Raw genomic sequence first — 57,671 nt, 5'->3', positions numbered from 1 at the left:
ATAGCGTAATTCTGTAGTGCTCAAAGTTCTTAAACCCCAACCGCTCCACATATCTTCTTCGAATAACCGATTTACAAGAACATCGACTTTTTCGTCCAATACGATACCTGACCAAAGCAAATGGCCGCTATCTGAGCTGTTTACATCTAATTGGCAATTATGTTCGTCCACAGCTATAGCAAAATTATTGTGCTCGGGCATCCAAAATAAGCTATCGAAGGAGTGTTGAAGCTTGTCAGCTTTTTCTTTGTAATACGCAGCTTGCTTAGTGTCGTTCTCATGTTTATAGAAATTCGCGGCAGCTAAGTACGCGGCGTAAGCGTAACCCTGTACTTCGGCTACTGCTAGTGCTCCTTCACCAAGCTTCCCATTTTTATAACTCAATGAATCATGTGAGTCTTTCCAGCTTTGTACCGTCAAACCTTTAGTGTTGCCGCGAAAAACGATTAACCCTCTTTCGTCTTGATACTTTTCCATCCAATGTAATGCGCTTTTCCAGTTGTCTTTAAGCTCATCAACTAGAGAGTAATCTTTTGTTTTCTCGACATAATCGTGCAAAAGAACAATAAACAGCGGCGTGGCATCTGCAGTTCCAAAGTACGTTAAAAACGGAAGTTTCGCTAAGCGGCTTAACTCTGCGTACCGCTGCTCATGTAGAATTTTTCCAGGCTGCTCATCACGATATTCATCAACTTTTGTACCTTGATTTGCTGCAAGAAACTGAAGCGTCCCTCTGGCTAAATCAGGGTATGTATTCAAGAGAAACCACGAAGAAATAATTGAATCGCGACCGAAGGGTGTAACAAACCAAGGTATCCCCGCTGCTATAGTTAGGCCGTGTTTGGTTGATAATAACAGGTCATGCAGATCTCTCTCTGCCTGTCTGTAAACTTTCGTATGATCTGGTATCGATTTAGAACTTAACCAGTCTTCAGAAATACCCTGAATAGTTGATGCAATTGAATATGTTGAAGTAAATTTTGCATTTATTTTAAGAAGGCGCTTCGACCGAGCAGCTATTGCCATTTGCTCGTTAAATTTAAAACCTTCCAGCTCCAATTGAACTTCGGACTTTACATCATCAGGCGCAATATAGTGAGCATCATAGCGGTTGTTAGACTGATGATGATATACGTCTCGGACACCCTCACTCGGTACATGTCCGCGAACTTCAAACATATCGATGAAGTCACTATCTAGTTTGAGCTCCGCTAAAAAAGTATGGTCTTCCAAATCATCGTTAATCAACTCTAACTCATCTGTAAAGCCACCGTCCTTTACAGATAATGTTCTTACGATCATCAAACTTTGTTTGTGTTTCTCGAACTTGCTGAAATACTGTTTTATACATCTACTTCCGATGTATTTAGTGTGTAACAGCTCGAATCCTGCAAAATTCCATTCGTACTGGCTTATTACACGGGTGTCTAATACGTATCCACCAGACTCTGAACATGCTATAGCGGCATCATGTCTACTGTTAATTTGACCTTCATCATTGAGAATAAGATAAGTAAAATTTTTCTTTAGAGGGATCACGTAGGTAAGCCTCCTATCCGTTAAATATTGAAAGTTATTAACGCATAGTAAACGTTTACGTAACGAGTTCAAGTGTTATTTTTTATTGTATGCGAGACGATTCTCTAATAACCAAGTTCACTGGCAATATTCTACTCTCTGGTGCGTCTCCGTTTCGAGCTTTATCTAAAAGCTCAACAGCGTTTTTAGCGATCTCGTTAATATCTTGATGCACAGTTGTTATGGTTTCAAAAATACCGGGAAGGTCATCGAATCCAACGATTTTCAAATCATCTGGGACAGATAAATCAGAGTCCTTACAAGCAAGCATGGCCCCATATGCAATATCGTCGTTTTCACAAAAAATGGCGTCAAACTTGGACGCATTGTTTTTGAAAACTTTCATTAGGGTTCGATAAGTCTGAAGTTCTACAGCCATTGAATCATCTATGTAAAGTTGACCTGCAACAAACCCTTTTTCTTGAATGGATTTCTGAAACCCCATAATTCGAGCCTTAGTCCCTTTGCTTCTTAACGCGCTTTCAACTATGAGAAATTCTTGACACTCTTGATTTAAAAGGTGTGAGGCCGCCAGTTGCCCCCCCTGATAGTCATCTGGGCACACCCAGAATTCCCCTTCAACCTGACCGATAGATACGAAAGGCAAAGACGCTTTTTTGAGGCTAGCTACTCTTGAATCACTTTCCTCGACACCAGTAAGAATTACTCCACTTGTATCTCTTACCATGCTATCAAAACTGTCATAAGGATAAATATTTACGATTAACCCCTCTTTGCTTAGAAGCGTATGAATGCTCTCGAATAGAGAGGATATGTAGTGGCCGTGCGGCTTGTCACTTTTGCCTAGGGAGATTGCAACATGACTATTTTTGCCAAACTTTAGACGTCTTGCTGCATCTGATGGCTGATAACCAAGCTCATTGCAAATATCAATTATTCTCAAACGTGTTGTTTCAGAAATTCCGGGTTTACCATTTAATGCGCGAGAAACAGAGGCTACAGAAACTCCAGCGAGTCTTGCAGCTTCTTTGATTGAGTTTTTATTCATGATTCGGCTTTACAATTGTTCGAAAAGTGAGAATACCAAATCAAAGTTGCAATTAAAATGCTGGAAGTTTAGTAATCGTTTACTCTTGAGATTGGTTCAACGACATGCAAGTCCTCCTTAATGAAAATTTAGAGGTGTTAATGTGTTTCGTTGCAACTGAAGTTGGTGGTGCAGAATTACACTCAATCCAATGTAAGCCGTTGAGTGAATCATTTACTGGAAATCGGTCTCGCTATCGGGCAACGGAGCGCTTTCGCTTGGAAGTCTGAATCAACTCAACCTTACTAGACAGGTTCTCGTTTTGATCTTTTAACCTTTTTACACATCAATACAGGCGCTTCATACTATAATTGATGATATTTAAAAGTTTCTTATAACGTAGCTACTAGATAATAGATAACGTTAATGACGATTAACATTACCTACACACTTACGCTGGCTGGTTTACTATAGCTCGACAGAGTTTGGTGTTCGATGAGCCAAATTAACAACTGAAGCCGATGTGGTTATACATGTTATTAAAATAGGTCCGCAATTTAAGTTAAGCAGAACATTACTTAAATTGCGTACTCACCGGTTCTTCTAAACTAGAGCAGCATTGATTTTTTTAGGAAGAGCTTTCTTTCAAGACACAAAAAAACCGACTCGAAGTCGGTTTTAATATCTTCTTCGTTAGAAGAGATGGCCCCAGTGGGCGGACTTGAACCGCCACGCTATCACTAGCAACGGATTTTGAAAAGCTTGCGTTTGGTTTTTAATTTATTTATCAGTTGTTTAATGGTTACATTTCAAACTTTGCAAATCCTTTGCATGAAAGAGGGTATTAGCAGTTTGCAAATTTGCCTGAGTAAACAACTCTCGGGGTGAAGTTCAACTCTGCGATGGTTAGCAATGCTAACAACGATCACGTATTGTATTCATCAAGCAGGCGAATAAACTCATCTATACCCCCCTTGGTGTATATGGAGAGGTAAACAAGACATTACTTTAGCGGCATTGGCTATCGTAATTTTACGCTCAGCCACTTTCGTGATGACATCAACTGTCAATTGAGCTTTGGAATTCAACACAATCATCCTTAGCGTTCCTCAAATGCACAAACAAAACATTCAAAGAACACTGTTAAAGATAACCGTCAATTTCCCTTGGTAATTAGCGACTATGAAAGAATCGCGTGGTAATTAAAGTACGACAAAATCGCTTGGTGTTCACAGCTGAGAAGAATCTAGCTCAAATCTAATCTGACAGCGGTACCCGAAAAAACGGGTAACTGTCAGATAAAGTCTGAGCTAGTACATGTGGCCACCCCTTGAGCTGTTCATTCACTGGCATCACCTGTTTGCTTTTGAATGGTTCACCTGGCACGGTGGCCTGTTGATGGCTTGGATAGCGGCCACCACTGTCATTATCATCCAGCACATCTGTGCTATCCGCCATCATAAGAGCAGTCTTGTCAGTGCGTTATTGATAGCAGGAAAGCACGGAGTGTACAGAATATGAATTCAATTTCGTACGTGTAGAAACCGCCATTCCACTGGCATTTACCGCCGGACTTCTTAAACCTCAGATTTACTTATCCCGCGGACTCCGCCAGCGTTTTGATGCTCAGCAATTGCACTGTATTTTAGCTCATGAAGCCGCTCATCAGGCTAAGCGTGACCCGCTTCAGAAATGGCTGTTCAGTATGCTGAGTGCTTACTATCCGACGTCTCTGCGCCGTCAGTTACGAGAAGCTTTTGAACTCGCCACAGAAATGAAAGCCGATTCCATCGCGGGGCTTAGAGCTGGTGCATTAAATGTGGCTTCAGCCCTGGTGGCGTTCGGGCGTTCAGAGCGACAGTGGCATCTGCCGATGGCAATGGGATTTGGTCAGGATTTTGTTGCCCAGCGGGTGAAAAATCTGACTGAACCGGTAAAGCTGAATGTTCGGGTGCCTTTCATCATTGCAGCAATTGCTACCTCGGTACTGGCAGAGAACCTGCTGTCGATGGACAGCATCCATCACTACATTGAGTTAATTCTCCAGTTCTGACCGGAACCTGTTTTTTGGGTTGCACTGCAAATAAAAAACCGACTGACAATGGGTTTTTGGTGGGTACAGGAAACGACAAACTTTTAATTAGCGTTTCATAGCAATTGAAAATGAGAATTCGGTAATTTGTGTTGGATAAAGCCTCATAAAGCGCCGTTTATGCTCATCAGTCTGAGCTGCTTTTAAGCAGCTTTTTTTTGTTCTATATTTAAGGCTCCACTTATTCTAGTGGTGCAATTCTTTCGCTCAAATGCTTAAAAGTTCATTGTTAGGCGAATTTTTTCCTAAAAGTTCATAGATAACTGAACATATGCACAATCCTTATTTGAACGACATCGTAGAGCCCGCATGAATAGCGGGGATGAGAGTTGCTCCAAGTCCAACTTCATCGAATATCACAAATATGTCGCGGTTTATTCGGTACCTATTCGGTAAAAAAACGGTGCTTTTTATCGGCAATTGACTCTCTAAGAGTCTTTTATGCTCGTCACTATTGCGTAAGATTTAAATCAGCAGGGAGCGTCTCTGCACGATTTTACCTGGCAATAAAAGATAACCAGCATCAAAAGTAATTTTCTGGCATCGCTCAAAATAGTCTGAGTGGCTTTCCATCCGGTGCGTAAGGTTACGGCAATAAAGCGTGTAATCGCCGCCTGAACTGGCGAAATTACAGTGATACTAAAGGACTGGAGCGGACGGCTAGTTTCGGCATGACAGGTTACATCTTCATGCCAACAGTACCGGCGTTCATATTCGCAAATACACCAAACAATTGATGAAGCACACATGTTTAAAATATTATCCATATTCGCAATGGCAACCTTAGCTGCGGCACAGAGCTATGCTCATGGTATTTATTTTGCCGAACGAGTCCAAAAAACCGCATTAGTTTACGGGGTAGGTGCTGATGACCTGCAAATAGTGAAGCGGTTGCCAAAAATTGAATCATTTACTGCTTACAACGACAATTGGGAACCGGTCGATGCTGAACTGAAAGTCGCAGACCTGATGATTTTTGTGGATGGCAAGCATGCGGCCGTTTCTGCGGTAATGCAAAATGGCATCTGGAGTAATACTGGTGAGGGGCATTGGATAGGTAAGGGCCCCAACGTAGTGGCAGTGACTTACGATGCGCCAACAGACCGCCCTGACATCATAGATAAATATGAACTGCTGGCCACATTATCATTTATCCTTCCGCACATCCCGGAATAAAACTAATAACATCACGGGCTGCGATGTACGGCCCATAGCAGTACAAATACAGGTGACATTATGAGTTCAGATTTTCAGACCCCCGCCGCAGTGGTTAAAAAGCGGGTCGCATCCATTGATATCCTGCGTGGATTAGTGATGCTCTTCATGCTGGTTGATCATGTGCGTGAGCGCTTCTTTTTTCATCAAAATGTTGGCGACCCGATGGATCTGGATACTACCAGTCCACAATTATTTTTTACCCGTGTTTCTGCTCACTTTTGCGCACCGGTATTTGTATTTCTGACCGGACTGTCTGCCTGGTTGTATTCGCATCCACATAATAAAGCGCCACGTTCAGCAACGCCGTTTCTGTTCAAACGCGGCCTGTTTATCGTGTTCGTTGAAATCGCGGTTATTAACTGGCTATGGATGGGAACCTACGACACGTTATGGCTACAGGTAATGTGGGCTATTGGTATAAGCATGATCGCGCTGTCAGTACTTTGTAAGTTACCGTACAAAATGATTCTTGCCCTGGGTGTGCTCATTGTAGCCGGACACAATCTGTTAAGTCCGATCAGCTTTGCGCCCGGTGAAACTGGATACACCTTATGGGCAGTTCTGCATGATCGCGGTTTCATTTTTGACTCTGAAAGTTTCCGCATTAAAGCCTCTTACCCGGTGTTGCCGTGGATAGGTGTGATCCTGCTAGGGTTCTGTATGGGGCCGATTTATTCACGCGCTGTAGATAGCGCAAAGCGTCAGTCAGCGCTGATAAAAATTGGTCTGGCAATGTGGTGTCTGTTAGCCATTATTCGTGGCCTGAATATCTACGGTGAAGTGCTGCCTTGGGAGGTTCAGCAAGACGCTATTCACACAGTAATGTCATTTCTTAACTATACCAAATACCCACCATCACTGGATTATGTGTTGTTCACACTGGGTGCCGCATTATTGGTTCTCGCGGGGCTGGAAAATGTGAATAACCGTGCAAGTAAGGCCGTCGAAACTTTCGGCTCAGCGCCAATGTTTTACTACATCCTTCATCTGTTTATTCTTCTGGTTGGCTACCGAATTGCACTGAACCTGTTAGGTCCGAACTATGGTGATCTATTTGCGTTCGATTATGTCTGGCAGGTCTGGCTGGTTGCAGCTGTGCTGGCACTGGCGTTGTACTGGCCAACTAAAGCATTCGCCAAATTTAAACACAACAGTACTAATCCGCTGGTTAAGTATTTCTGACTAAATAACAAGATAATAAATAGTATGAAAGTGTTAAAGGTAATGTTGATGAGTGTGCTGTTTTTTTCAGCCCTGGTTCAGGCGCATACAGAATTAAACGATTCTTAACCTGCTGCGGGTGAAGAGGTAGGTGTTACTCCTGAGGAACTGTTCCTTTCTTTCTCCAGCGATGTTCGGGTTATTAAACTGAAACTAACCGACGGCAACGGCAAGCAAGTTGATTTCGGGTTTGAACCTGTTGTCGATGCCACCAGCGAGTTGACCTGGGCATCTTCAACTTCATTGGCATCGCTGCTATGCGTGGCGTGTTCAATGCTCGTTTAGTTATTAACCATACAGGTATTTTCGGTCGGCGACTGTGGCAATGCCAATGGCTGTTTCTGGTTTTAGGTGTAATAGGTGCAGTTGCAGTTGTTCCGCTGAATGCTGGATGATGGACTCAAAGGCATTGTGGATCCTCTGATGCTGCAGATTGCCTGGCAGTCTATTTTTGGGTGATGGGCGTGAAGTTACTACTAGTTTGCATGATGTTATGCTTTGCCGCGCATCACAAGTGGAAGCTGGTGGAGAGTATTACTTCGGCTCAGGACTGCGGCAAAGTGCGTAAATCTATTACTGCCGAGGCTGTGGTAGGGGGGCTGGTGTTGGCTATCACGGCGGCGCTAACCAACAGTATTGGCATTGCCCACTGAGAGAACCAGGACTTTTCGTATATCAACAAAAAAGCGCCGACGGCGCTTTTTTGTTTTCCTAAAACTTTTTCAGGTTAAAGATTACCCTCGCATACATAAGTAATCTGCAAAAAGTCATCCAGCCCATAATGAGAACCTTCCCGTCCGTATCCGGAAGCTTTTACACCACCGAAAGGCGCTACTTCGCTGGCCACGGCACCTTCATTCACGCCAATGACGCCAGCTTGCAAGGCCCGTTTAACACGATGAATGCGCTTATGGTTCTCGGTGTAGAAGTATGCCGCAAGCCCATATTCCGTGTTGTTGGCTTCTTCAATAGCTTCCTCTTCTGAAGAAAAACGGAACAGCGGTAAAACAGGCCCGAAGGTTTCTTCACTGAACAATGCCATCTTGTTATTTGCTTCGGCAATGACAACAGGTTCAAAGAACAAACCTTCTCGGGGTGCCGTGTTACCACAGAGAATGATCCCACCGTGCTCTTCCGCATCTTTCACGTGATGACTAATTTTATCGATGGCTTTCTGATTGATCATCGGGCCGATCTGTGTGGCGCTGTCGAAGGGGTTGCCCACTTTCATGGACGCCACTTTGTCCACCAGACGGCTGGCAAATTCATCATAAATGGCATTGGCCACGTAAATACGGTTCGGACATACACAGGTTTGTCCGCCGTTGCGCAGTTTTGCCGCTAACAGGCCGTTAATCGCGGCATCCATGTCACTGTCTTCAAACACGATGAAGGGCGCATTACCGCCGAGTTCAAGCGACAGCTTTTTCAAACTGCTGGCGGCACGTTCAGCCAGGTGGCGACCGACTTGCGTGGAGCCGGTAAAGCTGATTTTCTTAACATGTACGTCTTTCAGCCAGGCATCAACGGCAATAGCGGTTTGCTCACGGGACGCGGCAATGACGTTAATTACACCTGGTGGGAAGCCGGCCATTTCCGCTAGCCTGGCCATAGCCAAAGCGGTAAGTGGCGTATCTTCAGCGGGCTTTACAATAACGGTACAGCCAGCGGCTATCGCCGGAGCAATTTTACGGGCCAGCATAGCAAAGGGGAAATTCCACGGTGTAATCACCGCGACAACGCCAACCGGACGCTTTTCTACAGTTTGCTGGCGGCCTGGCACGGTGTCAGGAAGAATGTCACCGCGCAGCTGCATGGCCATTTGGGCAAACCATTTCACATAGGAGGCACCGTAGGCAATTTCGCCTTTGGATTCCGCCAGTGGCTTACCCTGTTCGGTGCTCATAATTCGAGCCACATCGTCGCTATGCTGCTCAATCAGTGAGTGCCACTTTTCCAGCAGGTTTGCACGCTCACGATGGGTGGTTAACTGCCAGCTGCTGAACGCTTTGTGCGCTGAGCGGGCAGCGTTTGCAGCATCAATGGCATCGCTATTAGCAACACCGGCAATGCTGTCACCGGTAGCCGGGTTTACTACTTCATAGGTTTGCTGAGAAACTGCCTTTTTCCACTTGCCATTAATGAAGTTAAGACTGCAAAACAAAGAGGGCTCTTTTAACGATGTAGCCAGATCGTTTTCAAAACGGCTCATTTCAGATTCGCCACAATTGCGTCGCCCATATCCTGGGTGCTGGCAGAGCCACCGAGATCCGGTGTTAGCACAGAACCTTTCAGCGTTTCTTCAATTGCAGTCACAATGGCATCATGTGCTGCTGCACCGTCGCCGCTGTCTTCCGTCAGGAACCGAAGCATGAGCGCTCCGGACCAAATCATGCCAATCGGGTTGGCAATATTTTTACCGAAAATATCCGGTGCAGAGCCGTGAACAGGTTCAAACAATGACGGGAATTTACGTTCCGGGTTTAAATTTGCCGACGGTGCAAGACCAATGGTGCCGGTACATGCAGGGCCTAAGTCTGACAGAATATCGCCAAACAGATTGGATGCTACGACCACATCGAAACGCTCCGGATTCATTACGAAGCGAGCCGAAAGAATGTCGATATGTTGCTTATCCCAGTTGATGTCAGGGTAATCTGCAGAGACGGCCTCGGCACGGGAATCCCACCACGGCATACTGATTGCCATACCGTTACTTTTGGTGGCTACGGTGAGGTTTTTCGCTTCGCGTCGCTGCGCTGTTTCGAAAGCATATTTCAGTACCCGGTCGGTGCCGTGACGACTGAAAACGGATTGTTGCAATACGACTTCACGTTCTGTTCCTTCGAACATGATGCCACCGATAGAGGAATACTCCCCTTCGGTATTTTCGCGCACAACGAGGAAGTCAATCTCGTTTGCTTTAGGAGTGGACAGCGCACACTTAACCCCTTCAAATGTACGCACCGGCCGCATGTTGATGTACTGATCAAATTCCCGACGGAAGGTCAGAATAGAACCCCACAGAGAAATATGATCCGGAACGGTGTCCGGCCAGCCCACTGCGCCAAAATAAATAGCGTCCATCTGGCTAACCTGTTCTTTCCAGTCTTCCGGCATCATACGGTTATGCTGCTGGTAATAATCACACCCGCCCCAGTCAAAGTGGTGGAAGTTCAGTGTCAGACCAAACTTCTCTGCGGCAGCTTGCACCACTTTCAGGCCTTCTGGCATAACTTCTTTACCAATACCGTCACCGGCGATTACTGCAATATGATAAGTCGTCATCAGTCTGCCATCTCCTGTTTTACTGCATCCAGTGCCAATACTTCATCCAGGGTAAGTTGAAGTCTCTCAAACAGCACATCAAAATCGGCCTCGGTAAAGCACAGCGCCGGGGCGAAACCAAGAATGTTGTCACCGAATGCCCGGAAAATAAGTTTGTGTTTCCAGGCGATGTCAGCAATGGTTTCGTTAAGCTTTAAAGAAGGATTGAAAGGACGCTTTGTCGCTTTATCTGCCACAAGTTCAATAGCCCCAAGTAAACCCAGGTTACGCACATGCCCCACCAATGGGTGGTTCAGGCATGCTTGTAATTTTTCTTTAAAGTAAGGTTCAACGTCCTGTGCGTGAGCCAGCATGCCTTCTTCGTAAATACTGATCACTTCCAGAGCAACCGCTGCGCTTACCGGGTGGGCTGAATAGGTTTGTCCATGGCCAACAACGGCAGCTTTGTTCGGGCCGTCTGCAATACCGCTGAACACTTCGTCAGACATCATCACTGCGCCCATGGCGGCGTATCCTGAAGTGAGCCCCTTGGCAACAGTCATCAAGTCCGGTTGAACATCCTCGTGTTCGCAGGCGAACATTTTACCGGTGCGACCAAAGCCGGTGATGACTTCATCTACTAACAGCAAAATGCCCAGTCGCTTACAGGTTTGCTCAATGGCTTTCAGCCAGCCTTTTGGCGGCACTACCACTCCACCTGAGCCAATAACGGGTTCGCAGAAGAAAGCCGCCACATTATCTGCACCTATTTCTGCCACCTTGTCTTCCAGCTCTTTTACGGATGCGGCGATTAGCGCTTCCGCTGATTCGAAGTCTCCGCGATAAATATCCGGACAGCTAATATGGTGCTGCGATGGCGTAGGCACGTCAAAGTTCGCATGAAAAGCGGGTAGCCCTGTAATTCCTGAGCCCATGGCCGATGAGCCGTGGTACCCACGTTTGAGGGAGATAATATGTTTCTTTGCAGGCTTTCCGATGGCGTTATAGTAATGGGTGATATAACGGATTGCCGCGTCTATAGCATCTGTGCCACCCAGAGAAAAATACACGTGTTGCAACGAGGCCGGGCTGATTGAAATCAGCTTTTCAGCCAGCACAATAGCCGGCTCACTACCAAAGCCGAAATAGCCGGTAGCGTAAGGCAAGGTGTTCATTTGTTTAACGGCAGCGTCGACTACCCGTTGCTGACCATAACCTACGTTTACGCACCATAGGCCGGCAAATGCGTCCAGATACTTTTCGTCATCAGCGCCTGTGAGCCACACGCCGTCGCCGGACTTCAGAATTTTGACTCCCTTATTCTGGTGATCACGGAAGTTAGATACAGGATGAATGAGATAACGACTGTCGAGGTCTGTCAAAGCAGGCGTTTGCATGATTATGTTCCATGTTGAGTATAGTTCAGAGCAGATGCTCGTTACGAGAGAGCGCACACACTTGATATACATAGCCAGAAGAGTTGTACCCGGAAAATAGCGGGCACCGGTTATACGACTATGTTATCGGTGTTTGTTGATTAAAATTTGTCATAACTGGTGGAAGAAGAGTGACGAAACGTTGTTTTTTATCTGTTCTCAGCAAAATCTGCTGTGCGGTTTGAGAGACGATATCAATACACATTATGCAGATAGCGCGCTCGTTCATCACAGACAAAGGTGCCTGCGCAACCGACGCCATGGCGGCATATGCTGTAAGGGATTCAGTCTGTTAAGTGGAACAGAGAAAGGGGGCGCGTTAACGTTTAGTTCGACAGCATAGTCTGCTGATTGACTCCGTAAAACAGGCTCACGTGTGCTTTCAGCGGATTCAATTTGGCATTTAATAAGCGACACTGCATGGTGTAATAAGATTGAAACAACAAATTAGAACTTACAGCAACATAACAACATGTGGAACCGACAATGAGTGTATTTAAGCCCAAGTATATTAGTTTCGACTGCTACGGCACCCTGATTTATTTTGAAATGGCGCCAATGGCCCAAAAACTGTTTGCCGATCGGATTACTGAAGCGCAAATGCCACAGTTTGTGAAAGACTTTTCGGCTTACCGTCTCGATGAAGTTCTTGGCGCATGGAAGCCTTATCAGGAAGTGATACGCAATGCTGTTACCCGTCTTTGTAAACTTTGGAGTATTGAGTACCGGGATGAAGACAGCATTGCCATTTATAATGCCGTACCCACCTGGGGCCCACACCCGGATGTGGTAGAGCCACTGAAGAAAGTTGCAGCAGAAATTCCACTGGTTATTTTGTCCAATGCGATGAACGAACAGATTCACTCGAACGTGGCGAACCTGGAAGCACCTTTCGCCCACGTGTATACCGCTGAACAGGCGCAAGCTTATAAGCCGCGCTTGCAAGCGTTTGAATACATGCTGGATAACCTGGGGTGCAACCCCGAAGACATCCTCCACGTTTCCTCCAGTTTCCGTTACGACCTGATGTCCGCTCACGATATCGGCATTAAAAACAAAGTCTGGGTAAACCGTGGCCACGAGCCAGCAAACCCTTTCTATGGTTACACTGAAATTCAGGATATCCGCGGTTTACCCGGTGTAGTTGGTCTGGAATAAGGATTGATATGAAAAGCGCGTCTTACTGGCTGGATACCGCACCGACTATCGATACAACAAACACGACGTTGTCGTCACAATCTGTCGATGTGGTGGTGATTGGCGGTGGCTTTACCGGGTTGTCTTCTGCATTGGCTCTGGCAAAACGCGGGGCGAGCGTGGCGTTGTGTGAAGCTGGTATAGTTGGCGGCGAAGCCTCCGGGCGTAATGGAGGCCAGTGTAATAACGGTACTGCTCAGGATTATGCTGGGCTGGTGGCCAGTTACGGTGAAGACAAGGCGCGCGCATTTTATCAATTTTACAATCAGGCGGTGGACTCGGTTGAGTCTTTGGTAAAAAACGAAGATATCGACTGTGATTTTCGTCGCGCCGGTAAAATTAAGCTGGCAGCGAAGCCCGAGCATTTTGATAAATTGGCGAGAACCCATGAGGCGCTCACTAAAGAAGTGGATCCTCAGGCCAGGTTACTGGATGCCGCTCAGCTTCAGCAGGAAATTTCTTCCGACCAGTTTTATGGTGGCTTGCTGACTCCCAGTGGCGCCCAGCTTCATGTAGGCAAAATGGTTCATGGTCTGGCTACTCGCTGTATTGCGCAGGGAGTAGCACTGTTCCAGCATCAGCCAGTGATCAGAGTTGATAAAAAAGGGCCGCAACAGTGGATGGTACATACTCCCGGGCAGACCCTTGTCGCGAAGACCGTACTGGTTGCCACCGGCGGCAGTGGACCCGGGCCATTCAGCTGGTTCCGCCGCAGAATCGTGCCGGTGGGTAGCTTTGCAATCACCACAGCGCCGCTGGATAAAAAAATCTGCGAATCCTTATTTCCCGGCAATCGCTCGTATGTGACCAGCAAGAATATTGGCAACTATTTCCGGCTAACACCTGATCGCCGGCTACTGTTTGGCGGTCGGGCAAGGTTTGCAGTTTCCAATCAGCGGTCAGATTTGAAAAGCGGTGAAATATTAAAGCAGTCGCTGCACGAGATGTTTCCCCAGTTGGCCGGTACACCCATTGATTATTGCTGGGGCGGTACGGTAGACATGAGTGCTGACCGTCTGCCTAAAGTTGGTCAACACAACGGCCTGTTTTATGCCATGGGCTACAGTGGCCATGGCGTGCAGATGGCTTTGCATATGGGTGGTGTCATGGCCGATATCATTGATGGCAAATCTACAGACTGTCCATGGGTTACTAATGACTGGCCGGCTGTACCACTTCATTTTGGTAAACCCTGGTTTTTACCTTTCGTCGGCATGTATTACAAAATGCAGGATAAACTACATTAAGCATTGAGCACGCCAGAGCCGCAATGTTCAGGGGACGATCATGAACAATAATAAATTAGACGCCGCCCTCAGAGGGCATCACTCCACTAGTCGGCGAACCTTGTTAAAATCATTGGGCGCAGCGGGACTCGTTACCGCCGCCAGTGGACTGGCTCTGCCGGCACACGTGCTTGCACAGATTGCCGGCGAGCAGCCTGCTGCAACCCCTAAGCGGGGAGGACGTATTCGCGTAGCGACGTACTCGGTGTCAACCCGGGATACATTAGACCCGGCAAAAGCCTCACTCAGCACCGATTACGTGCGTATTTACATGATTTACAGTGGTCTGACGCAGTTTAATCGTGAATTGGGTGCCGATTTGGCGCTGGCCGAAACCATGGAAAGTGAGGATCAGAAAGACTGGCATATCAGACTGCGTAGCGGCGTAACGTTTCATAGCGGGAAAAGCCTGACGCCACAAGATGTGGTGTATTCACTGCTGCGGCATAAAGATCCCGCCATCACATCAAGAGCAGCCCCCATTGCGGCTCAATTTGAGAGTGTAAAAGTAACAGGTCCCGACACCCTGCGTATTTCACTGAAGTCACCGAATGCTGACTTGCCTGTCATGCTGGCATCCTCTAATTTTTGTATTGTGGCAGACGGCACCACCGATTTTTCTGAAACGGCTGATGGCACCGGGCCATATCGCCTGAAAGAGTTTTCTCCCGGTGTGCGGACTATCGGCGTCCGCAATCCCAACTTCTGGAAGCCGGGCAAACCTTATCTCGACGAAATAGAGCTCGTGGGAATTTCCGATGAGTCGTCCCGGGTAAATGCCTTGTTGTCCGGTGATATTCAGATGGCTCTGGCACTCAATCCCCGTTCAACCAAACGGGTTAAACGCTCCGGTACCTGCGATGTGATGCAGACTGAGTCGAGCCTGTATACCAACCTGATCATGCGTCAGGATGCTTATCCAACCAATAACCCGGATTTTGTTCTGGCGGTTAAATACATGCAGGACAGGGAGCTTATTAAACGTGCCTTGTTCCGGGGGTATGCCACCATTGCCAACGATCAGCCTGTGGCACCCACTCATAAATATTACAACCACGAACTGCCACAGCGTCCATACGATATTGACCGCGCCAAGTTCCATTTGAAGAAGGCAGGAATGAGTGGCTTGCGTATGCCGCTGTTCACGTCTCCGGCGGCTGAAGGCTCAGTAGATATGGCCGCTTTACTGCAACTGGCAGGCATAGAAGCTGGTATGCATTTCGGGATAAACCGGGTACCCGCAGATGGGTATTGGTCGAATCACTGGATGAAGCATCCTCTCGGCTACGGCAACATCAACCCGCGGGTTAGCCTGGATGAGTTGTTTAGTCTGTTCTACAAGTCCGATGCGCCATGGAATGAATCAGGCTGGAACAATGCCCAGTTCGATGAACTGCTTCTTGCCGCAAGGGGCGAGGGCGACGAAGCGAAACGAAAGCAAATGTACTGGGACATGCAGGAGCTGGTTCATCATGAATGCAGCGTTGGTATTCCGGTATTTATGAATCTTATCGACGGCTATGACAAGCGTATTAAAGGTACCTTCCCCATCCCCACTGGTGGTTTGATGGGTTACCTTTTCGCTGAACACGTCTGGCTGGACGCATAATGGTCTTAAGGAGTCTGAAATGAAGGTCATTTTCCAGCTGATTGTAAAACGCATTGGTCTGTCTCTTATCACATTACTGATTGTTTCCGCCGTGGTGTTTTTCATCGCAAATCTATTGCCCGGTGACGCTGCCCAGGAAATGCTCGGACAAAGCGCTACCCCTGAGGCAGTGGCTGCATTGCGTGATGCATACGGGCTGAACGATCCTCCTCTTACCCGGTACGCTAACTGGCTAGGGGGGCTTGTCACCGGTGATGCCGGCATGTCTCTGGCAAACTCTCGCCCTGTCAGTGAGTTGATAAGCTCTCGTCTGTCCAAGTCGCTCCTGCTTGCAGGGCTGACAGCGGTGATTGCCGTGCCGTTTGCGATGATTCTGGGTATCGTTGCCGCGATGCATAGCGGCAGAAGACTCGATAAAGTCATGAATATTGCCACGTTGACCATGGTAGCGATCCCTGAGTTTTTACTCGCCACTATCTTTGTATTGATTTTTGCTGTGGAACTGAACTGGCTTCCTTCCTTGTCTTATATTTCAGACGATGCCGGACTGTACGACTATTTTCGCGCCTTTGCGCTGCCTGTCGCCACGCTGTGTATTGTACTGAGCGCACAAATGGCCAGAATGACCCGGGCAGCAGTGCTCGAGCAACTGTCACAGCCTTATGTGGAGATGGCGCTGCTGAAAGGTTCACCATTATCCCGCGCGGTACTTCGTCATGCACTTCCCAACGCCATAGGCCCCATCGTTAACGCAGTGGCACTGAGTCTCTCTTACCTGCTCGGTGGGGTTGTCATTGTTGAGGTAATCTTTAACTATCCGGGCGTTGCCAGCCTGATGGTCGATGCAGTTACCAACCGCGACATGCCGCTTCTGCAGGCGTGCGCCATGCTGTTCTGTACCGGTTATCTGATTCTGGTATTGATTGCTGACATTTCTGCAATTCTCGCTAACCCTAAACTGCGTACCGGAGGCTAATCATTTTGTCTGCCATTAAATCTATGCCCCTGTCGGGGAAGCTTGGTGCGGTCCTGGTAGCCGCCTGGATATTTATTGCGGTCTTTGGTCCCTGGCTGGCGCCGTATTCGGCCAGCGAAATCGTTGCCTATGATGTGTTTGAGCCGCTGGGCGGTGAACATGTGCTCGGCACCGATTATATTGGCCGCGATGTGTTCAGCCGTATTCTGGACGGTGCCCGGTTTACAATTTTCATTCCTCTGCTTGCCGCTGCGCTGGCCTGTTCGTCGGGTACGCTGATTGCGCTCTACTCAGCGGTTAGTCATCCTCGTACCGATGAAGTGATTTCCCGGTTTATGGATGCGTTGATTTCCATTCCCAGCAAGATTTTTTCACTGGTAATGATCGCTGCATTTGGCTCGTCAGTGCCGATTCTTTTGACCATTACTGCGATCAGTTACATGCCTGGCGCATTCCGGATTGCCCGGGCGCTAGCAGTAAATGTGGCGAATATGGATTTTGTTACTGTCGCCCGTACCCGTGGGGAAAGTCGTCTTTATCTGGCAGTGAAAGAAATTCTGCCAAATATTCTGCACCCCATGCTGGCTGATTTTGGTTTGCGGTTTGTGTTTGTAGTACTGCTGTTAAGCAGTCTGAGTTTTCTCGGCCTGGGCGTACAACCGCCAGAGGCGGACCTTGGCTCATTAGTACGGGAAAATATTTCCGGTCTGGCCGAAGGCGCGCCTGCGGTTATTGTACCGGCTCTTGCGATTGCCACGATAACCATAGCCGTGAACCTGGTGATTGACAGTTTACGTGGCGGCGCCACCTATGCGGCAAAGGGGAAGTAGTATGGCAGCGCATATCAAAGTTGAGAATTTACAGGTTCAGGCCGGTGATGCTATGCAGCCTGTTACCATTGTGGATGATGTCAGTTTTTCATTGCAACGTGGCGAAGTGTTGGCGCTGATCGGTGAGTCCGGTTCGGGGAAAACCACTATCGCACTGACTCTGCTGGGCTATACGCGCCCGGGCTGCCGTATTACCGGTGGCGTTGTCAGTGTGGGTAACGACAATATGGCAGACAAAACCGATGCCCAGCTTGCAGCTCTGCGTGGCCGCAAAGTGGCTTATGTTGCGCAAAGTGCAGCGGCGGCGTTTAACCCTTCACGAAGAATAATTGAGCAGGTGGTAGAAAGCGCTTTGCTGCATGGCGTGATGTCACGTAAAGAGGCTGAAGCTAAAGCCGTCATGCTGTTTGGTAAACTGTCTTTACCGTCGCCGGAAACTATCGGCAAGCGTTATCCCCATGAAGTATCTGGCGGACAATTGCAACGACTGATGGCGGCTATGGCGCTGATTTGCGATCCCGAACTGGTGATCTTTGATGAACCCACCACCGCACTGGATGTGACTACTCAGGTCGACGTACTAAAAGCTTTCAAGGCGGCAGTAAAAGCGACCAATACCACAGCGGTTTATGTATCGCACGATCTTGCCGTTGTAGCGCAGATGGCGGACCGTATTCTGGTGCTGCAGAAAGGGAGGGTAATGGAAAATAACCCCACCGATAAAATTCTGCAAAATGCTGAACATGCCTATACCCGTCAGCTACTCAGCGCCGTTCAGGACAATGATTCTGTTCAGCATAAAACCAAAAGTGACGTGGTACTGGAAATCGCTAACATCGAAGCGGGCTACGGCAGAATTACAAAAGAAGGCAAGCCAGAAATTCCCATTCTGTCGGATATTTCCCTTAAGGTTCGTCGCGGGCAGACTGTGGGAATAATCGGTGAATCCGGCTCGGGAAAATCCACCTTCGCCAGAGTGATTGCCGGATTGTTGCCTGCATCTGGCGGTTATATGTTGCTGAATAAACGAGAGTTGTTCTCATCAATTACTGAACGTGAAAAAAATGAATGTCAGCATATTCAGATGGTTTTCCAGAATGCCGATACGGCGCTGAACCCGGCCCATACCGTTGGCGATATATTGGGCCGGCCACTGACTTTCTTCCACGATTTGAAAGGAGACGCACGCAAACGTCGCGTGGCTGAATTACTCGAGCTGGTTAAACTGCCGGCGGAACTCGCTGAACGTAAGTGTGGCGCGCTATCCGGCGGTCAGAAACAACGCATTAATCTGGCCCGCGCACTCGCTGCAGAACCCAGTGTTATTCTCTGTGATGAGGTAACATCAGCGTTGGATACCGTTGTCGCTGCAGCGATCCTCGAACTACTTGAGGAATTACAGGCGAGACTGAATATCGCAATTGTGTTTATCAGCCATGATATTTCAACGGTGAAGAGCCTGTGTGATGAAGTGGTGGTGCTGTACAAAGGCAATAAGGTGGAACATGGCAGCGGTGAATCTTTTGCGTCAGCTCCGTATCATCCGTACACCGATTTGCTGGTGAGTAGTGTACCGACGTTAGATCCTCAATGGCTGGATAGCCGCAACCGTGACCAGGCTGCGCGTAATATTCCAGTTACCAATAGCGACACCCTATGCCGTTTTCGTGACAGATGCACGGTAAAGCTTGATGGTCTGTGTGATCAGGATGCGCCTCCCAAGCGTGAACTCGCCTCCGGGAAGTCTGTTTTGTGTCACCGGGATGAGGCAATGTTGAGCTAATGCTGAACTGAAGTAAATCATAATTAGAAAGCCCGCTGTCATTCACCGCGGGCTTTTTATTTCTCCTTGCACCATTTCTGAATGGAACTTTGCTATTTAACCTGGAGTGAATGTGCTGCTGCCAAACTTCACGGCGAGTCTTATCTGAAGTAAAAAAACCGGGCATGAAAGCCCGGCCAACGGAGTTGCTGTGAAGTGACTCAGATAGCGCCCACGCGAATTTTCGAGCCATCCAGCAGACGAGACAAGTGATAAGAACTGGCATCAATCACCGGCTTATTGCCCAACACCATATCCGCGGCAAGATGGGCAAGGCCAGGTCCAAGACCAAAACCATGGGCAGAGGTGCCTGCGGCAAGGAAAAATCCATCAACCTGTTCTATTGGTGATATCACCGGAATTGCATCTGGTGTTGAATCGACATAACTGCCCCAGCTTTCTGCCATTTCCATGTCAGCAAGTGCAGGAAACAGTGATTTAACGGTTTCCATCGTTTTACGCAAATTGCTTTTCACCGGCGCAGGATCAAGGATACGGATCTTCTCGAACGGTGAGATACCGTCATTGGTCCAGCTATTAAATGCTTCCGGACCGCTGAAGAATGAACGTCCTAAATTCACTTGAATAGCTTTAATGCGTTTCATAAACATTGGCATAAAGGGCTTGGCGTAGCGAATACTCTGCGGAGTAAATTCCAGCAAGGCCGTACCGCTGATGGCGACCGTGTAGCTGCCATCCAGCCGACGGGTGAGTGCTACGTTACTGGTATAAATTGCTTCACCGATATTGGTGATGGGTTTGGTTCTGAATGCCGTCTGGCGCACACTGGCCTGCGGAAAACTGATACCATGATGACGACAGAACGCCGATGCCCAGGCACCGGCTGCACATAAAACGCGGTTGGTTTTGATGGTGCCTTTTTCGGTCACCACACCTTCTACTTTGCCATTTTTGATATCCAGGCCGCGGGCAGCACAGTTTTGATGGATGGTCGCACCGAGTGCTCTGGCTCCTTCAGCAATCATGGGAGCAGCAATGGATGGCTCACCTTTGCCGTCATCGATAGAATGTACTCCGCCTATCCAGTTACGGCCTTTGGCAGGAATCATTTCATTGGCTTCTTTTGCATTCAGCATCACTGTGTTGATGTCGTATTGCTTTGCCAAATCGCGCCAGGAATCCCATTGAGCTAACTGCTTTGGATCGTCAGTGGCATAACGCAATCCGCAACGGCGGAAGCCCAGATCAAACCCTATGTCCCGGGACATCTCATCCCACAGGCGCATGGACAGACCGGATGTGGGCAGCTCACGTTCATCACGATTTTGCTGGCGACACCAGCCCCAGTTCCGGCTGGACTGCTCGCAGCCCACCAGACCTTTTTCAATCAGCGCAACTTTATAGCCTTGTTTCGACATAAAATAAGTGGCTGCTGCGCCAATGATACCGCCGCCGATAACGACTACATCGACTTCGTCAGGAAGCTTTTCATTACTGGCGATTTTTTTTAGTTGAGGAGACATAATTTCGATACCTTGTTCGCAGAGGGTTACGCTTCGGCGTCAAAGCCTACGATGGCTTTTACTTCCAGATATTCTTCCAGTCCTTCAATGCCATATTCGCGGCCGTTGCCTGACTGCTTACAGCCTCCGAAAGGAGCCTGAGGATCCCAGGCCGGATAATTAATCAACACCTGACCACTGCGGATTCTGCGAGCCACATCTCTGGCTGCATTCAGGTCGGCAGACTGCACGTGAGCGGCTAATCCGAATACGGTGCTATTGGCAATTTCAACGGCATGGTCAATATCGTCGTAAGGGATCAGGCAAAGTACCGGCCCGAAGATTTCCTGCTGGGCGATATCCATGTCAGGCGTCACGTCGCTGAAAACAGTAGGGCGGGTGTAAAAGCCACGGTCAAATCCTTCGGGACGGCCCGTGCCGCCGGTAACACAACGCGCACCTTCGTCGATACCTCGCTGGATCATGGTTTGCACGCGTTCGAATTGAGGGCGGTTAGCTACCGGCCCATGGGTGGCCAATTCATTGTCAGCCAGCCCGATAACAATTGACTCAGCAGCTTCTACTGCCAGCTTCTCTACTTCAGCGAGGCGATCTCTGGGCACCAGCATGCGGGTGGGGGCGCTGCACGACTGACCATTATTGCGCATACCTGCCTGTACACCAGGACCGACTGCGCTGGCAAAATCAGCATCAGGAAGGAGAATGTTAGGCGACTTGCCACCCAGTTCCTGGCCCACTCGTTTTACTGTCGTAGCCGCTGCCTGAGCGACCAGTATGCCCGCTCGTGTGGAGCCGGTAAAAGACACCATATCTACATCCGGGTGGCGAGCCAGGGGCTCTCCCACATCGGCACCGTTACCGTTTAGCAGGTTGAAGACACCAGCGGGCACGCCAGCGTCATGAACGATCTGGGCAAAAGCCAGCGCGCTGAGTGGCGACAGTTCACTGGGTTTAAGCACCACTGAGCAACCAACCGCTAACGCCGGGCCTACTTTTGCGGTAACCTGATACAGCGGCCAGTTCCATGGGGTGATAAGCCCTGCAACGCCAATGGGTTCCCGGGTTACAGCAGTCGTGCCACGCATTTCAGTAAATGCGTATTTAGCCAGGTTCTCCCGGGCCACGCGGATATGAGCTGCTGCAAGTGGCACCTGTGTGCTACGGGCATAGGCAAGCGTCGCTCCCATTTCCAGCGACATCAGGTTGGCAAGCAGTTCAGCCCGCTCTTCAATCAGCTCAATAATCCGGTCCAGACAAGCAAGACGGATCTCTACCGACGTGGCAGACCAGGCTGGAAAGGCTGTTTTTGCCGCGGCAACAGCCTTGTTCAGATCGTCGGCATTACCCAGCTGGATGGTGGCTGCGGGGGCTTCAGTGGCAGGATTAATCACATCAAAAGGTTTGCCTTCAGTTAATGCAACCCATTCTCCGTTGATGTAGGCTTGCGATAGACGTCGACTATCAAGATATTGCTCAACGGGTTGTTTATTCATAATGTGCTTCCTGTTTATTTCTTTAAGTGACATGCGGCAGTATCATGATGCAAAGCAGATAGGCGGCAGATCCTGCTGCAATATAGTGACACCCAGTATATTGTCGATAAAGCAGCATGGGGTGCCGCTTTCCCCGTATCAACAGCAAATTATATTGAATAGGGCATCGCAAACACGCCGAATTTATTACTGTCGGCAAGCTACACTGACATCCTGCGATTCAGCTTTTTTCCAGCCTCCCGAGGCTAAACGTCCATGATCAGGAGAACAACCATGCAGCTAAAAAACGGAATTGAGGATCTTCTTGAAGGACTAATTACCTTCCGGCGTGATATTCATGCAAACCCTGAGCTGGCTTATGAAGAAGTCAGAACGGCGGATAAAGTAGCGGCAAGTTTGCGGGAAATTGGGCTGGAAGTCACTACCGGCATTGGTAAAACCGGCGTAGTTGGCACGCTTCGGACAGGCAACTCAGGTAGAACTATTGGGCTTCGTGCAGACATGGATGCACTGCCCATCGTAGAGGAAACGGGGCTACCTTATGCCAGCTGCAGTCACGGTGTTTTTCATGGCTGCGGCCACGATGGACATACTACAATGTTACTTGGAGCTGCCCAGCATCTGGCACGAACTCGCCAGTTTGATGGCACTGTCCACTTTATTTTTCAGCCTGCCGAAGAAGGGCAGGCCGGGGCAAAGGCAATGATTGATGATGGCCTTTTTGAGCGTTTCCCCTGTGACCGCGTTTATGCCTTTCACAACTGGCCTGATTTACCGGCAGGAACCATCTCTACTCGCCCGGGGCCAATCATGGCGGCAGCTGATAAATTTGCCATTGAAGTAAAAGGAAGAGGAGGGCATGCCGCAGTGCCCCATCAAACCCCGGACGCCATTCTGGCCGCCAGCGAGTTGGTGTCTCAGCTAAATACCATTGTTTCACGCCGCGTCGCGCCTACATCCACTGCCGTGTTGTCAGTTACCCAGATAGGTGGAGGCAATTCTCACAACGTGTTACCCGGTACAGTTACACTCACTGGCACCGTCCGCACCTTTGATCCGGCGGTGCAGGATCAGATCGAAACTGCTGTTCGTCAGGTTATCGCTGGCGTAGCAATGGCAACGGGCACGGAAATTAATATCGACTATCAGCGTTACTACCCTGCCACAATTAATGACCCGGAAGCCGCCGAACATGCGCTTCAGGTTGCACAACAGATCGGCAACGCGGTAGCTGCCCCTGAACCGGCATTTACCTCTGAGGATTTCGCTTTTATGCTGCAGGCCTGTGAAGGGGCCTATGTGTGGCTCGGACAGGGGGCCGGTGAGGAACATATTCCGCTCCACCACCCGGCATACGATTTTAATGACGACATCATTGCCACTGGGGTCAGATTACACGTCGCGCTGGTAGAGGATTATCTGCCTTTAGCCAGGTAAAGAAAACACAGATTCAGCTGGTTTGGCAAAATGAAACAGCAAAATCTGCTGAGTCGTTGCCAATACACTGAATGGCAATTGATTAAACACTGCAACGATTAATGAAGAGCAACGATGGACACCAATAATTTTACTCTTCGCGATATGCGCGAAACTGATTTAGCCACCTGCCTGACGTTCACTCAGCAGGTGAAATGGCCTCATCGAATGGGCGACTGGGAACTGCATTTTTCACAGGGTAAAGGTTCCATTATTGAAGATGCTGACGGTGAAATCGCTGGTTGTATTCTGTGGTGGGATTATGGCAGCGACTACGCCACCGTTGGTCTCGTTGTGGTGCCCGCTGAGCGCCAGGGTAACGGACTTGGCAGAACATTAATGGACACAATAATGGCCCAGACGGGCACGCGAAGTCTGCAGTTAGTCGCTACCGTGGCTGGGAAGCGCCTTTATCAGCAGTGCGGCTTTGAAGAATGCGGATTTATTTATCAGGTACAGGGCGAGCTAGCCACGCAGCCAGAACCTACAGAAACCAGCCTGAAAATTGAAACTATTAATGCTGCAAATCTGAGTGATGTACTGCTTCTTGATGCCGACGCTTACGGATGCAATCGCGAATCTTTGCTTACAGCAGTGGCACAAGCCGGTAAAGGGCTGGTTGCGTATGACGACGATAAAGCGGTGGGCTTTGCCATGTTACGGACCAGTGGTCACGGGCAAACTCTCGGTCCGGTACTGGCGGATAATGATGACACCGCCAGAGCGCTAATCAGTCGCTTGCTGGCAGACGAATCTGGATTTATCCGTTTTGACCTTACCGAAAAGGCCCTGTCGATCAAACCCTGGCTGGAATCTTTGGGCCTGGCAGAGGTCGACAAAGTCAGCATCATGGTGAAAGGTCAATTTTTGCCGTCAACGCAAAGCGGTGTTAACATCTACAGCCTTATTTCACAGGCATTCGGATAACAGGTCGCCATCAGTATGCTTAACCGGTCGTTTAAATCACTGATCTTATTCCTGCTGCTCTCTTTGAGCGCGCAGACTATGAGTGTGGTTTTCGATTCGCATGCCGCCCATCAGGATACCGATTTTCATGTGCTGAATGATGTCGTTGATATTCCCGGCTCTCAGTTTCAGGAAGACCTGAAAACCACTGACAAATACGGGCTCGATTGTCAGCACTGCTGTCATTGTCACGGCGCGCAGCATATTTACCTGCCCGTAGCAGTAAAAGCACTGAATACCGATAATCAGTTTTACCCCCGTCATTCCCTTATTCAGCCTCTGACGGAAGGCCACTGGAGCAATCTGCTTCGACCTCCTATCGCTTAGCTAACAGGCTTAATTCATGCTTCGGCGTAAGCCGGAGTGCTTGTCATCGTTAAGAGATAAATTCAATGAAACATCGCTTTTTAAGTGCGGGCTTGTTGCTCGCACTCAGTACACCGCTGTGTGCGACGGAATCGGCTGCCTGGTCGCAGTGGGCAATGCAAACAGTGCGGCAGCATCCCTCCATGCAGGCTTACACACATCAAATGACTGCGTCGGAATATTCCGCCGCAGCAATGGCCCGTCCCCTTTACAACCCGTCTTTCGATAGTTCACTTGAACGGGAAGGCAGTGAAACCAATTTTCAGGTAGGACTGTCGTCCGATATCGACTGGTGGGATGTAAAGCAATCTCGTACCGGACTCGGCGATTTGTTAGCCCAACAAGGGCGACTCGGTGTCACCATTATCACCAATGATTTACTGGCAGAGCTCATGCGAGCGCAAGTGCAGGTCGCACTGGGCGAGCAGGCTTATGCATTAGCCCAGCTTCAGGTGGAGCAGGATCTACAGTTACTTGAGCTGACCCGCGCACAAGTTGAAGCTGGTGAGGTTAACCATACAGAATTAGCGATGGCGAAAGCCGTGGTTGGCCAGGGAATGGTGGTAGAAAATCAGCGCATGCAGGACTGGCTGGATGCCAGGCAGTCACTACAGGCACTGGCTGGGGAGCAGGCTATGAGTCATCCGGTCAGCGAAGCATTCTGGCAGCAGACACTGCCAGGGATCGCCGCTATCGAATTATCCCGGCTACCTGTGATGCAACAAGCGCGGCTTAACTGGCTGAGCGCGCAGGCTAACGCCGACATGCAACTGAAATCAAATAAACCTGTTCCGAATATCGGTGTTGGGGTGGGCCGCCAGGCTGGTGAGTCTTTGGTATCGCTCAATTTGTCTGTGCCGCTTCAGTGGCGCAATGACTACTCAGAAGTTAATGATGCCGCCCGTGAGACCGCGATGGTCAGCGAGCAGGAAATGCATGCACTAATGCGTAGCACCAAAGAAGCCCTCGACAATGCCGCCCTGCGTTTAAAACAAAGCAGAGAGCGCTTTCTGCAGTGGCAGGCATTGCATGAAGACGATCTTGCCAATGAGGTAAAGGTGCTTCAGTCGCGCTATGCACAAGGCGACTTAAGCCTTTCTGATTATCAATGGCAGGTGCAACAGTTGCGAGACGGCATGCAGGCCGCTCTTACACTTAAAGGTAACTTTCAGCTTGCCACAATCGAATATCTGCATATCACTGCCCGTCTGGCAGATCACATATCTTCCTTGAAATCACAGGAGCAGTAACATGAAGGATTTACCAACTTTATTGAAAACAGTGAGTTTGCTCGCTGTACTGAATATTTCTCCGGTTTTCGGGCAAAGCCATCTGTCACATGAACCTGCTCATGGCGAGCATTCTGATGAGGGAGAGCAACATCACAAAGAAGCCGGCGCGCAGGAGCACGGTGCTAACAATAATGCTAATACACCCGCTGAAGCTGCGCATGAAAGCGAACATGACGAACATGGCCATGGCGGCCATGGAGAGCAGATCGAAGTGGCCCTTTCTGAAGCGCAGCGTGACCTGACAGACATTCATCTGGAAGTGCTGTCGCCGATATCACTGAGTCAGCAGGTCTATGCGCCCGGTGAGATAAAGGTGAACGGTTACCGCAGCTACATTATTTCCCCTCGGGTGAGTTCGGTGGTGACTGCTCGTCACGCCGCATTGGGCGAGAAGGTCAGTGCCGGGCAGCCGCTGGTTACCTTGTTCAGTGAGGAAATGATTAACGCGCAAAGCCAGCTTCAGCAAACCTATGTTGAGTGGCAGCGGGTCAGCAAGCTAGGGCAGCGTGCAGTGGGGGAAAAACGTTTCATTGAGGCGCGAACCAATTACAACGCCGCCAGTCGGCGCTTGCAGGCGCTTGGCCTTTCTGCTTCCACCATCGAACTTATTGAAAAGAACGAGCGCTACCCGCTGGGCGAATATACTCTCACCGCGCAGACGAGCGGCCTCATCATGACCGATGATTTTAATCAGGGGCAGCGTATTGAACCCGGACAACCGCTGATGCTGTTGTCTGATGAAGCCCACCTGTGGGTGGAAGCCCGCTTGTCGGCACAAAACGATCTGCACCTCGCGCTCGGCGACGAGGCCAGCGTGATAGTGGGTGACATGTCTGCGAGAGCCATAGTTACTCAGGAATCCCACACCATTGATCCGGTAAGCCGTACCCGCACAGTGCGGCTAGAACTGGATAACACCGCGCACCGGTTTCATTCCGGCATGTTTGCTGACATTTATTTCAACGGCCCGGAAACTCAAGGTGTACTGGCTGTGCCGCAATCTGCACTGATGCGGGACGCCGACGGAGAGTGGCAGATTTTTACCGAAACCGAAGACGGCGACCTGTCACCGGTAACCGTGACGCTGGGGCCTAAGTTCGGCGAATGGCAGGCGGTAAACGGTGTCAGCGCAGGTACAACCTACGTTAGCCGTGGAGCCTTTTTCGTTGCTTCAGAAATCGCCAAAGGCGGTTTTGATCCACACAACCACTAACAGGACTCAGTATGTTTGCAGGTTTAATTAATCGCGCAGTACAACTGCGTCTGATTGTACTTCTGGTGCTGGCGGGCTTGTGTGCCTTTGCCGCGCTGATGATCCCCCGGCTGAACCTGGATGCGTTTCCTGACGTGACCAACATTCAGGTTGCCATTAATACCGAAGCGCCGGGCCTGGCTGCTGAAGAAGTAGAGCAACTTATCACCTATCCCATTGAGGCCGTGATGTATGCGCTGCCCGATGTGGAAGAAGTGCGCTCTATTTCGAAAACCGGTTTATCCGGCATAACGGTGGTGTTTCGCGAGGGCACCGATGTGTACTTTGCTCGTCAGCTGGTGTTTGAGCGATTGCAAATCGCCGCAGACATGATCCCCGAAGGTATTGGCATGCCGGCTATCGGCCCGAACACCTCGGGACTGGGTCAGGTTTACCAGTACCTGCTGATTGCCGATGAGGACTCGGGCTACGACAGTATGGCGCTGCGCAGTCTGAATGACTACCTCATTAAACTGCTGCTGATGCCGGTGGATGGTATTACTGAAGTACTGTCTTTCGGAGGTCATGTTCGCCAGTATCAGGTGAATCTCTGGCCTAACCGCTTATTGTCTTACAACCTTACCCAAAAGGATGTGGTGGAAGCCCTTTCTCGTAATAACAATAATGCTGGTGGCTGGTATATGGAACGAGGGCCGGAACAACTGGTGATTCGGGGAACCGGCTGGCTGTCTTCCGGTGAGGCGGCATTGGATGAAATAAGACAGATCCCACTGAAAACCGAAGGTGCAGCCATTATCACGGTGGGCGATGTAGCCGCAGTGGAAATGGGCAGTGAAATCCGCCAGGGGGCGGTAACCATGTCGCTGAAAGATGAGCAGGGCAAGGTGGAAAGCCGGGGCGAAGTGGTATCCGGCGTGGTGCTTAAACGCATGGGGGCAAATACCAATTCCACCATTCAAGGCATTAACCAGCGCATCGACCTTATCAACGCAGCACTGCCGGATGGTGTACGCTTTGAGCCCTACTACGACCAGGCTGATTTAATTCGTCAGGCGGTGGATACCGTGGTCAACGCACTGCTGCTGGCATTTTTATTTATCGTGGTGGTATTGGCGCTGTTTCTACTGAGTGTGCGGGCTACATTACTGGTGCTGATTTCCATTCCTGTGTCTATTGGTCTGGCGCTGGCCATGCTCAGTATGCTGGGGGGTTCTGCCAACCTGATGTCACTGGGCGGTATGGCGGTGGCTATAGGCATGCTGGTGGATGGCTCTGTGGTGGTGGTGGAAAATATTTATCAGAAGCTGCCGAAAGATAGCACTGCCGGTGGGAATATTATCGAACTGGTAGTCAGTGCCGCTCAGGAAGTGGCACGGCCGGTGTTTTTTGCCACACTGATTATTCTGGTGGTATTTACGCCGCTGTTCAGCTTTGAAGGGGTAGAGGCGAAGCTGTTTCAGCCTATGGCTATCGCCATTATGCTGGCACTTGTCTGCGCGGTTGTTGTTGCCCTTGTTTTCGTTCCGGTGTTGTCGGTATATCTGCTTAAGGCGCGTCCTGTAGTGCAGCGCGCTAATCCTGTGCTGCTGAAGCTGGAGGCAGCCTACACACGACTCCTCTCTCTCTCCATGTATCATCGTAAAGCCGTTGTTGGTATTGCGCTGGCGCAGGTGGCCATAACAGGTTTACTCATTCCACAATTGGGGACAGAGTTTGCGCCTGAACTGGAGGAAGGCACCATTAACTTGCGGGTTACGTTGGCCCCTTCTGCCAGTTTAGATACCGCCTTGGGGGTCGCGCCAAAACTGGAAAAAATGCTGCTGGAATTTCCTGAGGTTACGTATGCGGTTAGCAAAATTGGCCGCGCAGAAATTGGTGGTGATCCTGAGCCGGTCAACAATATTGAAATTTATATTGGCCTTAAGCCGGTGGATGAGTGGCAAACCGCGTCAAGTCGCGTGGGCTTGCAGGAAGCCATGGGCCGCAAACTTGAAATGCATCCGGGCTTACTGTTCAACTTTTCACAGCCCATTTCTACAAGGGTAGACGAGTTGTTATCCGGGGTGAAGGCGGAGCTGGCAATTAAGCTGTTTGGCCCTGATCTGGATATGCTGGCTGATTATGGACAGCAAATCACCGACGCCGTGGCGCGCATTCCTGGCGCCCGGGATGTGGCCATGGAGCAAATCAGCGGTGAGGCCCAATTAGTGGTTCGGCCTGATCGCAGACAGCTGAGTCGCTATGGCCTGGACGTGGCAGATGTGATGGATCTGGTGCAGCAGGGCATTGGTGGCGCATCAGCAGGACAAATCATCAGCGGTAACGAGCGATACGATATTGTGGTGCGCTACAACGAATCGTTCCGCGATAATATTGATGCCATTAACGAGCTGCGCTTGCTCAGTGCACAGGGCGCCTGGATACGGCTGAAAGATGTGGCATCGGTGGCGATAGAGTCTGGTCCGCCGCAAATACGACGGGACGATGTGCAGCGCAGAGTGGTGATCCAGGCCAACGTTGACGGTCGTGACATGGGCAGCGTGGTCAACGATATTCATGACGCCATCGATTCTCAGGTTTCGCTTCCGGGTGGCTATGCGGTGCAGATTGGTGGTCAGTTTGAAAATCAGCAGCGCGCCATGCAGCGCCTGACGCTTGTGGTGCCTGTGTCTTTACTGATGATTGCGCTATTGCTGTATTTCGCATTTACTAACGTACGGCTAGTGGCTCTGATCATGATAAATATTCCGCTGGCTGCGGTGGGCGGGGTACTGTCTTTGTATGTGAGTGGTCACTATCTTTCAGTGCCAAGCTCAGTGGGTTTTATCACCCTGTTCGGGGTTGCGGTGTTAAACGGTGTGGTAATGGTGGAGAGTCTGAATCTCAGGCTTAATAATCAAGTGGATGCGATGGAGGCGATTATTTCCGGAGCATGCTCTCGACTCCGGCCAGTACTGATGACCGCACTGACCTCTGCACTCGGGTTGATCCCCATGCTACTTTCCAACGGGCAGGGGGCTGAAATCCAGAAGCCTCTGGCAGCAGTGATTGTTGGGGGGCTTATCAGCTCAACGCTACTTACATTGGTGGTGTTACCCACGCTCTATCCCTGGTTTGCCAAAGTGAAAACAAACGCGTAATTATTGTCTGAATTTTATCTGACAAGACAATCATTATGCCCCGCAGCCTTGCCGATTTGGCGAAAGCTGCCGGGGCGACCCGCTTATACTGGTTGAATCTACTATCGCAGTCTGTCAGAGAGCGGGCTGTGCTTTCTTTCTATATCCGGAGTGTTTAATCATCATGAGTCGTTTACAAACTGTTGTTCAGCATCCTGCTGAAGCCCCTTCAGAAAGCTATGCTAATCCAGAAATTTTGCTGGAGGGTAATCCGCTGTTAGAAAAGTGGGCGCACGTTGCAGCCGGAAATGACAAAATTAAAGTTGGCGTAATGACCTGTGAGCCCAGCGTAAACCGTTCGGTGAAAAAAGGCTTTTTCGAGTTCTGCTATATGATTGAAGGATTGGTAGAACTAACGGAAGATGGCGGAGATACGGTAACTTATAAAGCCGGCGATACGTTTTTAATGCAGGAAGGCTTTCATGGTACCTGGCGCACTATTGAAAAATACAAAAAAGTGTATGTGTGTGTATATGATTGATCAATATTAATAAAAAAACACCGGCGCTCAGTGTTCTGGCCGCCGGTGTTTTTATATCTGGTTTAGTAACCTCGCGTTTTATCTACTTCTCCAACCATTTTTTCATTGTTAAGCCATAAACGGAGATTCTCAACAAGGCGGGTTGCTGCGGTATCATTACGGGTGACGGTTGCGGTATGCGGTGTCACGTGCACATTAGGGTGGTCCCAGAACGCATGGTTGGGCGGTAATGGCTCTTCGTCAAACACATCGAGCACCGCTTCACTGAGGTGTCCTGCATCCAGCAGATAAAGCAAGTCATCATTAACGAGTTGCTCACCCCGGCCTGCATTAATCACCGCGGCGCCTTTAGGGAGCTGGCTCAGAAGTGTCTGGTTGAGGATACCACGGGTATCTTCGGTCAGCGGTAACAGCGAAATCAGAATATCCGTGCCCGGAAGCAGCGCCTTCAGACCCTCCTCGCCATATTGTGTCGTCACTCCCTCAATGGACTTTTCACTGCGACTCCAGCCCTGAACAGTAAAGCCGATTTGCCTGAGCAGAGTGGCTACGCTGCGCCCAAGGGTGCCTAACCCCATCACGGTGATCGTACATTCGTGGGGTAATTTAACCGGATGAGCCTGCCACAGAGATTGTGCTGCCTGACGCTGATAGCGGAACTGCTCACGGTGCAGCATCATTACGGCTGTCAGCACATAGGTTTGCATCTGGGTGGCTATAGACGGGTCAATCATACGAACCAGCCTGATGTCAGGAGAAAGAGATGCGGGGGCGAACTGATCAACACCGGCACCAACGGAGAAAATAGTCTTCAGGTTAGGCAGAAGTGACTGGTAGTTCTCCGGCAGCGTCCAGGTTATAAAGCCATCGACTGCTTCGGGAGCCGGCACATCTGGCCAGATATGCCAGCGCACGTCAGGAAGCGCTTCGGCAACGGCTTGTTGCCAGCATTCCCCCCGCGCAGCAGGTCCTTTATAAATGAGGGTTAGCGACACAATTATTTTTCCGGCTTAAATAAGGTATTAAGGGGGTAATGAAGCTTTTCTATTGGTGACTTCAGCACGATATAGCTGAAATACTTGGCTATACCGAAATCTTTCTCAAGAATTTCTTCCATCAGTGTTTGGTAATGGGTAATACCGCGGGTGACAAACTTCAGCAGGTAATCATAACCACCACTAATAAGGTGGCATTCAATGACTTCGTCAATAGTGCGGATATTGCGCTCAAATTTTGCAAAATCTTCCATGTGATGATCAGTCAAAGTGACTTCGGTGAATACTGTGGCAGTTTCGCCGAGTTGCTCCAATGCAATTTTAGCATTGTAACTGGTAATATAACCCGCCTTCTCCAGACGTTTGACGCGGGCCAGACAAGGACTGGGTGACAGAGCAACGGCATCGGCCAGGTCGGTGTTTGTGATACGGCCATTTTTCTGAAGCTCGGCCAGGATATTTATATCAATTCGATCTAGTTTCATGTCAGGCACGTTGAATTCCTCTTATACTGCATTTTTCTTCACATTACCGTTATCGGGTAAAACATGCATCTTTTTACCCTCAGCAACAAGGAAATAGGAAGAAGCCGGACCAGATGGCCCGGCTTTACGTATTAAAACGCGTATTTCACACTCAGCTTAGCCTGACGAGGATTACCCGGCATGGTCCACATCGCAGAGTAAGAACTGGCGTAATACTCTTCGTCAAACAGGTTCTCGATATCAGCATTGATGCTGAGATCATTCGTAATATTTACCGAGCCGAAAATCCGTACCGTAGTATAAGACGGCAGCACATAGTCAGGGTCGATCAGTTCACCTGGACGGTCATCCACGTAAGTCAGGCTCGCGCCCAGTTTAGCGTCTTTACCCGCAATGTTAAGGTAATGAACTGCCGTTACATTCAGTTTGTTTTCCGGAATGTTAAGCAATTGCGTCCCCTCCGGGATCTCCACCCCCCAGTCAGCATTCACGATGGCATTCGATGTTTTGGCATCGACAAAAGCGTACGCCACCGTCAGCATGGTGTCTTCACCAAGCATGGCGGTCAAATCAACTTCAACACCCTGGCTCTCAGCTTCACCAATGGTGTCAGAGAAACCTGAGTGCTCTGGATTAGGATCTGCGGCCAGTACGTTAGATTTTTCTGCGCGGAAGAAAGCGACAGTACCGGTAATACCTTCATCAGCGGTGCTGAACTTCACCCCGGCTTCATAAGACTTACTTTCTTCCGGTTCAAACGTCTCACCATCAAAGTTTGAGCCAGAATTCGGGCGGAAGCCTTCAGAGTAGCTTGCATAAAGGGTATACAAGTCATTGGCTTCATAAACCAGACCAACACGCGGGCTGGTGGCGGTTTGTGATTGACTGGTAATCAGGCCGGAGAGATAAGACTCAAAGTCCTGTTCGTAGTCGTCAAAGCGGATGCCGCCCTGAATTTTGAATTTTTCAGTAACGTCGATTTGATCCTGAAAGTAAATACCCACGGATGACTGATCTTCGGTATCAAAACGAACCGGGGACAAAGCGGGCAGTTCCTGACCGTAAACCGGATTATACTTATTTACCGCATAAGTGGTGTCGTTCACACCCCATGCGACCCGCCAGCGGTCCTGTGTGATATCAAGGGTATATTCATAGGCATCAGCACCGATTAACAGGTGGTGAGCCATACCTGCTAAATCCACCGTACCGCTGAATTCCAGTCGACCGGCCAGGTCTTCACTTTCGTAGTTACGGTACAAACGACGGCGATTAACCGTTTCTTCAAAGCCTTCTTCTGTAACCAGCTGACGTCCACCGAGTTCCACCTCTGTAGAATAGCCCTCGAAGCCGGATTCCCGGTAGCTCAGGCCCGCCAGAAAATTCCACTCGTCATTCAGCTTATGCTGAAAGGTAAGCTGGTGGCCGGTAGCATCAATTTCGGTCGGACCATCAGCCGGCTCACCGTAATAAACTTCAATAGGCACATCGCCAAATTCATAATCGGTAACGATGATACCGCGGTCAAACGGGAGTTCCTGGTCCAGATATTCCAGCTCATAAATCAGGCTGGTATCGTTGGAGAAGTTGTAACGGAATGATGGGCTGATAGAAATCTTATTGGTTTCCACCGTATCGCGGAAGCTGCCTGCATCTTCGTAGGCACCGTTCACCCGAAAAGCGAGATCCTGAGTGACAGCGTTAGTATAATCACCTTCTACACGGTAAAGATCATAGCTGCCTATCGTCGCCTGAATGTAACCTTCTTCGTAAAACTGCGGTTTCTTTGTGATTATGTTAATGGTACCACCGGGTTCACTGCGGCCGAACAGCGCAGAACCAGGGCCTTTAATCACTTCGATAGACTGGATGTTGGAAGTTTCGCGGCGACCGCTATAGCCACGACCCGCGCTGAAACCGTTTACCAGGTAGCCACCGGGCAGGTTCTCATCTCCGGCAAAGCCCCGGATGGCAAAACTGTCCCACATGCCGCCGAAGCTATTTTGTCTGGCAATGCCGCTGGTAAAATCCAGCGCATTCTGGAAATCGTTGACGCCTAGATCGTCAAGCAACTCTGCACTCACCACATCAATATTCTGTGGCATGGATTTAAGTGGCACATCACCACGGTAAGCCTGACGCTGTTGTACCACTTCTATTTGCTCGACATCTTCCTGATTCTCTGATGTTTGTGCGTTGACTGTAGATGAAAGGGCGACTGTCACAGCGCTGGCAAGCACTGAACGTGTCAGAATTCTTCTGTTTAACATGGTGCGTTCTCTCCAATTAGTTCACTGGTCAACGGCAAAAGCATTATCCTCTGAGCATATTTTATTTAATGTAATTAAAGCTTCTTATTGTTGGTGGATAATTCTTCCACAATTAGTATAAGGCTATCGTACCCCTGAAATTGCGCTGAAAAAGGTCATCACAGCAGTTAAAAGTTTTAAGCGTAGGTTCAATGCGGCATATTCTGCTAAACACTGTTTTTGGATGAGAATTGAACAAGTTTAAACCTGGACGATAAGACTATCATAGCTGGAGTAATGAGAAGATGACTACTGTGTCGGCTACGAAGTAGTTGAGGATAGCAATAAGAGGGAGGACGTATGTATTGGCAGGCTAAACCCGCGCATCATTTTAAGTGGAAGCATTACACCTAATATCGAGGTGTTCAATGAAAAGACAAAGACGATCAGTCAGTCCGGAATTCAAACGTGATTCAGCCGGCCTGATAGTTAATCAGGGTTACAGTATGGCCGAAGCTAATCGCGCAGTAGATGTACATGAAAATACTCTTCGCAAGTGGGTTGGGCAACTTGAAGCAGAGCGCGGCGGCAGTACACCCAAATCCAAAGCGTTGACCCCAGAGCAGCAGCGTTTACAAGAACTAGAAGCACGCGTAAATCGCCTGGAAAGGGAAAAGACCATATTAAAAAAAGCTACTGTAGATTCAAATGAACAAAGCAACAGTTTGACTAAAATACTGATTTGCGTGGATACATTTGATGAAACGAGCAAAGCGAACATTTTCACAAGAAGAGAAAGACCTAGTCTTTGATTTATGGAAGCAAGGCATTGGTTTTAGCGATATTGGCAAAGTGATAGATGCTGCTCCAGGTACCGACGACTTAAAGCAATGCTTGCAGATTTAAGCCTGGAACATCGAATACTGAAAGATATCGTCGAAAAAAAGCTGTAAAGCCAGCGATAAAGCGTGAGTTGGTCGACTATGCGCGAGAGCAGCATGGTGCCAGTTTACGGCTTGCTTGTCGCGCTGTTGGCATTAGCGATTCGGTCTATCGTTATCAGCCTAACGAGATTAGAATAGTAAATAAAGAGAGTTTGTAGCACATAAAATCATCCTTGAATTGTATTTGATTATACTGCAACCACTTCCTTTCATTAGCACAATAATTATACATAAAGTTAATGTTTGCTCAATTGCTTTGTTTGATATTTATACAGGTCGAGCAGTTAATGTATTTTGAAAGCATCAATTTGGTGCGTTATTTTTTAAATATTTTGCGTAAACCCCTCATGTTAATGACGATTAACATTACCTACACACTTACGCTGGCTGGTTTACTATAGCTCGACAGAGTTTGGTGTTCGATGAGCCAAATTAACAACTGAAGCCGATGTGGTTATACATGTTATTAAAATAGGTCCGCAATTTAAGTTAAGCAGAACATTACTTAAATTGCGTACTCACCGGTTCTTCTAAACTAGAGCAGCATTGATTTTTTTAGGAAGAGCTTTCTTTCAAGACACAAAAAAACCGACTCGAAGTCGGTTTTAATATCTTCTTCGTTAGAAGAGATGGCCCCAGTGGGCGGACTTGAACCGCCACGCTATCACTAGCAACGGATTTTGAAAATATCACGTCTATTTTTAGTGCATTAAATCAATATCCTAAAAGCATAAAAAGACATTTTGCAAATTCTTTGCAAGTAGTAATGTTTTCCTCTACTTCCTCACATCCTTTTTGAAGCGTTCTGCGTTTTCACGCTCTTGCGCTTCCACATCGCCTTTCCCAAAGAAAGCCCAAAACGGCTTTGGAATTTCAAGAGCACGTTGTGTGGCAGGCCTCTCGTCAATTCTGTCGAACCAGGCTTGCAAGTGAGGCAAACCATCAACACTGACATTCGCCCAATAATAGGCGCGTGCCCATGTGTAGGTCGCCATATCTGCGATGGTGTATTCGTTGTTTACCAGAAAGTCTTTACCTTCCAAGTGCGTATTCAGGACTTCCATCAGTCGTCGACTTTCATCAACGTAACGTTTAATAGCGAACGGATCTTCATTGCCGTTTTTAGCCGCTATACGCTGGAAATACATTGCCTGGCCCATCATTGGTCCGACACCGCCCATTTGGAACATCAGCCACTGTAGTGTTCTCGATTTCTCATTAGGGGCGGATGGAAGAAATTTCCCGTACTTCTCAGCCAGGTACCAAAGAATGGCCCCTGATTCGAAAACAACAAAGTCGTTGTTGGAGCGATCTACTATGGTAGGGATGCGGCCATTTGGGTTGAGCTTCACGTAGTCCGGCGCTTTTTGCTCGTTCTTCGAAAAGTCGATGTGCGTTAAATCGTATTCGACCCCCGCTTCTTCAAGAAAAACAACAGGTTTCCAGCCATTCATTGTAGATGCTGTGTACACGTGTATATCTTTTTGTGAACTCATTGTCGTAGTCTCCTTCGCGTATCAGTATGCAATAACGTGCCAAAGCAGTGCCTCAGAATGATCAGTAAATAACATTGAAAAAACTCCGCTATTTTTCTTCTACAATAATGGCGATAGCCGTCTGCTCACCAAGATTTGTCACTCTGTGGGTCCACGCCTCATGCCACATGACATGACCGTCAGGAACATCAGCTGCAATCGGCTCGCCACCAAGCGTTTCAATTTTTAACTTGCTGCCTTTTTCAAAATAAACCGTTTCGGTGTTGTGACGGTGAAACGAATCACTTTCGCCCGGCTTTAACACCATTTTTAAAACCAGGGCTCGTTCATTTTCGAGCAACAATTCATACTGTTCCGGTGAAGCAATGTGTCCGGGGTCATGTTGCTCGTGAGCATGAGTACTGACAGTCGCTGCTATTAATAAAAACAGTGCGGATTTCAATATGGCACGTAAAATAGACATAAAAACTCCTCAGACGTTTTTCAAAGACGCCGCTTTAAAACTTGGTTAAAAGTGTTTGTTGATGTGGGCTTCAAAACGTTTGAAATCATTTTCAACGTCTGCGTTTTTCATCACGTCGAAGCTGGCAAAGGTTTCCAGTGGTTGCATGCCAAAGAACTTAAAGTTCATATGCATTGGGAACATCAAATCGTCGACAGATTTGCCTTCAAAAAACTCATCACTATCGTTGAATGATTCTTCAGGCGCATTAAAGGTGATAGACATCATGTATTTAACATCCGTTAAGGTGCCACCCATGCCATAATTTTCTTTTCGAGCATCCTCGTTTCGACCGTCGCCCTTACACATAGCGCCGCCCATTCCCGCGGTGTACACTTCATCCATGTATTTTTTGAATGACCAGGGTACCCCCATCCAGTTACACGGTGTCTGAAGGATGACTATGTCCGCCCATTGATGATGTGCTAACTGTTCATCCACATCATATTCTTCTGCCATGGTTACTAGTCGGGTGTTATAGCCTTTGCCTTCAAGCAGAGTAATAGCCTTATCAACGAAAGCAGCATTTAACTTACCTTCTGAGAATGGGTAATACTGGTGAGCGTTAATGATTAGTACATTGCGAGAACGTGTGGTGCTCATTGAAAATCTCCTAACTTGGTTTGAGGTCTCTAACGGTAGTAAGAGTGTTTTCTCACTCAACTTCATGTGGTATATTTTAGTAACCTCTAAACCTTAATCAATTAGTATACTTTTGGTAACCTGGTAAAAATGGGAGGTTCTTTTTGGAAAGCTCAGTAAAAACAGACAGTAAAGGAAGAAAAAAAGTTTATAACGCGTGTATGGAACCTTGCGCGATAGAAAAGGGCATGCGTTTAATCGGTGGAAAATGGAAAGGCTCAATTATTTATCATCTTAAGGATGAGCCGGTTAGGTTTAACGATCTCGCGCGAATGCTGGGTGGTGCAAGTAAAAAGATGGTTGATCAAAGGCTCAAAGAGCTTGAAGACGAAGGCATGGTGTTACGGAAGGTCATCAATGATAGGCCGGTTGCTGTCACTTATGAGCTGACCGAATTCGGGCGAACAGCGTTGCACATATTAGATGAACTGAGGGTTTGGTCTGAAACTCATGATGTGCAGATAAACACTAAATAGTTTTCGATTGGCTTTTAACTTCAGATATTTCATGAAGTGTAGTTTTATAAATGCCGAATAATATGAGTCAGTAAGTCGATAATCTTATGGACGAAATTCCTTATTGTTACATTATTGGGTGTCCACGTTTCGTTTGTTCTCCCGATAAATTTGCGGTGTGGAGCCTGAAATCCAGACAAAAAAAAACCGACTTCCGTCGGTTTATTGTTTTCCCCTAAAGGGAAGAATGGTACCAGTGGGCGGACTTGAACCGCCACGCCCGCAAAGGCAACGGATTTTGAAAAGTTAGGGTCTTAAATAGTTTCTTATATTCAATTGGTTAAGATGTTTAAAAGACGCTTTGCAAATTCTTTGCATGAGTTCCGGTTGGCACTCGATGTATCATAGATACCAATGTCTCGAACATCACTCTTATCGTTAATATCTGATTCAACGGTTTTGGTATATTCTACTGGTAAGCTAAATTTTCCCGTAGGGTGCTAATAATGGATTATTACGACATCATTGGTGACGTTCATGGACATGCGTCCAAACTCAGGCAACTTTTGGTTAAGCTGGGTTATGTTGAAAGAAATGGTTGTTATCAACATGAGTCACGCATCGCTATTTTTGTTGGTGATTACATTGATCGGGGCCCGGAACAAGCTGAAGTCATCGCCATTGTGAAAGCCATGACTGATGCAGGAAATGGGCTTGCGATTATGGGGAACCATGAGTTCAATGCAATTTGTTATGCTATTCCGGATCCAGCTAATCCGGGGCAATATCTACGAAAGCACAATGATGGTAACTACAAGCAACATCAAGCTTTTCTGAATGAGTTCCCGCTAGATAGTCAGCAACATACAGATGCTATTGAATGGTTTAAAACATTGCCGGTGTATCTGGACTTAGAACATATCAGAGTCGTCCATGCTTGCTGGCATCAGCCTGCCATTGTTCAGCTAAAAGAAATCTTAAATGAGGATAATACCATTCCGGATGATGTGTTTGTAACTGCCTCCCGGCCTGAACACGCCCATTTTCGCCTCATAGAGGATGTTGTGAAATCACCAGAAGTGAAGTTACCCGATGGCTTTTCTTTTTTAGATTCAGGTAAGAAAAAAAGAACAGCTATTCGGGTAAAGTGGTGGGCAGAAGATATCCCTACTTATAGGAATTTGGCACTTAGCATTCCGCCTGCTAGTTTGGATACATTGCCAGATATGCTGGTAGAAGACGTTTATACCTATGATTCCGATAAACCAGTGTTCTTTGGTCATTATTGGATGCAGGGTGAGTGCGTACCGCAAACCGATAAAGTCGCCTGTACGGACTACAGTGTTGCTAAAGGTGGCGATTTGGTGGCCTATCGCTGGTCTGGTGAATCTGAATTAATGGCCAGGAACTTTGTTAGGTCAAATTAGCTAAAAGGAATTGAACGTGAATCAAACGAATATGGCAGATATACCTGAAGAATTACAAACCAGAATCAGCGACATATTATTTTATAAGTGGGATCCGCTTAACTTGTCCAATTCTAACTGGCCTAAGTCCGAGTATGATTCTTATGTGGCTGAGGTATTCAGGCTAAGTTATCAGCGTGATGATTGTTCAGAGCTTACTGCATATCTCGGTAAATTGGCGACTGAGCATATGGCCTGTGCCAAAAATGAACAGCATGATAAGGCGGTAGCACAACTGTTATTATCAATAGTTAATGATACAAACTATTATGCTGGCCATGCAGTGATTGAGATTGATACCAGTGACACTGGAGAAGTCGCTGATTGGGATGCGCTAGATATGGATAAACTTGACTCAACTGTTTCACTCAAGAAGTCACTGTCCTTATCCCATGATGAAATCGAAAAGTATTTTGCATGGCTAGAGCAATTTTCTTTTGAAGTTCGCGGCGACGGTGTCTCAGTTGAGTTTGAGTTATTGCCAGGGCTGGGTGAGAAGGTCACGGTGAGTCTTGGTGGTAAAGAACTCGTATTGCGCGATTATCTCTAGCGAATCATTTCGCGCCAGCCCTCATAAATCATCACCATGGCAAGCGTATCAAGCTCACAATACTTCAATAGTCCATTGCGCAGCTCGTCACGTTCGTAGTCGCTCATTTGTGTAAACTGCATTTTTGCATAAGCAGTTTGTGCGAGCCCACCGTTGTTGAGTTCATCGGCGTCAGATATCAGTTCCTCAACTTCTTCTGTGACGTCAGAAAAGAGTTTGGGTAAGCTTTTATAGGGATCAATAACGTCACCGTCCGCTGTGAATTGTACCCAGGTATGCTGACTAAAGTTATGGCTGGGAATTTCGCTACTACCGTAAATCGGAGAGCTGTACTTTTGCTTTAGGTATTGCGAGCTGTTTAAGATTGTAGGCAATACCGCTTTAATTGAATTAGAGCCTTTCATAGCGGGATCGTAAAAGTACTTTTTAACCAGTACCCATAAGTCGACCATATCCCGTTCACCGCACCAGCTTTTAGATGAACTAGACGACGAGTGTGTGATGTTCTCGATAAATCCCTGAAGCTCCGCAGCATCTGGTTCACTACTTTGTTCCAGCTGTTCGTGTAGCATGTTGAGGTAACTGTTCTCATGATTGGAATAGCGAAAGATCGTACCGTTATCTGTTTCTAACTGTGCTTTGAGCGCCCGCACGAACTCAAAGTTAGGAAACTCTCCCGGCGTGGCAGACAGAAACTCTCCAGCATGATCAACGCGGCCGTCCTCAAAAACTTTGTGGTGGGAAAACTGAAATGCAACCCCTTCATAAGGGGCCATACCAGCAAAAAAAGGAATGGCCACTGCGCTGGTTTCAAAATCAATAAAATGGAGTGGGTAGGTCCAGGAGGCCATTTCTGCTTTAAGCGAGTCTTCATCAATATAGATAGAAGAATCTTTGTTTTGAATTTTTTCGATCTGTAGCCACTGCCTTTCAGTCGTATTTAACGCTGGTTCAGAAGATTCAGCCAAACCCACCATCTCTTTAGTTAAATCGGCAACTTTAATAACTCCATCATTGATTAAAGAATCCACTTTACGGAAACTCCAGATATCCAGAACCGTTGGCTCATCAAAGTCGGCATCACTCCAATGGAGTTGTTCTTTCCAGCATTCGTGAAATCCGCTGCGCTTTTCTGGCGTGACTTCATTATGATGCAGATAAAACTCACAGTTTTTACATTTCTTGCCAATAACTGGGGCTATTTTTTCATCACGTTCATAATAGTCAGCGAGTGCAGAAATGTTTTGTTCAAAACTATGGGCTGGGAAGCCGTGCTGTAAGTCACTTTCTAAAGCGACCTGAATAGCATTGTTAACGTTAACCCGCGTTAACAATGGCGTTGCTAAATCATCGTCAGTAAGGGCATTGGAAACCTGAATGCCTTTGCGAGAGTGCGCGTCCCGAACAATCTTGAATTTCTGGTTTAAACCATCGGTAGGGCAGGTAGCTGATTTGTCTACCAACATTAAGTAAGTATCAACAGTCGATTGCGGGAATGCACGCTTAACAACATAACGCTGAAACGCGGCATCAAAAATATAAGGCTTCCATTTGCTATCAACCTTGCCAGAAGTATTTAGAAAGTCTTTGTCTTTCATTGCGCTGTAAGACTTAGCTTTTACTTCAATCAACTCAAAGTGATTGCCTTGCTTGACGAGGATGTCGACACGGATAAACAAGTTCTCAAACTTAACCGCCGCTTCAAATATGACTACGGAATCCTGAGCAAGTAATTCGTTGGTTTTGGCTAAAGCCTGCTTGTAATCTAATGATCCAACTTCGTCACCACCAGGGTAAGCAGACTTTGCTAGCTCGCCGACCTGATATCCCCCTTCGGCAAGAGCTTCCATGAAGAGGTCATCAAGTGACTTATTAACGTACTCTTTTTTGTTGGTATAGAAGAGCTTAGTCGGGCATTCTGTTGCTAGCTTGAAGCGAGACTTGGTGAGGTAGCGTCCTGTCATTTATTTTTTCCTTAATTCAACATCTCTATATGTTTGCAGCACAACAGCTCTAACATTCAATATAGTGGTCTAGCGCGCGGAGCTCTTTTAGATATTCCAGAAAAATAGTAATTAATTCACTGTGAAACGCCAAGGGCTTCCCACTATTACTCGCTGTTCTTAAATACCAACTGCCACTTCTTTTTAATTCCAGTGTTTTCACATTGTCGTTGACTACTTCAAGCTTGTCTTTATCACCCTTTGCGTTTGTCAGGCTATTAATGGCAATGTTCGTATGATGGTTTTTACTGTCAATGGAGACGGAGAAGCGTATTTTGAAATGCGCGCTGATAGCTTTGGCAAAAAAATCAAATTGTATAAATCGGGCATCTTGATATGTGTTTAAGTCTAAGAGAAATTCATAAGGAATATTGCCGAGTAGAAGGGAATTCTCAATTTCTGATCTGAGTGCTTCAATCAGTGCCATGACTTTGTTGTCAAGATCGTATTTTTCAATTCTTCTTCGGTAATCATCAAGATTGGCGGGAGGTTTTCTAATTGACCTTGGTTTTTCATTGAAATTATCGTTGTCATCAATGAAGAAACACATCGCTTTGATAGTGTGTCTAATGTAGTCCGTTATAGGAGAAATTTGCCCACAACTTTCTTCGGCCAACAAGTCTCTTAACATCTTCAGTACTGTGCCACACTGTTGTTCTTCAAAGTTTTTCCATTTGAGCCAACAAGTAGAGATAGATGATTTTGCGGCAGGATCGGTTATTACATTGAATTCTTGTCTTAATTTACCTCCGGCTATTTTTTCATCCGGAGTAAGGTAACACAGTGCTTTGTGTTTGGCGTTTTCATTTTCCAAGCACTCAAGATATCTTAACAACTGATTATTACCGGCGCTATCAGGCGATACCTTATTTTCGATATACAATATTAAAGTTTCATCCTTTAGCGCTTCCTTTCCTTGACCGTCAATTTCAGTAATGGCAATTCTAATGTCAACTTTTGAAGAGTTGTCCTGTTTCTCTGATATGTCCTGTTCTACACCGACGATGTAATTATATTTTTTGCTTTTTTCGTGCAGATAATCTGTTAAAAAATCGCTGTTTATCTGGCTATTTAGCTCTCCGACAAAGTAACGGAAAAAGCGGTCTGACAGACCATGATCTTCATTGCTATCGAGTAGGTAAGACAGCCACGCGGTGAGGGTGACTTCTCGGACAGATGAATTGCCACGTTGCAGAACACTGAAGATATTCAATATAAATCCCTTTTTAATTAAATACGTTTACACTCAACGTATAAACATAGTGAGTTTTACTCAACTTTTGTTTTTATACTAAAGTATGGTTTGGGTGTTCGGCGTATTATATGTCTCAGTTTAGGGAGGTGGACAAATTCATTTATGAATGAGCCGTTCCTAGATCTTTCGATTGAGCATTTGATTGACTTATATGAAAACGTAAAAAGTCTGTAGGATAAGACTAATTCCGGAAGGTGGGAGCAATGAATACAAAAAAACGATATTACATCAGTTTATTTTTTCTTCCGCAAAGGAAGAGTGGTACCAGTGGGCGGACTTGAACCGCCACGCCCGCAAAGGCAACGGATTTTGAATCCGTCATGTCTACCAATTCCATCACACTGGCATTCGACGTGGTGTCGATGAGTGGTGCATTATAGCGATACGCGGCACTCTGACAAGTTTTTTTTACGTAAAAATGCACTTTGACGGGTTACTTGAACAAAGAATATTCAACCGTGAGGTCGAAGGCGTATATCCAAACATTTTTAAGTGATAATTTTACCCGGCATGCCGCTTCCATTTAGGGTGTGCTAGTCTATCGATAACAAAAATATGAGATTGCCATGATGAAACATTGGTTTGCAGCTTCATTTCTTGGCACTTTGATGTGATGAGAGAAACATGGCGAAAGTAGCAGTGCGCAGTAAGAAACATAATAAAAAACGGACGGAAGAGCAGCCAGGAGAAACTCAAGGGCCAGCAATGCGCGCGGGGTTTGTTCGCCGCTTGCTCGCCATGGTATACGACACACTGGTTGCCATCGCAGTAGGGATGTGCGCTGCCATGGTTATGATTGTTGTGCTTGTTGTACTTCTCAGCAACGGCATATTGGATTTACAGGGGTATGACGATCCTTCAGCCCTTATTCAGCATTCTTTTTTGTATAAAACCTTAATCCAGATTTGGGTAGGGTTATGGATTGTTGGCTTCTTTTTATGGTTTTGGAAAAATGGCGGGCAAACTATTGGCATGCGGGCGTGGCGACTTCGCATTTACAGTACGGTGGAAGTGCCCATGGGGTGGGGCAGGTTAGTACTGCGCTTAGTGGCGTCCTTGGGCGGGCTTGGCACTTTGCTGGTATTGTTCGACGTTAAACATAAGCAATCACTGCAGGACAGGGTGGCTAACACCGAAGTCCTGCAATTAACAAAAGAAGCAAATGACCACAAAAGTTGGTAGAAGCGTGTGTCCTAAACCTCGGTTACCTTCTCAATAGCAGCGCAGCAACACCCGCGAAGAGCAAACTGGGCAGTAATGCGCCCACAAAAGGCGGTAGTGAATACACCAGGCTTAACGGTCCGAACACTTCATTCGTGATGAAGAAACCAAAGCCTGTTAATACGCCCATTATCACGCGGGCTCCCATGGTTACGCTGCGCAGAGGCCCAAAAATAAAAGACAGGGCCATGAGCAACATTACTGCTATGGAAACGGGCTGCAATAGCTTGCGCCAGAAAGCCAGCTCATAACGGGAGCTGTCCTGGCCATTGCCTTGTCGGTACTGAACATATTCATAGAGGCCCTGGATAGACAGGGCTTCTGGTTTAATGGCCACGATGCCCAGCTTATCCGGGGTCAGGGTTGAGTTCCATTGTTGTCGGGGTTGTTCGAGTACCGAGATCTCGGTATCTGAAAAACGGGTCACCGATACGTCTTCCAGCCACCATGCTTCGCCGTCGAAGTGGCCTTCTCTGGCAAACGTTAAGGTGCTCAGCGTGAGATCATTATTGAAATCAAAAATGCTGATATCCCGGAGGGACTCCCTTGTTACTACTTGACCGATACTTACAAAGTGCTCACCGTCTTTGGCCCAGGTGAGTTCATCCGATGAAAAAAGGCTACCACCGGAAATCGCTTCGGTTCTGATTTCTTTGGCCTTAGATTCGCTGTAAGGCGTTACCCATTCGCCTACCGCCATAACAAATAGAATCATGACCACCGCTGATTTCATGGCGGAATTGATAATGTTCCAGCGACTCAACCCCGCGGCCTGCATGATCACAAGTTCACTGTTACTTGCCAGCAGACCCATACCGATGAGCCCGCCGAGCAGGGTAGCCATGGGGAAAAACTGTTCTAAGTCTCTCGGTAAGCTAAGTAATACGTACAGCCCTGCAACAGTCATGTCGTAGTTACCTTCGCCCAGTTTTCTTAGTTGCTCGACGAACTTAATTAACGCAGACAGGCCAATTAACACCGACAAGGTTACGGTGACAGTACTCAACAGTGTGCGGGCAACGTATAAATCGAGGATGCGAAACATTTATTTTCTCCTCAGTAAACGAGCACGTAACTCTGTGCCGATTCGCCTGTCACGCACAATTAGCGTTATGCCAATTACCAGCATGATGCCATGCACCCACCACAAGCCTAGCTGGATAGGAATTTTACCATCTTCCAGTACACGCCGACTTGCAAGAAGTAAGAGAAAATAACCAAGGTACAAAAGTATAGCTGGGAACATTTTACCGAATCGTCCCTGGCGGGGATCTACCGAGCTAAGGGGTACCGCAATTAACACCAAAAAGGGAATGGAAAGTGGAATGGCAATGCGCCATTGAAGCTCTGCTCTGGCTTCAATGGAATCGTCCAGCCAGAGTTCGTTGGTTGGTAATACACTGACTTTTCTGCGCGGTTCATCCTGCGCTTCGTCGGCTATTTGTATCTGGTATTCGTCAAAGGCAATTTTGCGATATTCCATCTCGGTTTGCGTGCCTTCATATTGTACGCCTTCCCGCAGCACCAGGTTGCGTGTGCCATCAGGATTATTTTGAATGTGACCAGTTTGCGCCTGCACCACCCGAACGCGATCTTCAGTTCCTTCCTGTTGATTTTGCGACAGGAAAACCCGTTTTAGCTCATCATTTTTGCTGTCGACGTCCTGCACAAATATAACGGCTTTTTCATTACCTGTTTGCGTGAACCTTCCGGGCATAATTGCTGAAAAGCCTGCTTCACTTCTGGCTTTTTCGCGTAGTTGGTACTCACTTTCAGCTGCTGAAGGCGCTAAGTAAAGGGTGATAAACCCAGTCAGTAGCATTATTACTACCGATAGCAATAGCATAACTCTAGTAACATACCATTCACTGACACCGCAGGCTTTCATTACTGTCATTTCTGAATCGACGTACAGGCGACCATGGGCCAGTAATATGCCAAGATACGCACTGATGGGCAGTACCAGTGAAGAAAGAATAGGGGCGTACAAGCCCAGGAAACCCAGTACGAGTCCGGCGGGAATATCCCCGTCTGAAGCATCGCCTAATACACGCACGAAACGCAGCGTTACGAAGATGGCCATCAAAATGAAAAAGACGGCCATCTGCGACTTCAGTGTTTCCTTTATCAGATAACGGAATATCAGCATTCCGGCACCTCTGGAAAAATTGGATTTATAGTGAAAATGCGCACAATTTTGAGTAAACTAACTGTTTTTACAAGTTTTGCCTGTATATCAATAACCCGATTGCATGAAAACGGCGCGATTTATCCGGTTTGACTATCATCGTTTACCGATGTTAACCGGTCTAACGACAGAAAGCGTCGAACGCAGACTTATATTGCCTTATGGCTGCGTATTAAAACACAAAGCAGCGCAAAACGTTATGCGAATTTATCGTCATGCAAATCACAAGATAAAAACAGCGAGGTGATATCGTGGAATTTAATGTAAAAAGTGGAAGCCCTGAGAAGCAACGTAGTGCCTGTATTGTTGTGGGCGTTTTTGAGCCACGTCGCCTGACCGCGGTAGCAGAGCAACTGGATGAAATCAGTGAAGGCTATATCAGCAATTTGCTGCGACGGGGTGATCTCGAAGGCAAAGCAGGACAGATGTTACTGCTACACCATGTGCCAAATGTGCTTAGCGAACGAGTTTTATTGGTAGGTTGCGGCAAAGAGCGCGAACTTGATGAACGTCAGTATAAGCAAATCATCGCTAAAACAATCACTACGCTGAATGAAACCGGCTCAATGGAAGCCGTGTGCTTTTTAACCGAGTTACATGTCAAAGGCCGTGATACTTACTGGAAAGTGCGTCAGGCTGTAGAAGCCACTCAGGATTCCCTTTACACCTTCCTGCAGTTGAAAACCAAAAAGGGCGAACCCCGCCGTCCCTTGCGCAAAATAGTATTCAACGTACCAACCAGAAGAGAGCTTACCGTAGGTGAGCGGGCCATTGAACACGGTCTGGCGGTATCGAAGGGCGCAAGTCTCACTAAAGACGTGGCTAACATGCCGCCTAACATTTGTAATCCCGCGTATTTGTGGGAGCAAGCGCAGGCATTAGCAGCAAGCTACGATTCCATCTCTGCGGAAGTGGTGAACGAAGAAAAAATGGCAGAGCTAGGAATGAATTCATACCTGGCTGTTGGCCGTGGCTCAGACAATGAATCGCTCATGAGTATTATTCACCATAATGGTGGGCCTGAAGGCCAGGCACCCATTGTACTGGTGGGGAAAGGCCTTACCTTCGATTCTGGCGGCATTTCCATTAAACCGGGCGAAGGTATGGATGAAATGAAGTACGACATGGGCGGCGCCGCCGGTGTACTTGGCACCATGCAAACTGTGGCTGAATTGAATCTTCCTGTAAACGTTATTGGTGTACTCGCCGGATGTGAAAATATGCCAGACGGTAAAGCTTATCGCCCAGGTGATATTCTCACCACCATGTCCGGGCAGACGGTAGAAGTGTTGAATACAGATGCTGAAGGGCGTTTGGTGCTTTGTGATGCCTTAACATACGTGGAACGTTTCGAACCGGAATTGGTGATTGACGTAGCAACCCTCACCGGGGCCTGTATTGTTGCCCTTGGCAGCCATGCAACCGGATTGATGAGCACCCATAACCCATTAGCACATGAATTATTAAATGCATCAGAGCAAAGTTCTGACAGGGCGTGGAGATTGCCGGTTTGGGATGAGTATCAAGAGCAACTGGACAGCCCATTTGCTGATTTCACCAACTTAGGTGGCCGTGCTGCGGGCTCTATTACAGCTGCGTGTTTCTTGTCTCGGTTTACTAAAAAATACAACTGGGCACATATGGATATCGCCGGTACGGCGTGGCGCAGTGGTAAAAATAAAGGCGCAACAGGACGACCGGTCCCTATGTTGTCCCAATTTTTAATGAACCGCTCTGGTATTAAGCAAGAGGATTGAGCTAAATGCCTCAGGTGACGTTCTGGCAACTGGCTGACGAAGCACATGCCGCGGAAAACCGCACCTGCCACTTGGTGGCCGACGCGTTTTCCAACAAACAAAAGTGCATTGTGTATTGTGCCGACAAAACTTCAGCGGAAATGGTTGACGAGTTGCTCTGGCAGCTACCGGCTGATCGCTTTGTGCCCCATAACCTTGCGGGTGAAGGGCCAGGCATGGGGACGCCGGTAGAAATATGTTGGCAGGAAAATCAGTTGTCACGTCGCAACCTTATCGTCAACCTCAGTGGGAAGATGTTAACGTCTCCCCAAGCGTATCAAACTATCTTCGATTTCGTGCCTGCTGCTGATGAAGCAAAGCAAGCAGCACGAGTTCGTTATAAACAATATCAACAGGCTGGCTGTCACTTGCAGTTTCAGTCTGCTGACACTTGAGAGTAAGTATGGATAAAACCTTTGAACCACAGTCCATTGAAAAGCAGTGTTACGAAAAATGGGAAGCGGCGGGATATTTTAAGCCTTCTGGCAGCGGTGACCCGTATTGCATTTTACTGCCCCCCCCCAATGTAACCGGTAGCCTGCACATGGGGCATGGCTTCCAGCAAACCATAATGGACGCCCTGACCCGCTATCATCGAATGAAGGGTGACAATACCCTTTGGCAGGTTGGGACAGACCACGCCGGTATTGCCACGCAAATGGTAGTAGAGCGCCGGTTGAATGCCGAAGGTAAGAATCGTCACGATTTAGGCCGCGAGGCGTTTATTGACAAAGTCTGGGAATGGAAGGAAGAATCCGGTGGTACCATAACGAAGCAGATGCGTCGTTTGGGCACCTCTACCGACTGGGATCGGGAAGTCTTCACCATGGACGATAACTTGTCCCAGGCCGTTACAGAAGTTTTTGTGCGTTTGCACGAAGAAGGGTTAATTTATCGCGGGAAACGTTTAGTTAACTGGGACCCGGTACTACATACAGCGGTGTCTGACCTCGAAGTACTTAACGAGGAAGAAGCGGGGCACATGTGGCACATGCGTTACCCCCTCGCTGATGGCTCTGGGGATATCGTTGTTGCGACAACCCGACCGGAAACCATGCTTGGAGATACCGCTGTTGCCGTGCATCCTGACGATGAACGTTATCAGTCTCTAATTGGCAAGGATATAAGACTACCGATTACAGGCCGTCTAATTCCCATTATTGCCGACGACTATGTCGACCCGGAATTTGGTACCGGGTGCGTAAAAATAACCCCTGCACACGATTTCAACGATTACGACATGGGTAAGCGTCATAGCTTACCTATGATTAACGTATTAACTGCAGATGCGAAAATTAACGACGAAGCACCAGAGGCTTATCGCGGTCTGGATCGTTTCGACGCGCGCAAACAAATTGTTGCCGATCTGGACGCCCAGGGTTTACTGGTAAAAGTGGCTGACCACAAACTTAAAGTACCACGTGGCGATCGCACCGGGGCAGTTATCGAACCCTATCTTACCGACCAGTGGTATGTAGCCGTAGAGTCTTTAGCCAAACCGGCCATTGACGCTGTGCAAAGCGGAGAAATTCGCTTTATCCCGGAAAACTGGAACAAAACCTATTATCAGTGGATGAATAACATCCAGGATTGGTGTATCTCTCGTCAGCTGTGGTGGGGACATCGTGTCCCTGCGTGGTACGACAATGAGGGCAAAGTGTATGTTGCTCGCGACGAAGCGGAAGTTCGCACTCGCTACAAGCTCGATGAAGCCATTGAGCTTAGGCAGGATGATGACGTATTGGATACCTGGTTCTCGTCGGCATTGTGGCCCTTTGCCACTATGGGATGGCCAGAAGAAACACCGGATTTGGAAACCTTTGTACCGTCTTCTGTATTGGTAACAGGCTTTGATATCATTTTCTTCTGGGTAGCCAGAATGATAATGATGACGAAGAAGTTCACTGGCAAGATCCCTTTTAAAGATATCTACATCACCGGTCTTATTCGCGATGAAAACGGCGATAAGATGTCTAAATCTAAAGGCAACGTACTCGATCCTATCGATCTGATTGACGGAATTGATCTTGAATCTTTGGTTACTAAGCGCACATCAGGCATGATGCAGCCCCAATTAGCCAAGAAAATCGAAAAAAATACTCGCAAGCAGTTCCCGGATGGCATCAACGCTTACGGTACCGATGCCCTGAGATTTACCTTTGCTGCGATGGCGTCCACGAGTCGGGATATCAATTTCGACATGGGCCGGGTTGAAGGTTATCGCAACTTCTGTAACAAAATTTGGAATGCATCTCGCTTCGTGTTGATGAATACAGAAACCGAAGATACCGGCCGGGACGGTGGTGAGATGGTGCTTAGTCTGGCCGACAAATGGGTGTGGGCACAGTTCCAGCAAACACTGAAAGAGTTCGAAACAGCACTGGCTGACTATCGTTTTGATATCGCCGCACAGGCCGTGTATGAATTCACATGGAACCAGTTCTGTGATTGGTACCTCGAGCTGACTAAGCCAGTTTTAAACAGTGATAGCAGTTCTGAGGCTGAAAAGCGCGGTACTCGCCATACGCTTATAAACGTCCTTGAGCACTTGCTGCGGTTGTTGCACCCATTAATGCCATTTATCACTGATACTATCTGGCAGCGTGTTGCGCCGTTAAGTGACGCAGGTGTGGCAGAAGGTGAAACCAGTATCATGATCCAACCATTCCCTTCGGTCCTTGCTGAGCGTGAAAACGACAGCGTGCTTTCCGATATTGAATGGTTGAAGCGCTTCATCATCGGCATACGTAACATTCGTGGTGAAATGGATATTTCCCCGAATAAACCGTTAAATGCTTTGCTGCGCAACGTGAGCACTGACGATCAACGCAGGCTGGATCTCGCAGCCCCGTTTATTGATAAACTTGCCAAGCTTGAGTCTGTTACCCAACTTGCCGATGGCGAAGAAGCGCCAGCCAGTGCTACCGCGCTAGTGGGTGACATGGAAATCCTTATTCCAATGGCCGGGCTTATCGACAAAGACGCAGAATTAGCCCGTATTGCTAAAGCTATGAGCAAAGTAGAGCAAGACGTAAATCGTACAAAGGGTAAGTTGTCGAACGAGAAATTCGTTAGCAACGCGCCAGAAGCGGTTATCGAAAAAGAACGGGGTAAATTGGATGAAGCCGAAAAGGCACTCGCTAAGCTGAAAGAGCAGCATGCCACGATAAGTGCGTTATAAGTTGCTAGTCAGTAACAAATAGGAAGTAAAAAAAAGGAGCGTATCATGCTCCTTTTTTGTGCTATACAGCCTTACTGCCCTTGATTATTGGATCGTTTGCTTGTGCGTATTGGATGAACATTAGCCTCTGCGCTTAAAAAACGTCTCAGCATAGCGGCGAGAGCGCCGCGCTTTAAAGGTTTGGTAAGGTATTCTGTCATACCTAAATTCAGCGCCTGCTGACGATCTTCTTTCATAGCGTTAGCCGACAAGCCAATGATGGGAAGGTCTGAAAAACCATTTTCCCTGATTTTCTTAGTGGCTTCATACCCATCCATGATTGGCATTTGAACGTCCATAAGGATAAGGTCATAGACAGGTGCGTTCGTAAGTTTAGTCACGGCTTGCAGGCCATCTTCGGCAATATCAAAAGTCAGCCCTAATGATGAGAGAATTTCACCCGTCACTACCTGATTAATATTGTTGTCCTCTACCAACAAAATATGACCATCCAGCATAGCTGAATTTTCAGGAACCTCTGCTATTACTTCATTGTCTTCGGTTCCTGTCAGGTGATGCACAAATTGCTTAAATTGCGCAGGAGTAAAAGGGTGTAGCAGAATTGGGCCGCGCCACTGACTTAAGACTTTTTCTTGTAATTGCCCTGTTTGTGTTTCCATCACTATGCCCACCATACTACCCTGACGTTCATACACTGTTAAGGTGGGTAGTAATGACTTAAACATGCTAAATGTGGGTATTTCTACTAAAATGGCTGGCGGTACCCCTACATCATTCTCCAGCGCTTCCAGAGGTTGGCAAACTGTTTTTAATTTCAATAAAGCCATATATTCAGGGGGCAATAACGCTTTGTCTGAAAAGTAGGCGGAACCTAGTGGAAGGGAGGGGGTAGACGCAAGCATGCCTTTCTGGCCAAGGCTTAGCCCCATAGGCAGAGTAATAACGAAGGTGGTCCCCTCATCGGGCTTTGATTTGACTCTGAGTTTGCCTGACATCAACTCCGTCAATTGTTTAACGATAGTTAAACCCAACCCCGAACCGCCAAACTTGCGGTTTGTAGAGCCATCTGCCTGAGTAAACGGCTGGAATATACGATCGATTTGTCCCTGTGTCATGCCAATACCAGTATCTTGCACTTCAATACGAAGTACAACACTGTCACCTGCTTGGTTCACCATACTCTTAATATCAATAACAATGGTGCCTTGCTGGGTAAACTTCACAGCATTAGTACAAATGTTCATTAATATCTGTGACATTCGCAGTGGATCACCAGTCAACCTGGGCGGTAGTGATGGGTCAACCACCAATCTTACACTGAGGTTTTTTTCTTGGGCGCGTAAACTTGTAACGGCTAGCAGGTTGTCCAGAATGGAGTGAATGGAAAAGCTGACTTTTTCCAACTCCAGCTTACCGGCCTCAATTTTTGAAAAGTCGAGTATGTCATTGATGACATTCAATAGGATTTGGCTGGAGTAAGAAGCCTTGTCGAGATAATCTTTTAGTATTGCTGACATGGGTTGCTGATGAGCCAGCTCCATCAAACCAATAATACCGTTTAATGGCGTGCGAATTTCGTGGCTCATATTTGCAAGGAACATACTCTTTGAAGCAGTCGCTCTCTCGGCTTTTATCTTTGATTCTGCCAGCTCACTGTTGAGCTTTTCCTGTTGTTTATTTAATGTTTGTGCTTCATCAAGAAGTTTCTTCGTTTGTGCATTTTTCTCTTTGAATACAGACGCAGCTTTGGCAAGTTTGCCAATTTCATCTTTACGTTTTAATTCTGGTAACACCTCAACATCGTCACCGTGTGCAAGGCGATTAAACACGTTAGTTATCGAGCGTATGGGCCCGAGAATTCGCGTTACAGTGAAAATTGCAAATGTTATGGCAAGTAATATGGCAACGACAGAATAGATTTCGCCGTTCAGCCTGGCTTCTTGTGCTGCTGTCTGAGTATAGCGATTTACCGCACTGGTCTGTGAATTAACTAAATCTGCCATTTCCCGGCTGAGATACAAAAATTCGTTTGCCGAACCTGCCATGACTACATTAACCAGGAAAAGGTTATTCTGCGTGATTTGCGCAAGTTGACGGAAACGGTCATTCAATTCTTCTACTTGCTGATTGATACGTTGCAGTGTTGCGTCATTTTCATTCTGCAATATGCTCTGTACGTCAACAACAGTACTTTGAAATTGGGTTGCCGTCTCCTGACTCGGGGAGTTTAAGTAGCGCAGAGCTAAATTTTCCATCTTAGCCGATTGTAACTTTAGACGGGCGATAGTGTTGTCGGGTAACAGTGCCTCTTGAGCCGCCTGAGTAAGTAAATTGTCGATATTGTCTAATGTAAATTGCCCCTGCGTATTTAACAGTTGATTTCGTTTATGTCGGGCCTTCACTACCTGATGAAAGTTCTCTTTGTAGGCGACTAGGTGATTGCGCATGCGTTCAAGGGTATCTTCATCACCGTAATTATACGCAGAGGAAAGTGTGGAATGCTCCAGTGATTCAATTTTTGCGGTGATGGAGATCATTAATCTTTCGAAACGGGTGACAGCAGACTGACTGGCGGTTTCTTTGAAAATAAGTACATTTCTTTGAAGATCGAGAATATCTCGCTCCAACTCACCCACCAGGCCAACGTCAGTGACAGCCTGTCGGGTATTATTCATGCCTTCAATTAACACTTTATCGTTTGTTCTACCCAAAAAGCCCTGAACTAGAATAAGTGTCACCATAACGATGAGAACAAGAATGAGTTGGAGGCGTATAGAATGGAACATATAAAAACACCTCAGGAAGTAATAAATTCATACCATTTTTGCAAACTGTATTCATAAGTCGGCATAACGGTATTCCATACAGCGACATTGCTGAAGCGACTTTCATAGCTTCCGCCTGAACGCTGTTGCCCGATTGAAACTGATACCTTACCGTCGGGGCCTTTTAATGCTTCTTGTGCTGGTAAACCCTCATACCAGTACTGCCATTCAGCATCGCTGAGGTAAGGTTTTGAACGAAGAGGGTTGGAAATATAATATCCCTGTCTGGCAATAAACGCGCCGGGCCATCCTGACAACCACCAGTTCATATACTCATAGGCTGCGTCTTTGACTCTGCCCTGGGTTGCAGATGATAAGCACATAACCCCATGCCAGCCACGATACCCTTCTTTGGGCGCAGCAAATCGCACGGGAATGTTATCACCGTTTAACTGTGATACTGCGGGTGAAAACATACTTTCTATTTCTACTCGATTGGTTCGCATGAATCGAACGGATTCAGGTACGGATGTCCAAAACCCGCTGAAATGTTGAAGTTGTTTTAGCTCTATGAGTAGCGTGAATAATTCATCGAGTTCCTGGCGGGTAATTGCGCCAATGTCTGCAAAGGTTATATAGCCCTTTGCCTGAGCCGCAAGCGCCAGGTCGAACAAGCCAATGGTTGGGTCGTTGACAATGGCCACCTTTCCGGAAAAGCGGGAGTCGAGTAGCCAGCCCCAACTTTCACTCTGAGACTTTAAATCATGGGGTAATGCACTACTGTCATAACCAAATGAATCAACATTGTGCACATACGGTAAAAAACTAATTTTGCCGCTATATTCACGCCCTAGTTTACCATCGTCCCCTACGTTGATAATTTTGTGTGGTGCATCACCCGCACCGATTTTCGCTGTAGGCGTTATTTTACCCGTTCTGGTTAAGTCGTTCACTTCATCCCAGTAGGAAAGGCGGGATGTGTCGATGGGTTGAATGGCATCTGAGCGCCAAAGCACATTGATGCTATTAGACCATTGCTCATACAAATCAAAGCCCGCTGGATTCATCGTTGCCTTTTGTAAAACCGACGCACTTCCGCCGGGCGTAAAAGCAAGTCTGATACCAATATCTTCCATTGCTCTTTGTTTGAGAGCTTCCTGAAGAGTGACATGAGTTCCCAGCACGCGAACGAGCGGTTTCTCTTTTCCAATAGCAAATGGCACCATGCCAGCAGTAAGCCAGCTGGCAAGTGTCCCTTTCATTAGCTTTCGACGAGTTCTGGAAACTTTTTTTATAGCCATTAGTACTTGATAAACAAAATCCCTTATCTACATTGTGGCAGCTAAATTCCTATCTTGCCAAAGATAAACCGTTTATTTCTTATTAACTTAAAACGAGCGTGCACGAGAACAATTGACAAAAGCTATAGAGTTGTAATATTTTGATATCATAATGATATCACGGAGAGTTTGAGTGAACGAGAATAAAGGTTTTTCTGTTAATGGATTTACGATGGTGGTCGTGCTGCTACTTGCACAAATTGGAACGCTGGTTTATTTCGACAGCACCGCGCACAAAGCACTGTGGCATTTATTACCAGCCCTAATTGTCGGTGTTTGTTGGGCCGGCTTTTTTATGGTTCAACCTAACCAGGGGAAGGTGCTGACATTCTTTGGAAGTTATGTGGGTACGGTGAAGGCAAATGGACTTCGCTGGACAGTGCCTCTGTTTATGAGAAAAACCCTTTCACTGCGCATACGAAATTTTGAAAGTGCACAGATGAAGGTAAACGATAATCAGGGTAACCCCATTGAAATTGCGGCGATAATTGTCTGGTCTGTTACAGACACCGCTGAAGCTGTTTTTGAAGTGGATAATTTCGAAAGCTATGTGGTTATACAAAGTGAATCAGCCATAAGAAATATGGCCAGCAGTTTTCCTTATGATCCCAGAGATGATGAAGAAGCAGAAGTGGCATTGCGAAGTCATCCACAACGGATTTCTGATC

44 protein-coding genes, 1 tRNA gene and 4 pseudogenes (2 of these 49 only partly in view) are annotated in these 57,671 nt (G+C 47.5%); 28 read left to right on the top strand and 21 right to left on the bottom strand.

The genetic code is table 11. The annotated features are described in order from the left end of the window. The 3 genes from ACXACM_RS18735 to ACXACM_RS18725 all read right to left on the bottom strand — a co-directional run. Nucleotides 1–1,539, bottom strand: partial view of an amylo-alpha-1,6-glucosidase gene (locus tag ACXACM_RS18735; protein ID WP_474823649.1) — the 5' portion only. It extends 270 nt beyond the left edge of the window; 1,539 of the gene's 1,809 nt are visible here — the first part of the coding sequence; it begins with the start codon at nucleotides 1,537–1,539; its stop codon lies off the left edge, out of view. 82 nt (nucleotides 1,540–1,621) lie between these two features. Beyond that, nucleotides 1,622–2,587 carry a LacI family DNA-binding transcriptional regulator gene (locus ACXACM_RS18730; protein WP_474823648.1) on the bottom strand — a complete coding sequence of 322 codons (966 nt, stop codon included), beginning with the start codon at nucleotides 2,585–2,587 and terminating at the stop codon, nucleotides 1,622–1,624. A gap of 1,236 nt (nucleotides 2,588–3,823) precedes the next feature. Further along, a complete protein-coding gene (locus tag ACXACM_RS18725; protein WP_474823647.1) occupies nucleotides 3,824–4,027 on the bottom strand; it encodes a hypothetical protein in 204 nt (67 codons plus the stop codon). A gap of 76 nt (nucleotides 4,028–4,103) precedes the next feature. On the opposite strand from ACXACM_RS18725, the pseudogene ACXACM_RS18720 reads away from it, so the two are divergent. The 4 genes and pseudogenes from ACXACM_RS18720 to ACXACM_RS18705 form a co-directional block, all read left to right on the top strand. Beyond that, a pseudogene (locus tag ACXACM_RS18720) lies at nucleotides 4,104–4,619 on the top strand (M56 family metallopeptidase); the annotation flags it as partial. A 786-nt stretch (nucleotides 4,620–5,405) separates the two neighbouring features. Continuing rightward, nucleotides 5,406–5,834, top strand: a complete 429-nt coding sequence (locus ACXACM_RS18715; RefSeq protein WP_474823645.1) for a hypothetical protein — start codon at nucleotides 5,406–5,408, stop codon at nucleotides 5,832–5,834. 60 nt (nucleotides 5,835–5,894) lie between these two features. Continuing rightward, nucleotides 5,895–7,058: an acetyltransferase domain-containing protein gene (locus tag ACXACM_RS18710; RefSeq protein WP_474823644.1), complete on the top strand. Its 1,164-nt coding sequence runs from the start codon at nucleotides 5,895–5,897 to the stop codon at nucleotides 7,056–7,058. 497 nt (nucleotides 7,059–7,555) lie between these two features. Then, nucleotides 7,556–7,750, top strand: a complete 195-nt coding sequence (locus ACXACM_RS18705; protein WP_474823643.1) for a CopD family protein — start codon at nucleotides 7,556–7,558, stop codon at nucleotides 7,748–7,750. Between the two features lie 74 nt (nucleotides 7,751–7,824). On the opposite strand, the gene ACXACM_RS18700 is transcribed toward ACXACM_RS18705, so the two are convergent. The 3 genes from ACXACM_RS18700 to ACXACM_RS18690 are packed head-to-tail and all read right to left on the bottom strand — an operon-like array spanning nucleotide 7,825 to nucleotide 11,761. Continuing rightward, nucleotides 7,825–9,309 (bottom strand): NAD-dependent succinate-semialdehyde dehydrogenase, encoded by a 1,485-nt coding sequence (locus tag ACXACM_RS18700; protein ID WP_474823641.1) that lies wholly within the window; start codon nucleotides 9,307–9,309, stop codon nucleotides 7,825–7,827. Next, entirely contained in the window at nucleotides 9,306–10,385 is a 1,080-nt protein-coding gene (locus ACXACM_RS18695) for a tartrate dehydrogenase (protein WP_474823640.1), read from the bottom strand. The genes ACXACM_RS18700 and ACXACM_RS18695 overlap by 4 nt, the downstream gene beginning before the upstream one ends. After that, complete coding sequence (locus ACXACM_RS18690; RefSeq protein ID WP_474823639.1) at nucleotides 10,385–11,761, bottom strand: aminotransferase class III-fold pyridoxal phosphate-dependent enzyme; 1,377 nt, start codon at nucleotides 11,759–11,761, stop codon at nucleotides 10,385–10,387. Before ACXACM_RS18690 ends, ACXACM_RS18695 begins: the two co-directional genes overlap by 1 nt. Nucleotides 11,762–12,286: 525 nt before the next feature. On the opposite strand from ACXACM_RS18690, the gene ACXACM_RS18685 reads away from it, so the two are divergent. From ACXACM_RS18685 to ACXACM_RS18660, 6 genes are read left to right on the top strand one after another with little or no spacing between them, the layout of a single operon-like run. Beyond that, a complete protein-coding gene (locus tag ACXACM_RS18685) occupies nucleotides 12,287–12,958 on the top strand; it encodes a haloacid dehalogenase type II (RefSeq protein WP_474823637.1) in 672 nt (223 codons plus the stop codon). Nucleotides 12,959–12,966: 8 nt separating this feature from the next. After that, complete coding sequence (locus ACXACM_RS18680) at nucleotides 12,967–14,244, top strand: NAD(P)/FAD-dependent oxidoreductase (protein ID WP_474823636.1); 1,278 nt, start codon at nucleotides 12,967–12,969, stop codon at nucleotides 14,242–14,244. A 40-nt stretch (nucleotides 14,245–14,284) separates the two neighbouring features. Beyond that, nucleotides 14,285–15,892: an ABC transporter substrate-binding protein gene (locus ACXACM_RS18675; protein ID WP_474823635.1), complete on the top strand. Its 1,608-nt coding sequence runs from the start codon at nucleotides 14,285–14,287 to the stop codon at nucleotides 15,890–15,892. A 19-nt stretch (nucleotides 15,893–15,911) separates the two neighbouring features. Then, entirely contained in the window at nucleotides 15,912–16,868 is a 957-nt protein-coding gene (locus ACXACM_RS18670) for an ABC transporter permease (RefSeq protein WP_474823634.1), read from the top strand. Between the two features lie 5 nt (nucleotides 16,869–16,873). Next, nucleotides 16,874–17,698: an ABC transporter permease gene (locus ACXACM_RS18665; protein WP_474823633.1), complete on the top strand. Its 825-nt coding sequence runs from the start codon at nucleotides 16,874–16,876 to the stop codon at nucleotides 17,696–17,698. Between the two features lies 1 nt (nucleotide 17,699). After that, nucleotides 17,700–19,481 carry an ABC transporter ATP-binding protein gene (locus ACXACM_RS18660; protein WP_474823632.1) on the top strand — a complete coding sequence of 594 codons (1,782 nt, stop codon included), beginning with the start codon at nucleotides 17,700–17,702 and terminating at the stop codon, nucleotides 19,479–19,481. Nucleotides 19,482–19,681: 200 nt separating this feature from the next. On the opposite strand, the gene ACXACM_RS18655 is transcribed toward ACXACM_RS18660, so the two are convergent. Together ACXACM_RS18655 and ACXACM_RS18650 are read right to left on the bottom strand one after the other, a co-directional pair. Next, nucleotides 19,682–21,004: an NAD(P)/FAD-dependent oxidoreductase gene (locus ACXACM_RS18655; RefSeq protein WP_474823630.1), complete on the bottom strand. Its 1,323-nt coding sequence runs from the start codon at nucleotides 21,002–21,004 to the stop codon at nucleotides 19,682–19,684. Between the two features lie 26 nt (nucleotides 21,005–21,030). Beyond that, nucleotides 21,031–22,497 (bottom strand): aldehyde dehydrogenase family protein, encoded by a 1,467-nt coding sequence (locus ACXACM_RS18650; protein WP_474823629.1) that lies wholly within the window; start codon nucleotides 22,495–22,497, stop codon nucleotides 21,031–21,033. A gap of 273 nt (nucleotides 22,498–22,770) precedes the next feature. Here ACXACM_RS18650 and ACXACM_RS18645 point away from each other — a divergent pair, with 273 nt between their 5' ends. The 7 genes from ACXACM_RS18645 (at nucleotide 22,771) to ACXACM_RS18615 (ending at nucleotide 31,470) form a co-directional block, all read left to right on the top strand. After that, the gene (locus ACXACM_RS18645; protein ID WP_474823628.1) at nucleotides 22,771–23,934 is read left to right on the top strand and encodes a M20 aminoacylase family protein; all 1,164 of its coding nucleotides are present in this window, start codon (nucleotides 22,771–22,773) and stop codon (nucleotides 23,932–23,934) included. A 114-nt stretch (nucleotides 23,935–24,048) separates the two neighbouring features. Then, entirely contained in the window at nucleotides 24,049–24,900 is an 852-nt protein-coding gene (locus tag ACXACM_RS18640) for a GNAT family N-acetyltransferase (protein WP_474823626.1), read from the top strand. A gap of 63 nt (nucleotides 24,901–24,963) precedes the next feature. Beyond that, complete coding sequence (locus ACXACM_RS18635; protein ID WP_474823625.1) at nucleotides 24,964–25,266, top strand: hypothetical protein; 303 nt, start codon at nucleotides 24,964–24,966, stop codon at nucleotides 25,264–25,266. A 65-nt stretch (nucleotides 25,267–25,331) separates the two neighbouring features. Then, entirely contained in the window at nucleotides 25,332–26,555 is a 1,224-nt protein-coding gene (locus ACXACM_RS18630) for a TolC family protein (protein WP_474823624.1), read from the top strand. 1 nt (nucleotide 26,556) lies between these two features. After that, nucleotides 26,557–27,810, top strand: a complete 1,254-nt coding sequence (locus ACXACM_RS18625) for an efflux RND transporter periplasmic adaptor subunit (protein WP_474823622.1) — start codon at nucleotides 26,557–26,559, stop codon at nucleotides 27,808–27,810. Nucleotides 27,811–27,821: 11 nt separating this feature from the next. Further along, on the top strand, nucleotides 27,822–30,950 hold the full coding sequence (locus ACXACM_RS18620) for an efflux RND transporter permease subunit (RefSeq protein WP_474823621.1): 3,129 nt from the start codon (nucleotides 27,822–27,824) through the stop codon (nucleotides 30,948–30,950). Between the two features lie 163 nt (nucleotides 30,951–31,113). Further along, nucleotides 31,114–31,470, top strand: a complete 357-nt coding sequence (locus tag ACXACM_RS18615; protein WP_474823620.1) for a cupin domain-containing protein — start codon at nucleotides 31,114–31,116, stop codon at nucleotides 31,468–31,470. A gap of 62 nt (nucleotides 31,471–31,532) precedes the next feature. Here the strand turns inward: ACXACM_RS18615 and ACXACM_RS18610 are convergent, their stop codons facing one another. From ACXACM_RS18610 to ACXACM_RS18600, 3 genes are all read right to left on the bottom strand, one after another. Continuing rightward, nucleotides 31,533–32,465: a 2-hydroxyacid dehydrogenase gene (locus ACXACM_RS18610; RefSeq protein WP_474823618.1), complete on the bottom strand. Its 933-nt coding sequence runs from the start codon at nucleotides 32,463–32,465 to the stop codon at nucleotides 31,533–31,535. A gap of 2 nt (nucleotides 32,466–32,467) precedes the next feature. Then, entirely contained in the window at nucleotides 32,468–32,950 is a 483-nt protein-coding gene (locus ACXACM_RS18605; protein ID WP_474823617.1) for an Lrp/AsnC family transcriptional regulator, read from the bottom strand. A 131-nt stretch (nucleotides 32,951–33,081) separates the two neighbouring features. After that, nucleotides 33,082–35,220 carry a TonB-dependent siderophore receptor gene (locus ACXACM_RS18600; protein ID WP_474823615.1) on the bottom strand — a complete coding sequence of 713 codons (2,139 nt, stop codon included), beginning with the start codon at nucleotides 35,218–35,220 and terminating at the stop codon, nucleotides 33,082–33,084. Between the two features lie 407 nt (nucleotides 35,221–35,627). On the opposite strand from ACXACM_RS18600, the pseudogene ACXACM_RS18595 reads away from it, so the two are divergent. The 3 pseudogenes from ACXACM_RS18595 to ACXACM_RS18585 form a co-directional block, all read left to right on the top strand. Then, a pseudogene (locus ACXACM_RS18595) lies at nucleotides 35,628–35,891 on the top strand (transposase); the annotation flags it as partial. 67 nt (nucleotides 35,892–35,958) lie between these two features. Next, nucleotides 35,959–36,075: pseudogene (locus ACXACM_RS18590) on the top strand (IS30 family transposase); the annotation flags it as partial. Next, a pseudogene (locus tag ACXACM_RS18585) lies at nucleotides 36,075–36,277 on the top strand (IS3 family transposase); the annotation flags it as partial. The pseudogenes ACXACM_RS18590 and ACXACM_RS18585, both read left to right, overlap by 1 nt. Before the next feature lie 642 nt (nucleotides 36,278–36,919). Here ACXACM_RS18585 and ACXACM_RS18580 read toward each other — a convergent pair. From ACXACM_RS18580 to ACXACM_RS18570, 3 genes are all read right to left on the bottom strand, one after another. Continuing rightward, nucleotides 36,920–37,639: a glutathione S-transferase family protein gene (locus ACXACM_RS18580; protein ID WP_474823614.1), complete on the bottom strand. Its 720-nt coding sequence runs from the start codon at nucleotides 37,637–37,639 to the stop codon at nucleotides 36,920–36,922. Nucleotides 37,640–37,727: 88 nt separating this feature from the next. After that, complete coding sequence (locus tag ACXACM_RS18575; RefSeq protein WP_474823613.1) at nucleotides 37,728–38,102, bottom strand: MBL fold metallo-hydrolase; 375 nt, start codon at nucleotides 38,100–38,102, stop codon at nucleotides 37,728–37,730. Nucleotides 38,103–38,147: 45 nt separating this feature from the next. After that, complete coding sequence (locus tag ACXACM_RS18570) at nucleotides 38,148–38,744, bottom strand: NAD(P)H-dependent oxidoreductase (protein WP_474823611.1); 597 nt, start codon at nucleotides 38,742–38,744, stop codon at nucleotides 38,148–38,150. A 143-nt stretch (nucleotides 38,745–38,887) separates the two neighbouring features. On the opposite strand from ACXACM_RS18570, the gene ACXACM_RS18565 reads away from it, so the two are divergent. From ACXACM_RS18565 to ACXACM_RS18555, 3 genes are all read left to right on the top strand, one after another. Next, on the top strand, nucleotides 38,888–39,259 hold the full coding sequence (locus ACXACM_RS18565) for a winged helix-turn-helix transcriptional regulator (protein WP_474823610.1): 372 nt from the start codon (nucleotides 38,888–38,890) through the stop codon (nucleotides 39,257–39,259). A 485-nt stretch (nucleotides 39,260–39,744) separates the two neighbouring features. Then, complete coding sequence (locus tag ACXACM_RS18560; protein WP_474823609.1) at nucleotides 39,745–40,665, top strand: metallophosphoesterase; 921 nt, start codon at nucleotides 39,745–39,747, stop codon at nucleotides 40,663–40,665. Between the two features lie 16 nt (nucleotides 40,666–40,681). Then, nucleotides 40,682–41,254 (top strand): hypothetical protein, encoded by a 573-nt coding sequence (locus tag ACXACM_RS18555; RefSeq protein WP_474823608.1) that lies wholly within the window; start codon nucleotides 40,682–40,684, stop codon nucleotides 41,252–41,254. On the opposite strand, the gene ACXACM_RS18550 is transcribed toward ACXACM_RS18555, so the two are convergent. From ACXACM_RS18550 to ACXACM_RS18540, 3 genes are all read right to left on the bottom strand, one after another. After that, nucleotides 41,251–43,218, bottom strand: a complete 1,968-nt coding sequence (locus ACXACM_RS18550) for a DUF2779 domain-containing protein (RefSeq protein WP_474823606.1) — start codon at nucleotides 43,216–43,218, stop codon at nucleotides 41,251–41,253. The genes ACXACM_RS18555 and ACXACM_RS18550 overlap by 4 nt on opposite strands. 49 nt (nucleotides 43,219–43,267) lie before the next feature. Next, nucleotides 43,268–44,470, bottom strand: coding sequence for a PD-(D/E)XK nuclease family protein (locus ACXACM_RS18545; protein ID WP_474823605.1), 1,203 nt, complete (start codon nucleotides 44,468–44,470; stop codon nucleotides 43,268–43,270). 301 nt (nucleotides 44,471–44,771) lie between these two features. Beyond that, a tRNA-Leu gene (locus ACXACM_RS18540) sits at nucleotides 44,772–44,858 on the bottom strand. Between the two features lie 359 nt (nucleotides 44,859–45,217). On the opposite strand from ACXACM_RS18540, the gene ACXACM_RS18535 reads away from it, so the two are divergent. Continuing rightward, on the top strand, nucleotides 45,218–45,694 hold the full coding sequence (locus ACXACM_RS18535; RefSeq protein ID WP_474824414.1) for an RDD family protein: 477 nt from the start codon (nucleotides 45,218–45,220) through the stop codon (nucleotides 45,692–45,694). A gap of 22 nt (nucleotides 45,695–45,716) precedes the next feature. On the opposite strand, the gene lptG is transcribed toward ACXACM_RS18535, so the two are convergent. Both lptG and lptF read right to left on the bottom strand, forming a co-directional pair. Next, entirely contained in the window at nucleotides 45,717–46,778 is a 1,062-nt protein-coding gene (gene lptG / locus ACXACM_RS18530) for an LPS export ABC transporter permease LptG (RefSeq protein ID WP_474823604.1), read from the bottom strand. Then, a complete protein-coding gene (gene lptF, locus ACXACM_RS18525; protein WP_474823602.1) occupies nucleotides 46,779–47,882 on the bottom strand; it encodes an LPS export ABC transporter permease LptF in 1,104 nt (367 codons plus the stop codon). Between the two features lie 290 nt (nucleotides 47,883–48,172). Here lptF and pepA point away from each other — a divergent pair, with 290 nt between their 5' ends. From pepA to ACXACM_RS18510, 3 genes are read left to right on the top strand one after another with little or no spacing between them, the layout of a single operon-like run. Beyond that, the gene (pepA, locus tag ACXACM_RS18520) at nucleotides 48,173–49,678 is read left to right on the top strand and encodes a leucyl aminopeptidase (protein ID WP_474823601.1); all 1,506 of its coding nucleotides are present in this window, start codon (nucleotides 48,173–48,175) and stop codon (nucleotides 49,676–49,678) included. A 5-nt stretch (nucleotides 49,679–49,683) separates the two neighbouring features. Further along, nucleotides 49,684–50,112, top strand: coding sequence for a DNA polymerase III subunit chi (locus ACXACM_RS18515; RefSeq protein WP_474823599.1), 429 nt, complete (start codon nucleotides 49,684–49,686; stop codon nucleotides 50,110–50,112). 8 nt (nucleotides 50,113–50,120) lie between these two features. After that, nucleotides 50,121–52,898 (top strand): valine--tRNA ligase, encoded by a 2,778-nt coding sequence (locus ACXACM_RS18510; protein WP_474823598.1) that lies wholly within the window; start codon nucleotides 50,121–50,123, stop codon nucleotides 52,896–52,898. A gap of 71 nt (nucleotides 52,899–52,969) precedes the next feature. On the opposite strand, the gene ACXACM_RS18505 is transcribed toward ACXACM_RS18510, so the two are convergent. Beyond that, nucleotides 52,970–55,684 carry an ATP-binding protein gene (locus ACXACM_RS18505; RefSeq protein WP_474823597.1) on the bottom strand — a complete coding sequence of 905 codons (2,715 nt, stop codon included), beginning with the start codon at nucleotides 55,682–55,684 and terminating at the stop codon, nucleotides 52,970–52,972. Nucleotides 55,685–55,695: 11 nt separating this feature from the next. Next, nucleotides 55,696–56,889 (bottom strand): ABC transporter substrate-binding protein, encoded by a 1,194-nt coding sequence (locus tag ACXACM_RS18500; RefSeq protein ID WP_474824412.1) that lies wholly within the window; start codon nucleotides 56,887–56,889, stop codon nucleotides 55,696–55,698. Nucleotides 56,890–57,136: 247 nt separating this feature from the next. Here ACXACM_RS18500 and ACXACM_RS18495 point away from each other — a divergent pair, with 247 nt between their 5' ends. After that, a protein-coding gene (locus ACXACM_RS18495; protein WP_474823595.1) for an SPFH domain-containing protein crosses the window boundary here: on the top strand, nucleotides 57,137–57,671 show its 5' portion. 320 nt of this gene lie beyond the right edge of the window; the window shows 535 of its 855 coding nt (coding positions 1–535); the start codon lies at nucleotides 57,137–57,139; the stop codon falls past the right edge of the window.

Source organism: Alteromonas sp. AWQ4_252 (assembly GCF_056158205.1).
Note: the sequence above shows the minus strand (reverse complement) of the source record. Positions and strands in the feature narration are given on the sequence as shown.

What these genes read in the sequence shown, in the direction of transcription:
- ACXACM_RS18730 (WP_474823648.1), bottom strand. Translation starts at nt 2,587, where the DNA reads ATGAATAAAAACTCAATCAAAGAAGCTGCAAGACTCGCTGGAGTTTCT.
- ACXACM_RS18725 (WP_474823647.1), bottom strand. Translation starts at nt 4,027, where the DNA reads ATGATGGCGGATAGCACAGATGTGCTGGATGATAATGACAGTGGTGGC.
- ACXACM_RS18715 (WP_474823645.1), top strand. Translation starts at nt 5,406, where the DNA reads ATGTTTAAAATATTATCCATATTCGCAATGGCAACCTTAGCTGCGGCA.
- ACXACM_RS18710 (WP_474823644.1), top strand. Translation starts at nt 5,895, where the DNA reads ATGAGTTCAGATTTTCAGACCCCCGCCGCAGTGGTTAAAAAGCGGGTC.
- ACXACM_RS18705 (WP_474823643.1), top strand. Translation starts at nt 7,556, where the DNA reads ATGGGCGTGAAGTTACTACTAGTTTGCATGATGTTATGCTTTGCCGCG.
- ACXACM_RS18700 (WP_474823641.1), bottom strand. Translation starts at nt 9,309, where the DNA reads ATGAGCCGTTTTGAAAACGATCTGGCTACATCGTTAAAAGAGCCCTCT.
- ACXACM_RS18695 (WP_474823640.1), bottom strand. Translation starts at nt 10,385, where the DNA reads ATGACGACTTATCATATTGCAGTAATCGCCGGTGACGGTATTGGTAAA.
- ACXACM_RS18690 (WP_474823639.1), bottom strand. Translation starts at nt 11,761, where the DNA reads ATGCAAACGCCTGCTTTGACAGACCTCGACAGTCGTTATCTCATTCAT.
- ACXACM_RS18685 (WP_474823637.1), top strand. Translation starts at nt 12,287, where the DNA reads ATGAGTGTATTTAAGCCCAAGTATATTAGTTTCGACTGCTACGGCACC.
- ACXACM_RS18680 (WP_474823636.1), top strand. Translation starts at nt 12,967, where the DNA reads ATGAAAAGCGCGTCTTACTGGCTGGATACCGCACCGACTATCGATACA.
- ACXACM_RS18675 (WP_474823635.1), top strand. Translation starts at nt 14,285, where the DNA reads ATGAACAATAATAAATTAGACGCCGCCCTCAGAGGGCATCACTCCACT.
- ACXACM_RS18670 (WP_474823634.1), top strand. Translation starts at nt 15,912, where the DNA reads ATGAAGGTCATTTTCCAGCTGATTGTAAAACGCATTGGTCTGTCTCTT.
- ACXACM_RS18660 (WP_474823632.1), top strand. Translation starts at nt 17,700, where the DNA reads ATGGCAGCGCATATCAAAGTTGAGAATTTACAGGTTCAGGCCGGTGAT.
- ACXACM_RS18655 (WP_474823630.1), bottom strand. Translation starts at nt 21,004, where the DNA reads ATGTCTCCTCAACTAAAAAAAATCGCCAGTAATGAAAAGCTTCCTGAC.
- ACXACM_RS18650 (WP_474823629.1), bottom strand. Translation starts at nt 22,497, where the DNA reads ATGAATAAACAACCCGTTGAGCAATATCTTGATAGTCGACGTCTATCG.
- ACXACM_RS18645 (WP_474823628.1), top strand. Translation starts at nt 22,771, where the DNA reads ATGCAGCTAAAAAACGGAATTGAGGATCTTCTTGAAGGACTAATTACC.
- ACXACM_RS18640 (WP_474823626.1), top strand. Translation starts at nt 24,049, where the DNA reads ATGGACACCAATAATTTTACTCTTCGCGATATGCGCGAAACTGATTTA.
- ACXACM_RS18630 (WP_474823624.1), top strand. Translation starts at nt 25,332, where the DNA reads ATGAAACATCGCTTTTTAAGTGCGGGCTTGTTGCTCGCACTCAGTACA.
- ACXACM_RS18625 (WP_474823622.1), top strand. Translation starts at nt 26,557, where the DNA reads ATGAAGGATTTACCAACTTTATTGAAAACAGTGAGTTTGCTCGCTGTA.
- ACXACM_RS18620 (WP_474823621.1), top strand. Translation starts at nt 27,822, where the DNA reads ATGTTTGCAGGTTTAATTAATCGCGCAGTACAACTGCGTCTGATTGTA.
- ACXACM_RS18615 (WP_474823620.1), top strand. Translation starts at nt 31,114, where the DNA reads ATGAGTCGTTTACAAACTGTTGTTCAGCATCCTGCTGAAGCCCCTTCA.
- ACXACM_RS18605 (WP_474823617.1), bottom strand. Translation starts at nt 32,950, where the DNA reads ATGAAACTAGATCGAATTGATATAAATATCCTGGCCGAGCTTCAGAAA.
- ACXACM_RS18600 (WP_474823615.1), bottom strand. Translation starts at nt 35,220, where the DNA reads ATGTTAAACAGAAGAATTCTGACACGTTCAGTGCTTGCCAGCGCTGTG.
- ACXACM_RS18580 (WP_474823614.1), bottom strand. Translation starts at nt 37,639, where the DNA reads ATGAGTTCACAAAAAGATATACACGTGTACACAGCATCTACAATGAAT.
- ACXACM_RS18575 (WP_474823613.1), bottom strand. Translation starts at nt 38,102, where the DNA reads ATGTCTATTTTACGTGCCATATTGAAATCCGCACTGTTTTTATTAATA.
- ACXACM_RS18570 (WP_474823611.1), bottom strand. Translation starts at nt 38,744, where the DNA reads ATGAGCACCACACGTTCTCGCAATGTACTAATCATTAACGCTCACCAG.
- ACXACM_RS18560 (WP_474823609.1), top strand. Translation starts at nt 39,745, where the DNA reads ATGGATTATTACGACATCATTGGTGACGTTCATGGACATGCGTCCAAA.
- ACXACM_RS18550 (WP_474823606.1), bottom strand. Translation starts at nt 43,218, where the DNA reads ATGACAGGACGCTACCTCACCAAGTCTCGCTTCAAGCTAGCAACAGAA.
- ACXACM_RS18535 (WP_474824414.1), top strand. Translation starts at nt 45,218, where the DNA reads ATGCGCGCGGGGTTTGTTCGCCGCTTGCTCGCCATGGTATACGACACA.
- lptG (WP_474823604.1), bottom strand. Translation starts at nt 46,778, where the DNA reads ATGTTTCGCATCCTCGATTTATACGTTGCCCGCACACTGTTGAGTACT.
- lptF (WP_474823602.1), bottom strand. Translation starts at nt 47,882, where the DNA reads ATGCTGATATTCCGTTATCTGATAAAGGAAACACTGAAGTCGCAGATG.
- ACXACM_RS18515 (WP_474823599.1), top strand. Translation starts at nt 49,684, where the DNA reads ATGCCTCAGGTGACGTTCTGGCAACTGGCTGACGAAGCACATGCCGCG.
- ACXACM_RS18510 (WP_474823598.1), top strand. Translation starts at nt 50,121, where the DNA reads ATGGATAAAACCTTTGAACCACAGTCCATTGAAAAGCAGTGTTACGAA.
- ACXACM_RS18505 (WP_474823597.1), bottom strand. Translation starts at nt 55,684, where the DNA reads ATGTTCCATTCTATACGCCTCCAACTCATTCTTGTTCTCATCGTTATG.
- ACXACM_RS18500 (WP_474824412.1), bottom strand. Translation starts at nt 56,889, where the DNA reads ATGGTGCCATTTGCTATTGGAAAAGAGAAACCGCTCGTTCGCGTGCTG.